65 protein-coding genes (1 of these 65 only partly in view) are annotated in these 53,919 nt (G+C 68.5%); 30 read left to right on the forward strand and 35 right to left on the reverse strand.

The window, feature by feature from the left end; all coding sequences use genetic code 11:
• The 4 genes from MFF22_RS10465 to rpsL form a co-directional block, all read right to left on the reverse strand.
• Positions 1–222, reverse strand: a 222-nt coding sequence (locus tag MFF22_RS10465) for a GTP-binding protein (RefSeq protein WP_238248491.1), incomplete at its 3' end; no start/stop codon positions are given.
• Between the two features lie 61 nt (positions 223–283).
• The gene (gene fusA / locus MFF22_RS10470; protein ID WP_238248914.1) at positions 284–2,359 is read right to left on the reverse strand and encodes an elongation factor G; all 2,076 of its coding nucleotides are present in this window, start codon (positions 2,357–2,359) and stop codon (positions 284–286) included.
• Between the two features lie 31 nt (positions 2,360–2,390).
• Positions 2,391–2,861, reverse strand: coding sequence for a 30S ribosomal protein S7 (gene rpsG, locus MFF22_RS10475; protein WP_007557567.1), 471 nt, complete (start codon positions 2,859–2,861; stop codon positions 2,391–2,393).
• Between the two features lie 111 nt (positions 2,862–2,972).
• Positions 2,973–3,344 (reverse strand): 30S ribosomal protein S12, encoded by a 372-nt coding sequence (gene rpsL, locus MFF22_RS10480; protein WP_007557568.1) that lies wholly within the window; start codon positions 3,342–3,344, stop codon positions 2,973–2,975.
• A gap of 480 nt (positions 3,345–3,824) precedes the next feature.
• On the opposite strand from rpsL, the gene MFF22_RS10485 reads away from it, so the two are divergent.
• From MFF22_RS10485 to MFF22_RS10550, 14 genes are all read left to right on the forward strand, one after another.
• Positions 3,825–4,208: a hypothetical protein gene (locus MFF22_RS10485; RefSeq protein WP_370877614.1), complete on the forward strand. Its 384-nt coding sequence runs from the start codon at positions 3,825–3,827 to the stop codon at positions 4,206–4,208.
• 563 nt (positions 4,209–4,771) lie between these two features.
• The gene (rplN, locus tag MFF22_RS10490) at positions 4,772–5,140 is read left to right on the forward strand and encodes a 50S ribosomal protein L14 (RefSeq protein WP_010686182.1); all 369 of its coding nucleotides are present in this window, start codon (positions 4,772–4,774) and stop codon (positions 5,138–5,140) included.
• A complete protein-coding gene (gene rplX / locus MFF22_RS10495; RefSeq protein WP_238248916.1) occupies positions 5,140–5,454 on the forward strand; it encodes a 50S ribosomal protein L24 in 315 nt (104 codons plus the stop codon). The genes rplN and rplX overlap by 1 nt, the downstream gene beginning before the upstream one ends.
• Positions 5,447–6,013, forward strand: a complete 567-nt coding sequence (rplE, locus tag MFF22_RS10500) for a 50S ribosomal protein L5 (protein ID WP_238248917.1) — start codon at positions 5,447–5,449, stop codon at positions 6,011–6,013. The genes rplX and rplE overlap by 8 nt, the downstream gene beginning before the upstream one ends.
• A gap of 40 nt (positions 6,014–6,053) precedes the next feature.
• Positions 6,054–6,359 (forward strand): 30S ribosomal protein S14, encoded by a 306-nt coding sequence (rpsN, locus tag MFF22_RS10505; protein ID WP_238248918.1) that lies wholly within the window; start codon positions 6,054–6,056, stop codon positions 6,357–6,359.
• A gap of 12 nt (positions 6,360–6,371) precedes the next feature.
• The gene (gene rpsH, locus MFF22_RS10510) at positions 6,372–6,767 is read left to right on the forward strand and encodes a 30S ribosomal protein S8 (RefSeq protein WP_238248919.1); all 396 of its coding nucleotides are present in this window, start codon (positions 6,372–6,374) and stop codon (positions 6,765–6,767) included.
• 22 nt (positions 6,768–6,789) lie between these two features.
• Positions 6,790–7,323 (forward strand): 50S ribosomal protein L6, encoded by a 534-nt coding sequence (rplF, locus tag MFF22_RS10515; RefSeq protein WP_238248920.1) that lies wholly within the window; start codon positions 6,790–6,792, stop codon positions 7,321–7,323.
• 12 nt (positions 7,324–7,335) lie between these two features.
• Positions 7,336–7,698 (forward strand): 50S ribosomal protein L18, encoded by a 363-nt coding sequence (rplR, locus tag MFF22_RS10520; RefSeq protein WP_238248921.1) that lies wholly within the window; start codon positions 7,336–7,338, stop codon positions 7,696–7,698.
• Positions 7,699–7,806: 108 nt separating this feature from the next.
• Complete coding sequence (gene rpsE / locus MFF22_RS10525) at positions 7,807–8,394, forward strand: 30S ribosomal protein S5 (RefSeq protein WP_238248922.1); 588 nt, start codon at positions 7,807–7,809, stop codon at positions 8,392–8,394.
• An 11-nt stretch (positions 8,395–8,405) separates the two neighbouring features.
• Positions 8,406–8,597 (forward strand): 50S ribosomal protein L30, encoded by a 192-nt coding sequence (gene rpmD / locus MFF22_RS10530; protein ID WP_238248923.1) that lies wholly within the window; start codon positions 8,406–8,408, stop codon positions 8,595–8,597.
• Positions 8,598–8,608: 11 nt separating this feature from the next.
• Positions 8,609–9,115: a 50S ribosomal protein L15 gene (gene rplO / locus MFF22_RS10535; RefSeq protein ID WP_238248924.1), complete on the forward strand. Its 507-nt coding sequence runs from the start codon at positions 8,609–8,611 to the stop codon at positions 9,113–9,115.
• Between the two features lie 150 nt (positions 9,116–9,265).
• Positions 9,266–10,609: a preprotein translocase subunit SecY gene (gene secY, locus MFF22_RS10540; protein ID WP_238248925.1), complete on the forward strand. Its 1,344-nt coding sequence runs from the start codon at positions 9,266–9,268 to the stop codon at positions 10,607–10,609.
• Between the two features lie 169 nt (positions 10,610–10,778).
• Entirely contained in the window at positions 10,779–11,381 is a 603-nt protein-coding gene (locus MFF22_RS10545) for an adenylate kinase (protein WP_238248926.1), read from the forward strand.
• 69 nt (positions 11,382–11,450) lie between these two features.
• Positions 11,451–11,681 (forward strand): hypothetical protein, encoded by a 231-nt coding sequence (locus MFF22_RS10550; RefSeq protein ID WP_238248927.1) that lies wholly within the window; start codon positions 11,451–11,453, stop codon positions 11,679–11,681.
• A gap of 6 nt (positions 11,682–11,687) precedes the next feature.
• Here MFF22_RS10550 and MFF22_RS10555 read toward each other — a convergent pair whose 3' ends face one another.
• The gene (locus MFF22_RS10555) at positions 11,688–12,062 is read right to left on the reverse strand and encodes a Vch_cass14 family protein (RefSeq protein WP_238248928.1); all 375 of its coding nucleotides are present in this window, start codon (positions 12,060–12,062) and stop codon (positions 11,688–11,690) included.
• Between the two features lie 198 nt (positions 12,063–12,260).
• Between MFF22_RS10555 and rpsM the strand changes: the two genes are divergently transcribed.
• From rpsM to rplQ, 5 genes are all read left to right on the forward strand, one after another.
• Positions 12,261–12,629, forward strand: coding sequence for a 30S ribosomal protein S13 (gene rpsM, locus MFF22_RS10560; RefSeq protein ID WP_238248929.1), 369 nt, complete (start codon positions 12,261–12,263; stop codon positions 12,627–12,629).
• A gap of 172 nt (positions 12,630–12,801) precedes the next feature.
• Positions 12,802–13,191: a 30S ribosomal protein S11 gene (gene rpsK, locus MFF22_RS10565; RefSeq protein WP_238248930.1), complete on the forward strand. Its 390-nt coding sequence runs from the start codon at positions 12,802–12,804 to the stop codon at positions 13,189–13,191.
• Positions 13,192–13,224: 33 nt separating this feature from the next.
• Complete coding sequence (locus tag MFF22_RS10570) at positions 13,225–14,097, forward strand: MBL fold metallo-hydrolase (RefSeq protein ID WP_238248931.1); 873 nt, start codon at positions 13,225–13,227, stop codon at positions 14,095–14,097.
• 105 nt (positions 14,098–14,202) lie between these two features.
• Positions 14,203–15,222 carry a DNA-directed RNA polymerase subunit alpha gene (locus MFF22_RS10575; RefSeq protein ID WP_238248932.1) on the forward strand — a complete coding sequence of 340 codons (1,020 nt, stop codon included), beginning with the start codon at positions 14,203–14,205 and terminating at the stop codon, positions 15,220–15,222.
• A 170-nt stretch (positions 15,223–15,392) separates the two neighbouring features.
• Positions 15,393–15,803 (forward strand): 50S ribosomal protein L17, encoded by a 411-nt coding sequence (gene rplQ / locus MFF22_RS10580; RefSeq protein WP_238248933.1) that lies wholly within the window; start codon positions 15,393–15,395, stop codon positions 15,801–15,803.
• 440 nt (positions 15,804–16,243) lie between these two features.
• Here rplQ and cckA read toward each other — a convergent pair whose 3' ends face one another.
• The 7 genes from cckA to flgB all read right to left on the reverse strand — a co-directional run bounded on the left by cckA (position 16,244) and on the right by flgB (position 22,561).
• Positions 16,244–18,898 carry a cell cycle histidine kinase CckA gene (gene cckA / locus MFF22_RS10585; protein ID WP_238248988.1) on the reverse strand — a complete coding sequence of 885 codons (2,655 nt, stop codon included), beginning with the start codon at positions 18,896–18,898 and terminating at the stop codon, positions 16,244–16,246.
• Positions 18,899–19,106: 208 nt separating this feature from the next.
• Positions 19,107–20,174 carry a flagellar biosynthesis protein FlhB gene (gene flhB, locus MFF22_RS10590; RefSeq protein ID WP_238248934.1) on the reverse strand — a complete coding sequence of 356 codons (1,068 nt, stop codon included), beginning with the start codon at positions 20,172–20,174 and terminating at the stop codon, positions 19,107–19,109.
• Between the two features lie 26 nt (positions 20,175–20,200).
• On the reverse strand, positions 20,201–20,962 hold the full coding sequence (gene fliR / locus MFF22_RS10595; protein ID WP_238248935.1) for a flagellar biosynthetic protein FliR: 762 nt from the start codon (positions 20,960–20,962) through the stop codon (positions 20,201–20,203).
• A 30-nt stretch (positions 20,963–20,992) separates the two neighbouring features.
• Positions 20,993–21,259, reverse strand: a complete 267-nt coding sequence (gene fliQ, locus MFF22_RS10600; RefSeq protein ID WP_238248936.1) for a flagellar biosynthesis protein FliQ — start codon at positions 21,257–21,259, stop codon at positions 20,993–20,995.
• A gap of 119 nt (positions 21,260–21,378) precedes the next feature.
• Positions 21,379–21,693: a flagellar hook-basal body complex protein FliE gene (gene fliE / locus MFF22_RS10605; RefSeq protein ID WP_238248937.1), complete on the reverse strand. Its 315-nt coding sequence runs from the start codon at positions 21,691–21,693 to the stop codon at positions 21,379–21,381.
• 10 nt (positions 21,694–21,703) lie between these two features.
• Complete coding sequence (flgC, locus tag MFF22_RS10610) at positions 21,704–22,111, reverse strand: flagellar basal body rod protein FlgC (protein WP_238248938.1); 408 nt, start codon at positions 22,109–22,111, stop codon at positions 21,704–21,706.
• A 45-nt stretch (positions 22,112–22,156) separates the two neighbouring features.
• Positions 22,157–22,561, reverse strand: a complete 405-nt coding sequence (gene flgB / locus MFF22_RS10615) for a flagellar basal body rod protein FlgB (protein WP_238248939.1) — start codon at positions 22,559–22,561, stop codon at positions 22,157–22,159.
• 285 nt (positions 22,562–22,846) lie between these two features.
• Between flgB and MFF22_RS10620 the strand changes: the two genes are divergently transcribed.
• A complete protein-coding gene (locus tag MFF22_RS10620; RefSeq protein WP_238248940.1) occupies positions 22,847–24,109 on the forward strand; it encodes a flagellar biosynthetic protein FliO in 1,263 nt (420 codons plus the stop codon).
• A gap of 130 nt (positions 24,110–24,239) precedes the next feature.
• A complete protein-coding gene (gene dnaN, locus MFF22_RS10625) occupies positions 24,240–25,361 on the forward strand; it encodes a DNA polymerase III subunit beta (protein WP_238248941.1) in 1,122 nt (373 codons plus the stop codon).
• A 33-nt stretch (positions 25,362–25,394) separates the two neighbouring features.
• Here dnaN and MFF22_RS10630 read toward each other — a convergent pair whose 3' ends face one another.
• The 4 genes from MFF22_RS10630 to MFF22_RS10645 form a co-directional block, all read right to left on the reverse strand.
• Positions 25,395–25,733 carry a hypothetical protein gene (locus MFF22_RS10630; RefSeq protein WP_238248989.1) on the reverse strand — a complete coding sequence of 113 codons (339 nt, stop codon included), beginning with the start codon at positions 25,731–25,733 and terminating at the stop codon, positions 25,395–25,397.
• 299 nt (positions 25,734–26,032) lie between these two features.
• Positions 26,033–26,707 carry a haloacid dehalogenase type II gene (locus tag MFF22_RS10635; protein ID WP_238248942.1) on the reverse strand — a complete coding sequence of 225 codons (675 nt, stop codon included), beginning with the start codon at positions 26,705–26,707 and terminating at the stop codon, positions 26,033–26,035.
• Positions 26,708–26,755: 48 nt separating this feature from the next.
• A complete protein-coding gene (murJ, locus tag MFF22_RS10640; protein ID WP_238248943.1) occupies positions 26,756–28,282 on the reverse strand; it encodes a murein biosynthesis integral membrane protein MurJ in 1,527 nt (508 codons plus the stop codon).
• 193 nt (positions 28,283–28,475) lie between these two features.
• Positions 28,476–29,075, reverse strand: coding sequence for a superoxide dismutase (locus tag MFF22_RS10645; RefSeq protein ID WP_238248990.1), 600 nt, complete (start codon positions 29,073–29,075; stop codon positions 28,476–28,478).
• Positions 29,076–29,271: 196 nt separating this feature from the next.
• Here MFF22_RS10645 and MFF22_RS10650 point away from each other — a divergent pair, with 196 nt between their 5' ends.
• From MFF22_RS10650 to MFF22_RS10660, 3 genes are all read left to right on the forward strand, one after another.
• The gene (locus tag MFF22_RS10650; protein WP_238248944.1) at positions 29,272–30,057 is read left to right on the forward strand and encodes a hypothetical protein; all 786 of its coding nucleotides are present in this window, start codon (positions 29,272–29,274) and stop codon (positions 30,055–30,057) included.
• Between the two features lie 153 nt (positions 30,058–30,210).
• Complete coding sequence (locus MFF22_RS10655; protein ID WP_238248945.1) at positions 30,211–31,626, forward strand: lipopolysaccharide biosynthesis protein; 1,416 nt, start codon at positions 30,211–30,213, stop codon at positions 31,624–31,626.
• A gap of 14 nt (positions 31,627–31,640) precedes the next feature.
• Positions 31,641–32,834 carry a GNAT family N-acetyltransferase gene (locus MFF22_RS10660; RefSeq protein ID WP_238248946.1) on the forward strand — a complete coding sequence of 398 codons (1,194 nt, stop codon included), beginning with the start codon at positions 31,641–31,643 and terminating at the stop codon, positions 32,832–32,834.
• A gap of 213 nt (positions 32,835–33,047) precedes the next feature.
• On the opposite strand, the gene MFF22_RS10665 is transcribed toward MFF22_RS10660, so the two are convergent.
• Positions 33,048–33,275, reverse strand: a complete 228-nt coding sequence (locus MFF22_RS10665; protein ID WP_238248947.1) for a hypothetical protein — start codon at positions 33,273–33,275, stop codon at positions 33,048–33,050.
• 84 nt (positions 33,276–33,359) lie between these two features.
• Between MFF22_RS10665 and MFF22_RS10670 the strand changes: the two genes are divergently transcribed.
• Positions 33,360–33,542 (forward strand): hypothetical protein, encoded by a 183-nt coding sequence (locus MFF22_RS10670; protein WP_238248948.1) that lies wholly within the window; start codon positions 33,360–33,362, stop codon positions 33,540–33,542.
• On the opposite strand, the gene MFF22_RS10675 is transcribed toward MFF22_RS10670, so the two are convergent.
• The gene (locus MFF22_RS10675) at positions 33,518–34,945 is read right to left on the reverse strand and encodes a protein adenylyltransferase SelO (RefSeq protein WP_238248949.1); all 1,428 of its coding nucleotides are present in this window, start codon (positions 34,943–34,945) and stop codon (positions 33,518–33,520) included. The genes MFF22_RS10670 and MFF22_RS10675 overlap by 25 nt on opposite strands.
• A 39-nt stretch (positions 34,946–34,984) precedes the next feature.
• A complete protein-coding gene (locus MFF22_RS10680; protein ID WP_238248950.1) occupies positions 34,985–35,461 on the reverse strand; it encodes a tRNA (cytidine(34)-2'-O)-methyltransferase in 477 nt (158 codons plus the stop codon).
• 149 nt (positions 35,462–35,610) lie between these two features.
• Between MFF22_RS10680 and MFF22_RS10685 the strand changes: the two genes are divergently transcribed.
• Together MFF22_RS10685 and MFF22_RS10690 are read left to right on the forward strand one after the other, a co-directional pair.
• Positions 35,611–36,132, forward strand: a complete 522-nt coding sequence (locus MFF22_RS10685) for a PRC-barrel domain-containing protein (protein ID WP_238248951.1) — start codon at positions 35,611–35,613, stop codon at positions 36,130–36,132.
• A gap of 100 nt (positions 36,133–36,232) precedes the next feature.
• Positions 36,233–36,814, forward strand: a complete 582-nt coding sequence (locus tag MFF22_RS10690) for an SCO family protein (RefSeq protein ID WP_238248952.1) — start codon at positions 36,233–36,235, stop codon at positions 36,812–36,814.
• Positions 36,815–36,826: 12 nt separating this feature from the next.
• Here MFF22_RS10690 and MFF22_RS10695 read toward each other — a convergent pair whose 3' ends face one another.
• On the reverse strand, positions 36,827–37,462 hold the full coding sequence (locus MFF22_RS10695) for a PilZ domain-containing protein (RefSeq protein ID WP_370877613.1): 636 nt from the start codon (positions 37,460–37,462) through the stop codon (positions 36,827–36,829).
• Between the two features lie 115 nt (positions 37,463–37,577).
• Positions 37,578–38,186, reverse strand: coding sequence for a PAS domain-containing protein (locus tag MFF22_RS10700; protein WP_238248954.1), 609 nt, complete (start codon positions 38,184–38,186; stop codon positions 37,578–37,580).
• Between the two features lie 294 nt (positions 38,187–38,480).
• Here MFF22_RS10700 and MFF22_RS10705 point away from each other — a divergent pair, with 294 nt between their 5' ends.
• Entirely contained in the window at positions 38,481–39,299 is an 819-nt protein-coding gene (locus MFF22_RS10705; protein ID WP_238248955.1) for a rhomboid family intramembrane serine protease, read from the forward strand.
• A gap of 135 nt (positions 39,300–39,434) precedes the next feature.
• Positions 39,435–39,866, forward strand: coding sequence for a CBS domain-containing protein (locus tag MFF22_RS10710; protein WP_238248956.1), 432 nt, complete (start codon positions 39,435–39,437; stop codon positions 39,864–39,866).
• A 36-nt stretch (positions 39,867–39,902) separates the two neighbouring features.
• On the opposite strand, the gene MFF22_RS10715 is transcribed toward MFF22_RS10710, so the two are convergent.
• From MFF22_RS10715 to MFF22_RS10730, 4 genes are all read right to left on the reverse strand, one after another.
• A complete protein-coding gene (locus MFF22_RS10715; RefSeq protein WP_238248957.1) occupies positions 39,903–40,910 on the reverse strand; it encodes a magnesium transporter CorA family protein in 1,008 nt (335 codons plus the stop codon).
• Positions 40,911–41,075: 165 nt separating this feature from the next.
• Positions 41,076–41,342: a hypothetical protein gene (locus tag MFF22_RS10720; protein WP_238248958.1), complete on the reverse strand. Its 267-nt coding sequence runs from the start codon at positions 41,340–41,342 to the stop codon at positions 41,076–41,078.
• 56 nt (positions 41,343–41,398) lie between these two features.
• On the reverse strand, positions 41,399–42,634 hold the full coding sequence (locus MFF22_RS10725) for a class I SAM-dependent RNA methyltransferase (RefSeq protein WP_238248959.1): 1,236 nt from the start codon (positions 42,632–42,634) through the stop codon (positions 41,399–41,401).
• The gene (locus tag MFF22_RS10730; RefSeq protein ID WP_238248960.1) at positions 42,631–43,368 is read right to left on the reverse strand and encodes a TlyA family RNA methyltransferase; all 738 of its coding nucleotides are present in this window, start codon (positions 43,366–43,368) and stop codon (positions 42,631–42,633) included. The genes MFF22_RS10725 and MFF22_RS10730 overlap by 4 nt, the downstream gene beginning before the upstream one ends.
• Before the next feature lie 93 nt (positions 43,369–43,461).
• Between MFF22_RS10730 and MFF22_RS10735 the strand changes: the two genes are divergently transcribed.
• On the forward strand, positions 43,462–44,007 hold the full coding sequence (locus tag MFF22_RS10735; RefSeq protein ID WP_238248961.1) for a superoxide dismutase family protein: 546 nt from the start codon (positions 43,462–43,464) through the stop codon (positions 44,005–44,007).
• Here MFF22_RS10735 and yciA read toward each other — a convergent pair.
• The 10 genes from yciA to MFF22_RS10785 all read right to left on the reverse strand — a co-directional run.
• A complete protein-coding gene (gene yciA, locus MFF22_RS10740; protein WP_238248962.1) occupies positions 44,000–44,407 on the reverse strand; it encodes an acyl-CoA thioester hydrolase YciA in 408 nt (135 codons plus the stop codon). The genes MFF22_RS10735 and yciA overlap by 8 nt on opposite strands.
• 8 nt (positions 44,408–44,415) lie before the next feature.
• Complete coding sequence (locus MFF22_RS10745) at positions 44,416–44,553, reverse strand: hypothetical protein (RefSeq protein ID WP_238248963.1); 138 nt, start codon at positions 44,551–44,553, stop codon at positions 44,416–44,418.
• 236 nt (positions 44,554–44,789) lie between these two features.
• The gene (locus MFF22_RS10750) at positions 44,790–44,975 is read right to left on the reverse strand and encodes a YegP family protein (protein ID WP_238248964.1); all 186 of its coding nucleotides are present in this window, start codon (positions 44,973–44,975) and stop codon (positions 44,790–44,792) included.
• A 94-nt stretch (positions 44,976–45,069) separates the two neighbouring features.
• Positions 45,070–46,596, reverse strand: a complete 1,527-nt coding sequence (locus MFF22_RS10755; RefSeq protein WP_238248965.1) for a DEAD/DEAH box helicase — start codon at positions 46,594–46,596, stop codon at positions 45,070–45,072.
• A gap of 356 nt (positions 46,597–46,952) precedes the next feature.
• Entirely contained in the window at positions 46,953–48,620 is a 1,668-nt protein-coding gene (locus MFF22_RS10760) for a sensor histidine kinase (protein ID WP_238248966.1), read from the reverse strand.
• 322 nt (positions 48,621–48,942) lie between these two features.
• A complete protein-coding gene (gene trmB / locus MFF22_RS10765; RefSeq protein WP_238248967.1) occupies positions 48,943–49,695 on the reverse strand; it encodes a tRNA (guanine(46)-N(7))-methyltransferase TrmB in 753 nt (250 codons plus the stop codon).
• Positions 49,696–49,702: 7 nt separating this feature from the next.
• Positions 49,703–50,881, reverse strand: a complete 1,179-nt coding sequence (gene metK / locus MFF22_RS10770; RefSeq protein WP_238248968.1) for a methionine adenosyltransferase — start codon at positions 50,879–50,881, stop codon at positions 49,703–49,705.
• A gap of 164 nt (positions 50,882–51,045) precedes the next feature.
• Positions 51,046–51,453 carry a helix-turn-helix domain-containing protein gene (locus MFF22_RS10775; RefSeq protein WP_238248969.1) on the reverse strand — a complete coding sequence of 136 codons (408 nt, stop codon included), beginning with the start codon at positions 51,451–51,453 and terminating at the stop codon, positions 51,046–51,048.
• Between the two features lie 180 nt (positions 51,454–51,633).
• On the reverse strand, positions 51,634–53,313 hold the full coding sequence (locus MFF22_RS10780; RefSeq protein WP_238248970.1) for a B12-binding domain-containing radical SAM protein: 1,680 nt from the start codon (positions 53,311–53,313) through the stop codon (positions 51,634–51,636).
• A gap of 108 nt (positions 53,314–53,421) precedes the next feature.
• Positions 53,422–53,919: the 3' portion of an SDR family NAD(P)-dependent oxidoreductase gene (locus MFF22_RS10785; RefSeq protein ID WP_238248991.1), read on the reverse strand. The gene runs 312 nt beyond the window's last position; only the last 498 of its 810 coding nucleotides appear in the window; the start codon falls outside the window, past its right edge; its stop codon occupies positions 53,422–53,424.

Below are 53,919 nucleotides of genomic sequence, written 5' to 3' on the forward strand. Positions count from 1 at the left end.
GTTCGTCGTCTCGTACTCCACGTGCGCCGTCGAGATCGTGATCCCGCGCGCCTTCTCCTCCGGCGCCTTGTCGATCTGGTCGTAGGCCGTGAACGTCGCCCCGCCCGACTCCGCCAGGACCTTCGTGATCGCCGCCGTCAGCGACGTCTTCCCGTGGTCCACGTGGCCGATCGTGCCGATGTTGCAGTGCGGCTTGGTGCGGGAGAACTTTTCCTTACCCATCAGAGCCTCCTAAATCGAAAATTCGTGTTGCGGATCGAAGGGATGCGTCAGGCCCAGAGCCTTACGCGTACTTGGCGATGACCTTGTCGGCTTCGCCGCGCGGCACCTCTTCGTAGTGATCGAACTGCATCGTGAAGTTGGCGCGGCCCTGGGAGAAGGAGCGCAGCTGGTTCACGTAGCCGAACATGTTCGCCAGCGGCACCATCGCGTTGATGACGTTGGCGTTGCCGCGCATATCCTGGCCCTGGATCTGGCCGCGGCGGGAGTTCAGATCGCCGATGACCGAGCCGGTGTACTCCTCCGGAGACACCACCTCGACCTTCATCACCGGCTCGAGCAACACCGAGCCGCCCTTCTGCAGGGCCTCCCGGAGCGCCGCCCGGGACGCGATCTCGAAGGCCAGGGCCGACGAGTCGACGTCGTGGTAGGCGCCGTCCACCAGCTCCACTTTGATGTCGACCACCGGGAAGCCGGCAAGGACGCCCGCGGTCAGGACCGAGTTGAGGCCCTTCTCGACACCGGGGATGTACTCCTTCGGCACCGCGCCGCCGACGATCTTCGACTCGAACGCGAAGCCGGCGCCCGGCTCGTTCGGCTCGACCACGAACTTCACCCGGGCGAACTGACCGGTACCACCGGTCTGCTTCTTATGGGTGTAGTCGATCTCGGTCCGGCGGGTCAGCTTCTCCCGATACGCCACCTGCGGCTGGCCGATATTCGCGTCGACCTTGTAGGTGCGGCGCAGAATGTCGACCTTGATGTCCAGGTGAAGCTCGCCCATCCCCTTAAGGATGGTCTGGCCCGACTCCTGGTCCGTCGACACACGAAAGGACGGATCCTCCGCGGCGAGCTTTGAGAGTGCGATGCCGAGCTTCTCTTGGTCCGCCTTGGACTTCGGCTCGACGGCGATCTCGATCACCGGCTCGGGGAACTCCATCTTCTCCAGGATGACCGCCTTCTGCGGGTCGCAGAGAGTATCACCCGTGCGGGTGTCCTTGAGGCCGGCTAAGGCGACGATGTCACCGGCGAAAGCTTCCTTAACGTCCTCACGGTTGTTGGCGTGCATCAGAAGCATGCGGCCGACACGCTCCTTCTTGTCGCGCGTCGAGTTGATGACGTTGGCGCCCGACTCGACCTTGCCCGAGTACACGCGGCAGAAGGTGATCGTGCCCACGTGGGGGTCGTCCATGATCTTGAAGGCGAGCATGGCGAAGGGATCCGAGTCGATCGGGTGGCGGACCACCTCTTCCTCGGTCTTGAAGTCGAGACCCTTGATCTCACCGCGATCGGCCGGGGACGGCAGGTAATCCACGACGGCGTCGAGGAGGGGCTGCACGCCCTTGTTCTTGAACGCCGAGCCGCAGAGGACCGGATGGAACGCGCGACGCTGCACGGCGGTGCGCACCAGCTTCCGAAGACCCTCCTCGCTCGGCTCCTGGCCGTCGAGGTAGGCCATCATCGCCTCGTCATCCATCTCGACGCAGGCTTCCACCAGCTTGGCACGGTACTCGACCGCCTGATCGGCGAGATCCGCGGGGATCTCCTCCTCGGTGTAGTTCGCACCGAGCGCTTCGCCCGACCACACGATCGCCTTCATCTTGATCAGGTCGATCACACCCTTGAAGGTGTTCTCGGCGCCGATCGGCAGCTGCAAGCACACCGGCTTGCCAGCGACGCGGTCGATGATGTCGGCCACGCACTTGAAGAAGTCGGCGCCGATCTTGTCCATCTTGTTGACGAACACGACGCGCGGCACGTCATACTTGTCGGCCTGGCGCCACACGGTTTCAGTCTGGGGCTCGACGCCCTGGTTGCCGTCGAGCACGCATACCGCGCCGTCGAGGACGCGCAGCGACCGCTCGACCTCAATGGTGAAATCGACGTGGCCGGGCGTGTCGATGATGTTCAGGCGCTTCTCGCGCCAGAAGCACGTCGTCGCGGCGGACGTGATCGTGATGCCGCGCTCCTGCTCCTGCTCCATCCAGTCCATCGTGGCGGCGCCCTCATGGACCTCGCCGATCTTATGGGACTTTCCGGTGTAGTAGAGGATCCGCTCGGTCGTCGTGGTCTTGCCGGCATCAATGTGGGCCATGATGCCGAAGTTGCGGTAGTCCTCGATCGCGTGCGTGCGGGGCATCGGACTGCTCCTGAGAAACGGGTGGGCCGCTTTACCAGCGGTAGTGCGAGAAGGCGCGGTTGGCTTCCGCCATCCGGTGCGTGTCTTCCCGCTTCTTCACGGCGTTGCCGCGGTTGTTGGCGGCGTCGAGGAGTTCGGCCGAAAGGCGCTCGATCATCGTACGGTCGTTGCGCGAACGGGCCGCCTGGATGAGCCAGCGGATCGCGAGGGCCTGACGGCGCTCGGTGCGGACTTCGACCGGGACCTGATAGGTCGCGCCGCCAACGCGGCGGGACCGGACCTCGATCATCGGGGCGACGTTGTCCAGAGCGGCGCGGAACACCTCGATCGGATTGGCGCGGGCGCGGTTCTCGACGATGTCGAAGGCGCCATAGACGATCCGCTCAGCGGTCGACTTCTTGCCCTCGTACATGATCGAATTCATGAACTTCGTCAGCACCACGTCCCCGTACTTCGGGTCCGGGATGATCTCACGCTTCTCTGCAGAGTGACGACGGGACATTGGCTAAACTTCCAATGAGTAGACTTTAAGCACCTGACGCAGGCCACCTTGAGCACGAAGCCGGCGGCATCCTTGTCAGGCAGTGGAAAACCTGCCTGCGATCCGAAGAAATTACTTCGGCCGCTTGGCGCCGTACTTCGAGCGGCGCTGCTTCCGGTTCTTCACGCCCTGCGTGTCGAGCACGCCGCGGAGAATGTGGTAGCGCACGCCCGGAAGATCCTTCACGCGGCCGCCGCGGATCATCACCACGGAGTGCTCCTGAAGGTTATGGCCTTCACCCGGGATGTACCCGATGACCTCGAACCCGTTCGTCAGGCGCACCTTGGCGACCTTACGCAGAGCGGAGTTCGGCTTCTTCGGCGTCGTCGTGTAGACGCGGGTGCACACGCCACGCTTCTGCGGGCAAGCATCCAGAGCCGGAACCTTATTGCGGCTCCGCTGGATCTTCCGCGGCTGGGCGATCAGCTGATTGATCGTCGGCATCCTGTGCCCTCTTCCTCGAACACCTTTCGAGCTGCACCGCAGCCCGCAAAACGAATATGCGCCGGAAGAGCCCGGCAGGGCCCCTCGGCGCGGTGTGGGCAGAGGATCGCGCCTCGGAAGGCGCGCTCGTACCTACGGATCTGACTTAAGCGTCAGGCGATTTGAGCCTTCAGGTCGCGTCGGGGGCGAGGACGGCGGTTCGGGACAAACCCGCAGGCCGTCGGCAGCCGAGGGCCGACCGAAGTCCGGCGCTTCTAGACGCAACATCCCGCCCGGTCAATGCGTCCCGGCAGAAAATCGCGGCTCCCAAAGCCATTAAAGAAGCGTGTGCGGGTCGAGGCCACCTCAAGCCGTACCGGATCGGGGCAGGACGCCCCCGGGATGCTCCACGGGAGGTTAATCCGATTCGTCGAAACGTCCTCATCAGCGGGGCGCGATTCGCCGTCCGCGGGGTCGGGTTCGAGTTCGAGGTTCCAGCGTATGGGTTGCGTAGCGGTCAGCAACGTCGTCCCCTTCCGTCGCGTCATGTCTCCTCCGCCGATGGGCGAAAGGGAAGTCGGACTCCGCCGCCGGGGCGAGCAGCGGGTGCTCATGGAGACGGTCTACGCCCTCGGCACCATGGTGGTGGCTGCAGAGGACCGCGAGACCAAGCTCACCGCGTCCCGTCTGCAGGTCTACGGGTTCGTCACCATCGAGGAACTGGGCGAGGATGGCCGCGGCCGCCGGCTGCGCCCGTCCGAGGCGATTCGCGCCCGGACGGATCGCCCATGGCGCCTCTCCCGCCCGGCCATCGCTACCGCCGTCACGATCCCTAGCCTCGAAGGCTTCCTGTTCGAGAGCGAATCGCTGAACCAGCCGGCCTGATTCGTCCGGCGGCCCACAGGAGATCAGAGGCGAGGAGCAATCCGGGGAGACCCCCCGGGTCGCGCCTTTGTTTTTACCGCCTTTCCCCATCAGGGCGCGTTGTAAAGGCAATCCCATCTTGGACCTCATCCTGAGGCGCCGCCGCCATGCGGTGGCCTCGAAGGAGGGCTGCAGCGCGTTCTGTGATCCCTGGAACCTCCCTTCGAAGCGGCTATTGCCGCACCTCAGGATGAGGTTGTGATTAGGAGCGGTGGCCGAAGGGTGAATGCCTCCCTCGCGGTGGCCACCGAAATGGGGCCCAAATAGCCTCGGCTCTCGGCGGGAAATCACCCTTGGACCGCCACGGCCGGTTGCCTTTCGGGCCGTGCCGATGTATGGCCCCCACCTTCGCGACAATCTGGATGGGTCTCGCACCCGTTCCACCGCGGTGACCGCGCCGGCGTTTCTGACGCCGATAGCGCGGTCGTTCACATGAGCCGGGGACCACAGATCCCCATCAGGCGTCGTCCGCCGGGCAATACCGCCCGCGTGCGGAAACCCGCCTGAAACAAGGAGTCACGCACGTGATCCAGATGCAGACGAATCTGGACGTCGCCGACAACTCGGGTGCACGCCGTGTGATGTGCATCAAGGTTCTCGGCGGGTCGAAGCGGAAATATGCCGGCGTGGGCGACGTGATCGTCGTGTCGGTCAAGGAGGCGATCCCGCGGGGTCGCGTGAAGAAGGGCGACGTCATGAAGGCGGTGGTCGTGCGCACCGCCAAGGACGTGAAGCGCGCCGACGGTTCGGTGATCCGGTTCGACAAGAACGCCGCCGTCCTGATCAACAATCAGAAGGAGCCGATCGGCACCCGTATCTTCGGGCCGGTCCCCCGCGAGCTGCGCGCCCGCAACCACATGAAGATCATCTCGCTCGCCCCGGAGGTGCTGTGATGGCTGCCAAGATCCGCAAGGGCGACAAGGTCGTCGTGCTGACCGGCCGTGACGCCGGCCGGTCGGGCGAAGTGATCCAGGTGCTGCCGAAGGAAGGCCGGGCGTTCGTGCGCGGCGTGAACCTCGTCAAGAAGCACCAGAAGCAGTCCCAGAACCAGGAAGGCGGCATCATCTCCAAGGAGGCCGCCATCCAACTCTCGAACATCGCGGTCGCCGATGCCAACGGCAAGCCGACCCGCGTGGGTTTCCGCATCCTCGAAGACGGGCGCAAGGTCCGGTTCGCCAAGAGCACGGGGGATCAGATCGATGGCTGAGGCCGACAAGAACGCGTACATCCCCCGTCTGCGCAAGCACTACGACGAGGTGGTTCGCCAGAAGCTGATCGAAGAGTTCGGCTACAAGAACCCCATGCAGGTGCCGCAGATCGAGAAGATCGTCATCAACATGGGCGTCGGCGAGTCCACCGCGGACTCGAAGAAGGCCACTGTGGCGGCGGGCGACCTCGCCCTGATCGCCGGCCAGAAGCCGGTCATCACCCGGGCCCGCAAGGCCATCGCGACCTTCAAGGTCCGCGAGGGCATGCCGATCGGCTGCAAGGTGACCCTGCGCAAGCAGCGCATGTACGAATTCATGGACCGCCTGATCACCATCGCGCTCCCGCGCGTGCGTGACTTCCGCGGCCTGAACCCGCGCTCGTTCGACGGTCGCGGCAACTACGCCCTGGGTCTCAAGGAGCACCTCGTGTTCCCGGAGATCTCCTACGACAAGGCGGAGCAGATGTGGGGCATGGACATCGTCGTGGCGACTTCCGCCCAGACGGATGCCGAGGCCAAGGCACTGCTCGCGGCCTTCAAGTTCCCGTTCCGGCAGTGACGTTCCCGAACGTCAGACGCGGACACTGGAGATAGACGACATGTCGAAGAAAAGCTCAGTCGAGAAGAACAACCATCGCAAGGAGCTCGTGAAGCGGTTCGCCGCCAAGCGGAAGGCGCTCCTCGATATCGCCAACAACGAGTCGATCGAGATGCAGGACCGCTTCGAAGCGCGCTTGAAGCTCGCCGAACTGCCGCGCAACTCGTCGGCTACCCGGATCCGCAACCGCTGCGAGATCACCGGCCGTCCGCGGGCCTTCTACCGCAAGATGGGCATCTCGCGCGTCGCGCTGCGGGAGCTCGGCAACCGGGGCCTCATCCCCGGCCTCGTCAAGTCGAGCTGGTAAGGAGGTCCTCCCATGGTCAACGATCCCGTGGGTGACATGCTCACCCGTATCCGCAACGGCCAGCTGCGCCGCCGGAACGTCGTCCAGACGCCCGGTTCGAAGCTGCGCGCGAGCGTGCTCAACGTGCTGAAGCGCGAAGGCTACATCCGCGACTTCGCGCAGACCGAGCTGGGCAACGGCCGGTCCGAGTTCGCCATCGAGCTCAAGTACTACGACGGCAAGCCCGTGATCCGTGAGATCAAGCGCGTGTCGAAGCCGGGCCGCCGGGTCTACTCGTCGGTCGGCGAGCTGCCGCGCGTGGCCGACGGCCTCGGCGTCACCATCGTCTCCACCCCGCAGGGCGTCATGGCCGACCACGAGGCGCGCGAGCGCAACGTCGGCGGTGAAGTGCTCTGCACCGTGTTCTGATCGGGACGGAGGAGGACATCCCATGTCTCGCGTAGGCAAGAAGCCAGTTCCCGTTCCGGCTGGCGTCACCGCCACCGTTTCGGGCCAGACCGTGACGATGAAGGGCTCGAAGGGCGAACTGAAGTTCGTCGTTCCGTCCCTCGTCAGCGTCGAAATGAAGGACGGCGCCATCGAGGTGCAGCCCATCAACCAGACCAAGCCCGCCCGGTCGCTCTGGGGCACCTCGCGCGCCCAGATCGCCAACATCGCCACCGGCGTCTCGACCGGCTTCGCCAAGAAGCTCGAGATCACCGGCGTCGGTTACCGTGCCGCCATGGCCGGCAAGGCGCTCAAGCTGTCGCTCGGCTACAGCCACGACATCGAGTACGCCGTGCCGGAGGGCATCACCATCGCCACGCCGAAGCCGACCGAGATCACCATCTCCGGCATCGACCGGCAGAAGGTCGGCCAGGTCGCCGCCGAGATCCGCGATTACCGCGGTCCCGAGCCCTACAAGGGCAAGGGCGTGCGGTACGAGGGTGAGTTCATCTTCCGCAAGGAAGGCAAGAAGAAGTAAAGGAGGGCGAAGATGTCTCGTAAGCTCGAAGCCCTCGATCGGCGCAAGGCGCGCGTTCGTCGGGCGATCAAGGCGGCGGCCAATGGCCGTCCGCGTCTGTCCGTGTTCCGCTCCTCGAAGCAGATCTACGCGCAGGTTATTGATGACGTGAACGGCCATACCCTGGCCTCCGCGTCCACGATCGACAAGTCGCTCAAGGGCGATCTGAAGACCGGCGCGGACGTCGCTGCGGCGACCGCCGTCGGCAAGCTCGTCGCCGAGCGTGCCAAGGCGGCCGGGGTCACCAAGGTGATCTTCGACCGCTCCGGCTACATCTACCACGGCCGCGTCAAGGCCGTGGCCGAGGCGGCCCGCGAGGGCGGCCTGGAGTTCTAAAGAGATCCCCCCGCGCGGCCTCCGGCGGCGCGGGGCTCCCTTCTTTCCGTAGAAGGGAATCGAGCGAGCGGGTCCGAGCGACCTGCGCCAGTGAGATAGGTAGAGACAATGGCACGTGAACGTGAGGGCGGGGGCCGCGGCCGCCGCGAAGACCGCGAGGAGCACGACAGCGAGTTCGTGGACAAGCTCGTCCACATCAACCGCGTCGCGAAGGTTGTGAAGGGTGGCCGTCGCTTCGGCTTCGCCGCCCTGGTCGTCGTCGGCGACCAAAAGGGCCGCGTCGGCTTCGGCCACGGCAAGGCCCGCGAAGTGCCGGAGGCCATCCGCAAGGCGACGGAAGCCGCCAAGCGTGGTCTGATCCGCGTGTCGCTCCGCGAGGGTCGCACCCTGCACCACGACGTCAACGGACGTCATGGCGCCGGCAAGGTGATCCTCCGTGCGGCTCCGCAGGGTACCGGCATCATCGCCGGCGGCCCGATGCGCGCCGTGTTCGAGACGCTGGGCATGCAGGACGTCGTGGCGAAGAGCCTCGGCTCGTCGAACCCCTACAACCTCGTGCGCGCCACCTTCGAGGCGCTGAAGAACGAGGACAGCCCGCGCTCCGTGGCGGCCCGCCGCGGCCTCAAGGTGTCGAGCCTCCAGTCTCGCCGCCGTGACGCCGATCCGGCCGACCAGTCCGAAGCTGCGGTCGCGTAAGGGAGGATGGCATGGCTGAGAACACCAAGACCGTCCGTATCGAGCAGATCGGTTCGCCGATCCGCCGCGAGGCCAGCCAGCGCGCGACGCTGGTCGGTCTGAAGCTGAACAAGCTGCACCGGGTCGCCGAGCTTGAGGACACGCCGGCGGTGCGCGGCATGATCCGCAAGGTGCACCACCTCGTGCGCGTCCTCGAAGCCTGAGGAGGCGACCGATGAAGCTTAACCAGATCAGCGACAATCCCGGCGCCACCAAGGACCGGATGCGTGTCGGCCGGGGCATCGGCTCCGGCAAGGGCAAGACCGCGGGACGCGGCGTAAAGGGTCAGAAGGCCCGGACCGGCGTGGCCATCAAGGGCTTCGAGGGCGGCCAGATGCCGCTTCACCGTCGCCTTCCGAAGCGCGGCTTCAACAACATCCATGCGGCGGACCTGAACGAGGTGAACCTCGGCCGGATCCAGACCGCCGTGGACACGGGGCAGCTCGAGGCTGGCGCGACCATCACGGTCGAGACCCTCGTCGCCGCCGGCATCCTCGCCCGTCCCCGTGACGGCGTGAAGCTGCTCGGCGTCGGCGAGCTGACCTCGAAGCTCAGCTTCGAGGTGACCCGCGCCTCCAAGTCGGCCATTGAGGCCGTCGAGAAGGCCGGCGGTTCGGTCAGCGTGGTGTACGCCTCCGGCGTGTCGACCCGCGGCAAGGCCGAGGCCGAGGCCACCGCCTGAGGCGGAAGGCGGCCGCGCGACACATTGCGCGGCTCGTCCCCGGCCTTTAAGTCGGAGACCATCGAGCGGCGGCCACGCGACCTCGCGCTGGCCGCCGTTTTTCGTTTCATCCGGGCCTGACACCCGGCGACACCTCCAGGACGCGACGCTATGGCCTCAGCCGCCGAGCAGCTTGCCGCCAACCTCAACTTCGGCGCCATCGCCAAGGCCGATGAGCTGAAGAAGCGCATCTGGTTCACAGTCGGCGCACTGATCGTGTTCCGACTGGGCACCTATGTGCCGATCCCGGGCATCGACCCGGAGCAGTTTGCGCGGAACTTCCAGCAGCAGTCGGGCGGCGTGCTCGGCCTGTTTAACATGTTCTCGGGCGGCGCCGTGGAGCGCATGGCGATCTTCGCCCTGAACATCATGCCCTACATCTCGGCCTCGATTATCGTTCAGCTCCTCACATCGGTCATCCCGAGCCTTGAGGCGCTGAAGAAGGAGGGCGAGTCGGGCCGGAAGGTCATCAACCAGTACACCCGCTACCTCACGGTGGTGCTGGCCCTCGTGCAGTCCTGGGGGATCGCGGTGGGCCTTCAGGGCTCGTCGGCGGCGATTGATCCAGGGCCGTTCTTCCTGGCCTCGACGGTCATCACCCTAACCGGTGGCACCCTGTTCCTGATGTGGCTCGGCGAGCAGATCACCTCCCGCGGCATCGGCAACGGCTCGTCCCTGATCATCTTCGCAGGCATCGTCGCGCACCTTCCGGTGACGATCATTGGCGCCCTGGAACTCGGCCGTACCGGCGCCCTGTCGCCGGCGATCATCCTCGGCGTGGCAGTGGCGGCGGTGGCGCTTGTCTACTTCATCGTGTTCATGGAGCGCGCCCAGCGCCGTATCCTGATCAACTATCCGAAGCGCCAGGTCGGCAACCGGATGTACGAGGGGCAGACCTCGTTCCTGCCGCTCAAGCTCAACACCTCGGGCGTTATCCCGCCGATCTTCGCGTCTTCGCTCCTGCTGCTGCCGGCCACTGCAGCGAGCTTCTCGTCGAACAACGGCAGCGGCTGGCTCGGGGCAGTGACCGCCTATCTCGGTCACGGCACGCCGTTGTTCATCGTGGCCTATGCGGCCCTGATCATCTTCTTCACGTTCTTCTACACGGCGGTGGTCTTCAATCCGCAGGAGACAGCCGACAACCTCAAGAAGCACGGCGGCTTCATCCCCGGCATCCGTCCAGGTGAGCGCACGGCGGCGTTCCTGGATAAGGTGCTCACCCGCATCACGGTGATCGGCGCCCTGTACCTGACTTTCGTGTGCCTGTGCCCGGAGATCCTGTCCTCCTACGCTTCGGCCAGCCTGGGCTTCGGCGGCACGTCCCTGCTGATCCTCGTGACGGTCACCATGGATACCGTGGCGCAGATCCACGGGCACCTCATGGCGCACCAGTACGAGGGCTTGGTGAAGCGTGCGAAGCTCCGGGGCGCCTCTCCCGGTCAGCGTCGGCGCTGATCGCCGTCCCTGCGTCGCGACAGACGCAGGGAAATGAGCGATGTCCGACCAAGGGCGGGCTTTCGCCCCGCGCCGGAGGCGTTAGAAAACGAGCGAGGGGGCGATGCCCGGGATGGCGTCGTCGATTGCACCCGGAGCCCCGAAACGCGGGCCCAACGAGGACAACGCCATGCGCATCATTCTGCTCGGACCGCCTGGGGCGGGGAAGGGCACGCAATCCGAGCGGATCGTTCAACGATACGGAATCCCCCAGCTCTCGACGGGCGACATGCTCCGCGCCGCCGTCGCCGCGGGGACGCCGGTCGGCCTGCAGGCGAAGGCGGTGATGGAATCGGGCGGACTCGTATCGGACGAGATCGTCGTCGGCATCGTGGCCGACCGGATCGAGCAGGCCGATGCCAAGCGCGGCTTCATCCTCGATGGGTTCCCGCGCACCGTGGCCCAGGCCGAGGCCCTGGGGACGATGCTGGCGGGCAAGGGGCTCGACCTATCAGCCATCATCGAACTGAAGGTGGACGAGGATGCCCTCCTCGGTCGTATTGCCAACCGCGCTGCGGAAGCCGCGGCCCGGGGCGAGCCGGTCCGGAAGGACGATACGCCGGAGGTGTTCAAACAGCGCCTCGACGCCTACCGCGCACAGACCGCGCCGCTCTCCGCTTATTACGACAAGCTCGGGATGCTGAAGATCATCGACGGCATGAAGCCGATCGATTCGGTCACGACGGAACTCGTGGAGATTCTGGAGCCCCACCGGGAGCGCATCGCGTCCTGAGGCGTTGGCCGGGTCATCCGACGGGCGTCCGCCTCCCCGCGGGCGCCCTTTTTCGTGCCGGAATGCCCGATGATCCTTCGCCTGTCCCTCGTCGCCTCCCTCATCGTCGCGGCCGGCATTTTGCCCGAGGCCGCCGCGGCACAGAGCCCGGCGCAATCCTTCGTGTACGGGCAGAAGCGGTTCCGGAATTTCTGTCGCCCGCCGCTGAAATACGCCGCCGGCGCCTGCGTCCGCCACTGTCCCGCCGGGTATCGAAACGATGGCCGGTATTGCCGTCTGTCCAACCAGCGGATGCACTGAGATTGCTCACCGCCCTCGGGTACGGAAGGCTTGCGCCTCCCGGCTGGGCCCGAAGAAGTTGGTGATGTCCATGGCGAGGGAGCGTCGGCCGAACAGCCTCAAGGGGTGACCGTCGAGCGTTCCCGCCCGAAGCTCGATCATCGCGCTCATGGGGTTGTAGCGGAAGGCCATTCTTTCCCCGCCGAAGGACGCCCAGAGAACGCCGCCGGCGCCGTCATCAATATCGCGCAAGGTCACTGTGCCGGGTTCTGCACTGGCGAGGATCCCCCCGGCGACCGCCATGATCACGGGGACGACTCCCTTCGCATCGTCCGCCGCGGCGTCCAACACCGCCACGGTGAAGGCCCGCAGGGTCTCGCCGTCGCCCATCGCCCGCGCCATGCATTTCTCCCTCTGGTCATTGACAGGTTGATCAGGCCGGAGTAGCAGACCCCCCTTCGTCTAAACGAATGACGGTCCGAGGTACCCTTTCCGGGGCGACCACGGGCCGCGTTGTCGTTTCACGCGTGCATGGGCCGGCCTCCACCGGACGCACGTGAAACCCGCCCGGCTCAGCCGGGCCTCACATGGAGTGAGACTGTGGCCCGTATCGCAGGCGTCAACATCCCGACTGGCAAGCGCGTCGTCATCGCGCTTCAGTACATCCACGGCATCGGCCCGAAGAAGGCTGAGGAGATCACCGGTAAGGTTGGCATCGCTGCCGAGCGTCGCGTCAACGAACTGACCGACGCCGAGGTTCTCCAGATCCGTGAGGCTATCGACCGCGATTATATCGTGGAAGGCGATCTGCGCCGCGAAGTCTCGATGAACATCAAGCGCTTGATGGACCTCGGCTGCTACCGCGGCCTGCGTCACCGCAAGCAGCTGCCGGTTCGCGGCCAGCGCACCCACACCAACGCCCGCACCCGCAAGGGCAAGGCGAAGCCGATCGCCGGCAAGAAGAAGTAATTTTTTGGAACTGGGAGGCCGTGCTTCGCTCGGCCTCCTTTCCGTTGCGTCGGATGCCTCTCTCAGGCGTCCAGCAGACCGCGCCACCTCTGCGCAGGCGCAAGTCCGAGTCCCGAAAAGAATCCCGAGCGCCTGGTGTTACGGGCGTGCTTGAAGGAAGAGTGGAAAGAGAATGGCCAAGGAACCGCAACGCGTCCGCCGTCGTGAACGCAAGAACATCGTGTCCGGCGTCGCCCACGTGAACGCCTCGTTCAACAACACGATGATCACCATCACCGACGCCCAGGGCAACACGATCTCGTGGTCCTCTGCCGGCGCGATGGGCTTCAAGGGCTCCCGTAAGTCCACGCCCTACGCCGCCCAGGTGGCCGCCGAGGATGCCGGCCGCAAGGCTGCCGAGCACGGCATGCGCACCCTCGAGGTCGAGGTTTCCGGTCCGGGCTCCGGCCGTGAGTCGGCGCTGCGCGCCCTCCAGGCTGCGGGCTTCACCGTCACCTCGATCCGCGACGTGACCGCGATCCCGCACAACGGCTGCCGGCCGCGCAAGCGTCGCCGCGTCTGATCGACTGAACTTTCGGCGGAGAGGGAGAAGCTTATGGCGGGATCGAAGCCACTGCCCGGCGTGTTGCGTTGGAACCTCGGCGACCTCACGGTCACCGCGCTCAATGACGGCTGGATGCAGGCGAGCCTCGATCTCGTCACCGGCATCGACAAGGACGAGGCCGCGCGCTTGCAGCGGGCCGGCTTCCGTACCGAGCAGCCGAAAATCACCCTCAACGCGTTCCTGATCACCGGGGCCGGCCTTAAGCCGACTTTGGTGGATACCGGTTACGGCGCCCTGGCGCCGACCGAAACCGTGGGTCGCCTGGGCGCTGCCCTGGCGACTGCGGGAATCAAGCCGGAGGATGTGGGTACAGTGCTCCTGACGCACCTGCACCCCGATCATTGCGGCGGTCTCACCGAGGACGGCAAGGCCGTCTACCCGAATGCCGAGATCGTCGTGCATTCGGATGAGGTGGCTCACTGGCTTCCGGATGAGGCGCTGGCGAAGGCGCCCGAGGGGGCCAAGGCGTATTTTGAAGGCGCGCGGAACTCGGTGGCCCCTTACGCGGACCGGATGCGCGAGCATCGCGGCGGCGAGGTGCTCCCGGGAATCGAGGCGGTTCCCCTCCCCGGCCACACGCCGGGGCATTGCGGTTTCCGCATCACGTCGGGGGCCGAGTCGCTGCTGATCTGGACCGACGTGGTCCACCTCCCGACGATCCAGTTCAAGAACCCGGATGCGGGAGTGGGCTTCGACGTCGATGGGGATCAGGCTCGCGCGACCCGCAAGCGGATCATGGAACAGGCGGCGGCGGAGCGCAGCTTCATCGCCGGCTGTCATTTGGAGTTTCCCGCCTTCGGCTACGTGGACCGGGAGGGAGCGGGCTACCGCTTCGTGCCGGCCCTGTGGGTCGGCGGCGAGTAAGGTTTTTTCGGTTCAGGGACCGGGCGGTGTGCCAGGGGGCGCCTCCACCCGGCCGAAACACGGGCACCGGACGAAGCGGGCCCGTGAGGCGCGAGAGGTAGGACCGTGGTCATTCAAAAGAATTGGCAGGAACTCATCAAGCCGAACAAGCTGCAGGTCTCGACAGGCGACGACCCCAAGCGGATCGCGACGGTCGTCGCCGAGCCGCTCGAGCGCGGCTTCGGCACCACCCTGGGCAACGCCCTGCGGCGCGTTCTGCTGTCGTCCCTCCAGGGCGCGGCAGTGACGTCGGTGCAGATCGACGGCGTGCTGCACGAGTTCTCGTCCATCCCCGGCGTCCGTGAGGACGTCACCGATATCGTCCTGAACATCAAGACGATCGCCATCCGCTCGCAGACCGACGCCCCCAAGCGCATGACCCTGCGCAAGACCGGCCCCGGCACGGTGACGGCGGGCGACATCGGCACGGTTGGCGATATCCAGATCCTGAACCCCGACCTCGTCATCTGCACGCTCGATGACGGCGCCGAGATCCGCATGGAGTTCACGGTCGCCACCGGCAAGGGCTACGTCCCGGCCGAGCGCAACCGCCCCGAGGACGCGCCGATCGGCCTGATCCCGGTGGACTCCCTGTTCTCCCCGGTGACCAAGGTCAGCTACCGCGTCGAGACCACCCGCGAGGGCCAGGATCTCGACAAGGACAAGTTGACCATGACGGTCGAGACCAACGGCGCCGTGAGCCCCGAGGATGCCCTGGCCTACGCGGCCCGGATCATCCAGGACCAGCTCCAGGTGTTCGTGAACTTCGAAGATCCGCGCAAGGAAGAGGCTGCGCCGCTCACCCCGCAGCTGCCCTTCAACCCGGCGCTGCTCAAGAAGGTGGACGAGTTGGAACTGTCGGTCCGTTCGGCGAACTGCCTGAAGAACGACAACATCGTCTACATCGGCGACCTCATCCAGAAGTCCGAGGGCGAGATGCTGCGCACCCCGAACTTCGGCCGCAAGTCCCTCAACGAGATCAAGGAAGTGCTGGCCGGCATGGGCCTGCACCTCGGCATGGACGTCCCCGGCTGGCCGCCGGAGAACATCGAGGACCTCGCCAAGCGGTTCGAAGAGCACTACTGAGCGGCTGCGCCACTCAGGCGAGTAGGGAATAGCGAATAGCGAATAGGGTTTTTTGCGAAGCGAACCGGTCGTGCCTCTGATGGCTGGCTATCCGCGTTTTGCTCCTCCCTATTCGCTCAACAGAGCGTCCGACCCGTGGCACGGCGGTCGCAAAAACCAGGAGAGCCACCATGCGTCACGGTTTCCGCGGTCGTCGTTTCAACCGCACCGCCGAGCATCGTCAGGCGATGTTCGCCAACATGTCTGCCGCGCTCATCAAGCACGAGCAGATCGTCACCACGCTTCCCAAGGCGAAGGATCTTCGTCCGGTCGTTGAGAAGCTAATTACGCTGGCCCGCACCGACAGCGTGCACGCCCGCCGTCTCGCCATGTCGAAGCTGCGCGATGCCGATATGGTCAAGAAGCTGTTTGCGGTGCTCGGCCCGCGCTACCAGGGCCGCCCGGGCGGTTACTGCCGCATCATGAAGGCCGGCTTCCGCCAGGGCGACAACGCCCCGATGGCGGTGATCGAGTTCGTGGATCGCGACGTCGACGCCCGCGGCAAGGATTCCGGCCCCTCGCAGGTCGCCGAAGCCGCCTGAGGCATTCGCCGCTCCATCGAAAGGCCGTCCCGGTTCGCGCCGGGGCGGCCTTTTCCGTTTGGGACACCAACGACCAACCAGCCCAACCACCTCATCATGAGATGCTGCGAAGCAGCCTCGAAGGAGCGTTCCAGGGATCGCAGAGTTTGCTGGAGCCCTCCTTCGAGGCCCGCTGGCGCGGGCACCTCAGGATGAGGTGAGGGGTGGACGAAGGATGAGTGGACGGCGGGGTCCTGAGACGGTCTCGGTTTAAGGACTTCGGTCAGCTCCTGCGCCGTCATTGCGAGGCGAAGCCGAAGCAATCCAGAGCGCGACTTCTCCGGACAAGGCAGCGCTGCCCTGGATCGCTTCGCTCCGCTCGCGAAGACGGCGGGGAACTACTGCAGGGACGGCGCGCGCGATTTCTGACAGACCCCCGTCGAGCGCGGGGAGGCCGCGCCTCAATCCGCCATCGTCTTCTTCACCGTTTCCACGAGCTGCTTCAGGCTGAAGGGCTTCGGCAGGAAGTTGAAGGCTTCGCCCTCGGGGAGATTCTTGCGGAAGGCGTCCTCCGCATAGCCCGACACGAAGATAACCTTCAGGTGCGGCTGGTGCTTGCGCACCTCCCGCAGCAGGGATGGGCCGTCCATCTCCGGCATCACCACGTCGGACACCACGAGGTCGATCGGCTGCGCGTTGTCGCGGACGATGGCCAGAGCCTCCAGGCCGGAGGCCGCCTCAAGCACCGTGTAGCCCCGGGCCGAGAGGGCGCGGCTGTTCACCGCGCGCACCGGATCCTCGTCCTCCACGAGGAGGATGGTGCCCTGGCCGGTATGGTCCGTCGCTGGGCGGCGGGGGGGAGGCGCGGCGGGGGCAGTCGCCGTGCCCGGCTTGTCGCCGGCCTGGCCAGTGGTCTCGGAGTGTGTCGGGGCCTCCGCAGGCACCACCTCCGGCGCCGGGATGTGCCGGGGCAGGTAGATCTTGAAGGCCGTGCCCCGACCGAGCGTCGACTGCACGTCGATCGTCCCGCCCGACTGCTTGACGATGCCGAACACCGTGGAGAGCCCCAGGCCGGTTCCCTTTCCGATCTCCTTGGTGGTGAAGAACGGCTCGAAGATCTTCTCCATCAGCTCGGCCGGGATGCCCTGGCCGGTATCCCCGACTTCGATCAGCACGTGATCGCCGGGCGGCGGGCCGCCCCTTCCCTCCGTGGCGGCCTTGGGGCCGGGATCGACGACGTTCTCCGTGCGGATCGTCAGCTTGCCACCGTCCGGCATGGCATCGCGGGCGTTGACCGCGAGGTTCACGATCACCTGCTCGAACTGGTTCACGTCGGCCTTCACGGGCCACAATTCCCGGCCGTGCTTCAGTTCCAGGCTGACCCGTTCGCCGAGCAGCCGCTTGAGCAGAAGCGTCAGCTCCGACAGGCTCTCCCCGACATTCATGACCTCCGGCCGCAGGGTCTGCCTGCGGGAGAACGCCAGAAGCTGCCGGACGAGGCCCGCCGCCCGGTTGGCGTTCTGCTTGATCTGCATGATGTCCTGAAAGGCCGGGTCGTTCGGCCGGTGGCTCGCCAGGAGCAGGTCCGAGTAGCCGATGATGGCCTGGAGGACGTTGTTGAAGTCGTGGGCGATGCCGCCGGCCAGCTGGCCGACCGCATTCATCTTCTGCGCCTGGGCAACCTGCTGCTCCAGCTGGCGTTGCGCGGTGGTGTCGAGGGCGTAGAGGATCACCCGCTCCGCTTCGTCGGCCTGCTCGCCCTCGGCGCCGCCGTCGGCGGGGCTGAGCCACAGTCGGGCCGAGCGCCCGCCCGGCCCCTGCAACTGCACCTCAATGGGCTCGGCTTCGGTGATGCCGCTGGCGGCCCGGTTCAACCCGGCCTCGAGGGCGGTCCGGTCTAGGACCGAATCGGCGAGGTTCGGCTCAGCGCGGGTGCCGCCCTCCCCGTCCGGAACCGCCTCGTCCGACGTGAGGGGCGCCGTGCCGAACAGCCGGGTGAAGGAAGCGTTGGCCCGGGCGATGCGCCCGGAGCGATCCAGGGTCGCGATGGCGATGGGCGAGTTGTTGAGGAAGCGGGCGAGGCGGACTTCCGCGGCCCGCTGCGGCTCGTCGGCGTCGGCGCCGGCGGAGCGGTTGATGACGAAGGTGCGCGAGGCGCCGGGCTTGCCATCCTTGCCGAAGGCCACCCGGTGGTACAGCCGCACGGGGACCGTGTGGCCGTTGCGGCGGCGCAGGTCGAGGTCGAACCGGTCGGTGCGCACCTCCCCCGGCAGGCCGGCGGTGCGAATCAGGACGTCGGCGCTGGGCGCGATCTCGGCGAGGCGGAGCCCGCCGGAGCCGACGCTGGCGAGGTCGTAGCCGAGCCACGCTGCCAGGGTGGCGTTCATGTAGACGATCGTGCCCGTCGGGTTAATCGACAGGAAACCCGCCGGGGCGTGGTCGAGGTAGTCGATGGCGTGCTGGAGTTCCTGGAAGACGTTCTCCTGCCGCTCCCGCTCAGCGGTGACGTCGGCCACCGTCCAGAGGGAGGCTGCCCGGCGCGGGCGCGGAAGGGGCCGCACCGAGACCCGGTACCAGCCGAAATCACGCTCGGCGCTCGCCCCCTCGACATGCCCCAGGGGTGGGGCCATCCGCATCTCCTCAGTGTGGGGCCGGCCATCCCGGGCCGCCTGGGAGAGGCGGTAGACGGCCTCCGACACCTCCGGCGAGCCGACGAAGATCCGCTCCACGGGGGCGAGGTTGGAGAAGCTGTCGCCTCCGGCGAGGCGCAGGTAGGAGGCGTTGGCATAGATCAACCGGCCGCCATCCTCGACCACGAGGGCTCCGTCCGGTGCGCCATCGACGATGCCCCGGGTGATGTCGTCCCGGGCGCTGCTGCCGGAGAGATGGATCGCGCCGATCGCCAGGGCGAAGAGGAAGAACACGCCGGCCATGGCCAGCAGGGCCAGCAGCCAGACGATGAGCGCCTGCGCCTGCTCGTTGGCGACGAAGGAGAGGCCGATGGCCGCGCCGACCAGCAGGCCGGCCAGCATCAACAACAGCCCGACCCGTCCGGGCTGCTCCGACCGGTCGATCGAGCCGTTCACCGGCGCCTGCGCCGGTAGCGGATCGGCCATGTGCTCCGACCGCGCGGGGTCTGCCTTCAGAATCGGGGCCGGGGATCCGGTCACGTCGGCCATCGGGGTCTTTCCAGAAACGGGCTCCGGTTTGGCCCGCGGCCCGCCCCACGGCAAGGGGGCGTCGGACCGCGGACGGCACCAAGCCCGTCACGAGCTTCGCGCAAAAAGGTGGAGGAAGGCCAAACGGTGACGGATTTCCCCTCCTTCACGCGGCCCGCCGGCGCAGGCGCATGACGAAGCCGATCACCTCGGCCACCGCCCGGTAGTGCTCGGCCGGGATCTCCCTGTCGATCTCGACGGTGGCGTGCAGGGCCCGGGCCAGGGGCGGGTTCTCCACCACCGCCACATCGTGGGCCTTGGCGACCTCGCGGATTCGCAGGGCCAGGGCATCGACCCCCTTCGCCACGCAGACCGGGGCGACCATGCCGGGCTCGTAGCGCAGGGCGACGGCGTAGTGGGTCGGATTGGTGACGACGACCGTCGCGCCCGGCACGGCGGCCATCATGCGCTTTTTCGACCGGGCCATCCGGATTTGCTTGAGCTTGCCCTTGATCTCCGGGTTGCCCTCGGACTCCTTCATCTCCTGCTTGATCTCCTCCTTCGACATGCGCAGGCGTCCCTTCCAGCGCATGCGGGCGTAGAAGTAGTCGGCGCCGGCGATGGTGACGTGGACCGCGAGCATCCCCGCGAGGAGCTTGAGGCTGATCGACAGGATGGCCGGCAGGCAGGATGCGGGATCGAGGCGGGCGAAGACCTCCAGGCGGTCGCGGTCCTGCCACAGGATCACGCCGCCCACGACGCCCACGGTGATCATCTTCGCCAGCCCCTTGCCGAACTGGAAAAGGGCCTCCACACCGAGCAGCCGCTTCAGCCCGCTCATGGGCGAGATGCGCTCGAATTTCGGCATCAGCGCCTCGGCGTTGAACACCGGCGGATGCTGCAGGTAGCCCGCCGCCACCCCGGCCACGGCGGCCGCCGCCACGGGGATCGCCACCGCCTTGAGCCACAGCAGCAGCCCGGCCCGGCCCGCCGCCGCCATGGCCCCCGGCCCGTCTGGGACCTCGTGGGCGTTGGCGAGGTAGGCCGTCAGCCCGTGCATCAGGTCCGTCGCCACCGACGGCGCCGCGACGACGAGGGCGAGGGTGAAGGCCCCCAGGATCGCGAAGGTGTTGATCTCCACGCTCTTGGCGACGTCGCCGCGCTCAATCGCCTGATCGATGCGTCGCTGGGTCGGGTCTTCTGTCTTGTCTTCCTGTTCCGCGCCCTCGGCCATGGCTCAGGGTCTCCGGGCGGCCGGCGTCAGCGCCCGACGAACTCGCCGAGATAACGCCCCATGTCGTCGATGAAGACACCCATCATCACCCCGAGCGATCCGGCGAGGATCAGCATCCCGATCAGCACCGAGGCGGGGACGGCCAGGAAGAATACCTGCAACTGCGGCATCAGCCGCGACAGAACCCCGAGCCCGAGGTTGAACAGGATGCCGAACGCGATGAACGGGCCGGAGATCTGCACGGCCAGGGTGAAGCCCCGCGCCACCGCCCGCAGGGCAAGCATCAAGGCGTCCCCGAAGCCGGGGACCCCGTCCGGCGGCAGGACCTGATAGCTCCGGGCGATCCCCTCGATGGCGAGGTGATGCAGGTCGGCGGCGAAGATCAGGGTGATGCCGAGCAGGGACAGGAAGTTGCCCACCGCCGCCGACTGGCCGCCCTGCGTGGGATCCACCGTCATGGCGTAGGCGAGGCCGAGTTGCTGCGAGATGATGAGTCCGGCCGTCTGCAGGGCGGCGAGCACCATCCGCACACTGAGGCCGATGACGAGGCCGATGATGGTCTCCCCGAACAGCAGCCCGATGAGGCGCGGGCCCCCGATCCCCTCCGTCCCCCCGAGCAGCGGCCGGACCATCGGGTACAGCACCAGGGACACCAGCAGCGCGAAGCTGAGCCGCAGGCGCGGCGACACGGTCTGCTCGCCAACGCCGGGCATCAGCATGATCAGCGTGCCGACCCGCGCGAAGACGAGGAGATAAGCCGAGGCGATGCCCGGGAGGAGCAGGTTCATGCCGCCCCCTATAACCCAAGGCGGGCGCCATCACCCGCCCGCCGCGATCCGGGCCGCGATGCGGGTCATATAGCCGGCCATGGCATCGCCCATGAACGGCAGCATCAGCAGCAGGGTGGCGAAGACCGCCACGATCTTGGGCACGTAGATCAACGTTTGTTCCTGGATCTGCGTCAGGGCCTGCACCAGGGAGACCACGAGACCGACGAACAGGGCGACGAGCATAAGCGGCCCGGCGACCTTCAGGAAGACGAAGATGCCGTCGCGGGCGACGTCGAGGATGGCGAGGCCGGTCATCGGTCCGATCCAGGAAGGCTTCTCCACCCGGGCCGGGAGGGAAGACGGGAGGATTGCTACCCCCGGTTGTTGTGAATGGAGCGAGGCACGCCGGGATGGCGCGTCGATCGGTGATGACGTCAGATCTGCATCCGCATGATCTCTTCGTAGGCGGAAAGCATGCGGTCACGGACGGCGACCATGGTCTGGAGGGCGGTCTCGCTCTCGGCCACAGCGGTGACCACATCGACCACGTTGGCCTTGCCGGTCACGGCGGTGATCGCCTGGGCATCCGCCCTGCGGCCCGCGTCGCCGACGGTGTCGATGGCCTGCCCGAGGAGGCCGGCGAAGTTCTCGCCTGCCGACTGGGTCGGCTGGACCCGGGGAGTGGCCCGCCCGGAGGTGAGGCCCTGGACGGCGGCGTAGGCGCCTGCCGCGAAGTTGCTCGACGCCATGACGATACCCCTACTTCAGGATCGCGAGGGTCGAGGCGATGAGCTTGCGCGTCGTCGTGACCATGTTGAGGTTGGCCTCGTAGCTGCGCTGGGCCTCGCGCATGTCCATGTTCTCGATGAGCGGATTGACGTTGGGCATCGGCACGTCGCCCTTGGCGTCGGCGACCGGGTTGCCGGGGTCGTGCTTCGTGCGGAAGGCGCTCTGGTCCCGGCGGACGCGTCCGGTGTCCACGATGGTGGCGCCGGTCTCCCGATCGAGATGGCTGGAAAAGGTCGGGATCTTGCGCCGGTAGGGCTCCGCCCCCCGGGTCGTGGGTGCGGAATCCGCGTTGGCGATGTTCTCTGCGATGACCCGCATCCGCCCGGACTGAGCCTTCAGGCCCGAGGTCGACGCCACAAGGGATTTAGAGAAGTCCATCGCCCGCCCCGCTGTTCACTCGATGCCGGTGCCGCCGGAAAGTCATCAGCTCTTGCCGATGGCGATCTTCAGGGTGGTCAGGCTGTGCTGATAAAGCGACGCAGCGAGCTGATAGTCGGTCTGGATATCGCCGGCCTTCATCATCTCGTCTTCCAGATTGACGCCGTTACCGCTCGGCCGGATCTCGAAATCCTTGACCTTCCGGGGATCGACCCCCGGCTCGGCCTGTCCAATCGGGGCCATGTGCCCGGCCGCCGTCAACGCGAGGCCGGGCGAGGTCGAGACGGGGCTGCCCGTCGCCTGGTCGACGCGCAATTCGGCCAGGTCGTGGGGCCTGAAGCCCGGCGTATCCGCGTTAGCGACGTTCTCGGCGATCACGGTCTGCCGGGCTTGGTTCCACTGCATGCGGCTGCGCAGCATCGCCAGCATGGGCATGTCGGTGATGGCCATGGACCCCTCCGGCAGCCGGACGCACATGCATCCGGGCTCGGCAAAAACTGCCGTGTCCATGGTTAACGGCTCGTTAAAGTGCCCAGGCGAAAGCGGGCGATCGGCCCGGGACGGGGGGGCGCATCGTGGATTGACACGATACCGCGCTTCTGCGGCCAAGGAGCTGTTAACGAAACCTTAACTTGCCTGCCACGAGCCCAAAGGGTCGTGTTATGACGCTGTCCCGCCGTGGATCCCACCGCGGCCGGAACGTGCGAGTGCGTACCCTTGTCATGGCTACGATCCGTGTTCGGCTCTGACGGCTCCCCTATCATCCAGTACCTCGTCATCTTCGCGGTCATCTTCTCGGCCCTGGCCGCGATCGTGTTCGTGGTCCGGCGTCTCACGGGGGGCAGCAGCGCCCTGCAGACGCGCGGCGCCCGTGCGCGCCAGCCGCGGCTGGGGATCATCGACGTCTACGAACTCGACCGGTCGCGCCAACTCATCCTGCTGAGGCGGGACAACGTCGAACACCTGCTGCTCGTGGGCGGACCCAACGACGTGGTGGTCGAGCGCAACATCCAGCGGGGGCAGCGGCCGCTGCCGGAGGCAACGCTCCGCCCCGAACCGTCCACCGAGCCCCTCCCCGATCCCCTAGCCGAGGCGGGACGCCTACCCGAGCCACCCCGCGCCATCGCCGAAGGCATGCCCCGGCGCGCCGAGCCCGCCTTCGAGATGCCGGTGGTGGTGCCGGCGCCGGTCCCGGGCTCCCAGGCCACGCCGGCCGTGCGCTTGCCCCTCGATGCCGCGCTGATCGGCGGCGACGAACCCGGCCGGGACATTCCCGTGCCTCCGCAGACCGCAGCGCAGGCCATCCCCCAGGCCCCTGCCCGGACCCGGCCCCTGCGCACGACGCTGCCCCCCCTCGACCGGCAGCCTACCCCCGAACGGGCGACGGAAACGGCAAGGCCGGACGAGCCGGCCTTCGTCCTGCCGCCCCTTTCGGCGCCTCCCATCGAGCCGCGGCCCGTCGATCCCGCGATCCTGTCCGACATGGCCCGGCAGCTGCAGGCCGCGATCGCGCGGCCGACCTCCGCGGCCCCCCCGCCGCCCGCCGCCGTGACCGCGCCCCCGGCCGAGCCGGTGCCGCCCGCACCTGCTCCGGCACCGGTCAGACCCGCACCAGCGGTTCCCGCGCCGGCCGCCCCGGTGCCGACGGTGGAGACCGCAGCCCCTGTCATGGCGCCCCCCATCCCGGCGCCCCTTGTCGCGCCCCCCCCTGCCCCGGTGACCACTGCCCCGCCGCGCCCTGCCCCAGCGCCCCGGAGCCCGGAACCGCAGCTGCCGCCGGCCCTGGACATCCCTGCGCTGGTCGCCCCGCCCCCTCCGGCGCCGGCGCCAGCCCGTCCGGCTCCTCCGCCACCGGACCGGCCGAGGCCGATCCCGCCGCCGCGGACCGAGCCGGTCCCGCCCAAGGCGGAGCCGAAGACGCCGGGCAGCCCCTTCTCCGTCGAGGAAATCGAGGCGGAATTCGCACGGTTGCTCGGACGGCCCCTCGACAAACGGTGACGGTGGCCGTCCTGGACCTCCTCAGCTGTGAGAGGTCGCCCGGCCGGCCTTGCCTTCGCCCGGGCGCTTCGCCAAGCTGAAAGACCGTATTCCTGGGGCCGCCGCGGTCCCGAGCAGTCAGAGTTGAGCGATGAGAGTCATCGTCGAGCGCGCGGCCCTTCTCAGGTCGCTCGGCCACGTTCACCGGGTCGTGGAACGCCGCAACACGATCCCGATCCTGTCGAACGTGCTGCTGCGCAGCGACGGCGCTGCGCTTCAATTGAAGGCCACCGACCTCGACATCGAGGTGACGGAGAGCATTCCCGCCGACGTGTCGGATCCCGGCGCGACGACGGTGCCGGCCCATGTCCTCTACGACATCGTCCGCAAGCTGCCGGACGGCGCGCAGGTCTCGCTGGAGACCGGCGGCGAGGGCGGCCAGATGACGATCCGGTCCGGGCGCTCCCGCTTCGCGCTCGGCGCCCTGCCCGAGGGAGATTTCCCGGACCTCGCGACCGGTGAGATGCCGCACGGCTTCGAGATCGCAGCCGCCGACCTCAAGCGGCTCATCGACAAGACGCAGTTCGCCATCTCCACCGAGGAGACGCGCTATTACCTGAACGGCATCTACCTTCACGTCCTGGAATCGGACGGTGAGCCGGTGCTGCGCGCGGTCGCCACCGATGGGCACCGCCTCGCCCGGGTCGAGCTTCCGGCCCCCGCCGGCAGCACCGGCATGCCGGGGGTGATCGTCCCCCGCAAGGCGGTGGCGGAGATCCAGAAGCTCCTCGACGACGGCGGGGAGTCCGTGGGGATCGACCTGTCTCCGGCGAAGATCCGCCTGCGGTTCGCCGACGGCCTGACGCTGATCTCGAAGCTGATCGACGGCACCTTCCCCGACTACCAGCGGGTGATCCCGGCCAACAACGACAAGCGCCTGACCGTCGAGCGGGACACTTTCGCCAAGGCGGTGGACCGCGTTTCGACGATCTCTTCGGAGCGGGGCCGGGCGGTGAAGCTCGGGCTGACGGACGGGCGGCTCGCCCTCTCGGTGAACAACCCTGACGCGGGCAGTGCCACGGAAGAACTGGACGTGGAGTACGGCTCGGGGGCCCTCGATATCGGCTTCAACGCCCGCTACCTGCTGGACATCACGGCTCAGCTCGAGGGCGATACCGCCCTGTTCAAACTCGCCGATCCGGGCTCCCCGACCCTGATCCAGGATCGCGAGGGCGCGCCCGCCCTCTACGTCCTCATGCCCATGCGCGTGTGAGGCTGCGGGCCGGTCGCCCGCAGCCCGAACCGGTTATTCGCAGACTTCGACGCGCTTGAAAGTGAAGTTCTCGTCATCGAGCCACACCTTGCGGCGCTCGTAATGGCAGATCGGGCCACGGCGCTCGCGAATGATCACGGGCTCCGGCTCCTCTACGACGACCCGGCGGGGGCGGTATTCCGGCGGGGGCGGCGGGGGCGGGTTGTTGGCGCCGTTGACGAGGGCACTGCCGACCACACCGCCGACGACGCCGGCGGCCAGACCGCCGATGATCGCGCCGTTCTGGCCGTCGCGGGCCGAGGCGGGGGCGGCTGTGATGGTGAGAAGACCGGCCAGCGCGAGGGCGCCGGCCCTAAGGACGGTGAAGGGCATCTGAACCGACACGCGAGAACTCTCCTGCTCGTGTTGACCGATCAGAGCGCGAGAGCCTTAATTTTGTCGCAACGGGGACTTGCCGAGTTCGTGATGGCCGCGCCGGCGGTGAAGCCCGACCCCCACGCCGGCTCCGGCAGGGTGCCGCAAAAGTCCCTTGGAGGAGACGACAATTCTCCACCACCGATGATATCCTCACCGTCCTTGCGAGCGGAGCGAAGCAACCCAGGGATCCGCTCAGTCGTGAGATGTCCCGCTGCCCTGGATTGTATCGCTCCGCTCGCAATGACGAAAGCCCGCTAGAGGAGACCCTCGAGGGACGACAGCACCGCGGCCGGGGCGAGGTCGCCGTACTCGTCCGGCAGGCCCTTCCGGTTGATCCAAACGGGCCGGAACCCGAAGGCGGCGGCGCCCGCGATGTCCCAACGGTTCGACGAGCAGAACACCACCTCGCGCGGGCCCACCCCGAGCCGGTCGAGGGCGATCCGGTAGGCGTCGGGATGGGTCTTGAACATGCGGGCATCGTCGACGGAGAGGACCGCGTCGAGATGCTTCCCCAGCCCCGCCGAGGCGACCGCCCGATCGACCATCGGCTGGTCACCGTTGGTGAGGATCGCCGTGCGGATGCCCCGGGCGCGGATTGCGGCGAGGGTGGACGGCACCTCCCCGTAGGCATCGAGGTCACGATACGCGTCGAGGAGCCGTTCCCGCAGGGCCCGGTCGACCGCGGGATGACGGGCGAGGGCGTAATCGAGGGCGCGTTCGGTCAGGTGCCAGAATGGCTCGTAGCGGCCCATCAGCCCGAGCACCCAGCTGTATTCGAGCTGCTTTGTCCGCCACATCTCCGATAGGGCCGTCGCCTCGGGCCCCACGGCCCCGGCATGGCGCTGCACTGCCGAGTTCACGTCGAAGAGCGTCCCGTAGGCGTCGAATACGACGGCGCCGACGCCATCGAGAAGTCGTGTTCCGGACATGCGGCCTCCTCAAGCCCCCGCTCCCATCTAGGGCGGAAGATGGGCGGGTCAGGCCCGTCGCAGGCGAAGACCGAACAGATGCAGCAGGCCCACGAGCAGGCCGCCGTAGACCACGGCCCCCGCCGCCCCGAGGACGGCGAGCACCGCAATCTCCCGCCCATGGCCCATGGCGGGGACCAAGGCCTCGGCGACGGGCCGCCCGGACAGGGCCACGCCGGTAAGGGCGAGGCAAGCGAGCGCCACGCCGACCACCGTCAGGCCGAGGGTGCGCCCCGGCGCCGTCCAGCCCCGGCGCTTGGCGAGGCCCATGAGGATCGCAAGGTTGACCCATTGGCTGACCGCGGTCGCCAGGGCGAGGCCGGTGACGCCATAGGGACCCGTCAGCCACAGCTTCAGGGCGACGTTCACGGCGATGGCCGTGAGGGAGGCCCAGAGGGGCGTCTTGGTATCCTGCCTCGCGTAGAAACTCGCGACGGCGCTGCGCACCAGCACCACCGCCGGCAGGGCGAGTCCATACGCCGCCAGCACCGAGGCGGCGCGGGCGGCGTCCTCGGCGGTGAACTGGCCCCGCTGGAACAGGGCGGCCATGATCAGGCCGGGGATCGTCAGGAAGGCGACCGTGAAGGGGGCCGAGAGGGCGAGGGAGAACCCCGCCGCCCGGTTCTGCGCCCCGTGGGCGCCGGCCACGTCCCCGGCGGCGATGCGCCGGCTCATCTCCGGAAGGAGCACCGTCCCCGCCGCGATGGCGATGACGCCGAAGGGCAGCTGATAGAGCCGGTCCGCATAGTAGAGGGCCGAGACGGCCCCCGTCGGCAGCCAGCTGGCGATGATCGTGTCGGCAAAGGCCGCGATCTGGAACCCGGCGGAGCCGATGACGGCGGGGCCAAGCACGGCGAAGAACCGCTTCAGGGCCGGGTCGAGGCGCGGAACCGCCAGCCCCGGCATGACCCCCGCCCGGCGACACTCCCACCACAGCAGGCCGAACTGCAGCAGCCCCGAGACCGCCACGCCCCATGAGGCGGCGAAGGCGGCATTCGGGAACAGGAAGGTCAGGGCCAGCGCCGCCAGCATGGCGAGGTTGAGGAGGACCGGCGCCCCCGCCGGGACGGCGAAGCGGCGGTGGGCGTTGAGGATGCCCGACAGCAGCGTCACCAGGGTCATGAACAGGAGATAGGGGAAGGTGATGCGCGTCAGCGCCACCGCGAGCTGGAACCGCTCGCCCCCCTCCTCGAAGCCCGGCGCCAGGGCATGGACCACGAAGGGCATCAGCGGCAGGGCGATATTCAGCAGCACGAGCTGCACGATCAACATGAGCGTGAAGACGCGGTCGGCGAAGCGCCGGGCGGCACCGGTGGCCCCCGCCTCCTCCAGGGAGGCGTAGGACGGGACGAAGGCGGTGTTGAACGCCCCCTCGCCGAAGATCGCGCGGAAGTGGTTCGGCAACCGGAAGGCGACGACGAAGGCGTCAGCAATGGGCCCGGCACCCATCACGGCCGCCATCACCACGTCGCGGGCGAACCCGGTTACGCGGGAGACGAGGGTCCACCCTCCGACCGACAGGATGGAGCGGATCATGGACACGGGACGATCCCGCGACCGCCCGGAGGGGGCGTGTGGCCCAGGCAGGCGTCCGGCACGGTTCGATCGATGGAAATGGCCGCGCCCCCGTCAGGCCGGGTCGGCCCGGCGGGCGCATCAAGAGCGGGTTTTACCGTTCATCTCAAGGGGCCGGGCACCACAACGGCATGGTGCCCGGCCGGCACGCGCCTCAGGCGGTCGCCTCGGCGAACATCTTCTCCACGTGTTCCCAGTTCACGAGGTTCTCGATGAACGCTTTCAGGTAGTCGGGCCGGCGATTGCGGTAGTCGATGTAGTAGGAATGCTCCCACACATCGACGCCGAGGATCGGCTTGGCGCCGTGGACCAGGGGGTTCTCGCCGTTCGGGGTCTTCATGATGGCGAGCTTGCCGTCCTTCACGGCGAGCCACGCCCAGCCCGAGCCGAACTGGCCGATGCCGGCCTGGATGAAGTCCGCCTTGAACTTCTCGGCACCGCCGAGATCCTCGTCGATCTTCTTGGCGAGCGCACCGGGGATAGCACCACCACCGTTAGGCTTCATCCACTGCCAGAAATGGATGTGGTTGTAATGCTGCCCGGCATTGTTAAAGAGCGCCTGATTCGTGTTGTAGGCCGCCTTGACGATCTCTTCGACGCTCTTGCCTGCGAGATCGGTTCCTTCGAGCAGCTTGTTGCCGGTATCCACATAAGCTTTGTGGTGCTTGTCGTGGTGGAACTCCAGCGTCTCCTTCGACATGTACGGCCCGAGGGCGTCGTAGGCGTAGGGCAGTTCCGGCAGTGTGAAGGTCATCATGCGTCTCCGTGCGGCCTGGGGCCCATTGCGCGCCCCCGGCGGGGTGCTCCCGGGTTGACGTCCGGTACGTAAGTCGGGCTTGCGTCGTCGGCAACGCCGATGGACCGGCACGAACAGGTTTTGCAAAACCTCGGCAGCGCCTTACTGTGCCGGCCACTCCGGGACCCCTGACCACCCGAGTTCAGAGAGTACTATGATCGCTGCGCTGTTCGCGCTCGCCGCCGCCATGATCATCGCCGGGGTGACCGCCGTCATCGAAGGCTTCCCCTACGTGCGCCTCGAAAGCGGGATGGCGATGGTCTACGGCGGTTCCGTCGTCGGATCGTCCGGCGTCCTGCTGTTCGGGCTCGCCGTCGTCGCCACGGGGCTGCGGCGGGTGGAGAAGACCCTGCGCCAGGGGCGAGGTTCCGATGACGCTGTGCTCCCCGCACCTGTCCGCGAGGCCGGCAACGCCGACATCGACCCGTTCCAGGATTTCGTCACCCCCCCCGTCACGGCGGGTCCCGGCGCGACAGCGGACCGGACGCGGATCGAGCCTTCCCTAAGCGAGACTGCGCTCGCCGCGCCGGATGCCGGGCCTCGCTCGCCGCGGCAGCCGGAGGTTCCCGCCGCCATCGAGCCGGAGCTTCCCCTGCCGGGCCTGACCCCGCCCCATGCGGCGGACAAGCCGGCCACCGAGGTCCGGACGGAGACGGGAGACGACCTTTTCGTACCCCCGCGTCCGACGCCGGAGCCCGTCGCCGCGGGACCGGCCCACACGGAAACGGCCCTGCGTTCGAGCCTTGACGAGGCCCCGGCCGCCGGCCCGGAGCGCACCGTGGTCGGCCGCTACAGCTCCGGCGGCAACACCTACATGATGTTCGACGACGGAGCGATCGAGGCAGATACGCCGAACGGCCGCTTCACCTTCGCCTCCCTCGACGAACTGAAGGCGTTCGTGGACGGCGGTGGAGAAGCCGGCGCCCGGGGTGCCGCCTGACGGGCATTCCGCCTGACGCATCGATAGGATGGGGCGGGCGGCACGCCGCCTGCAGTGGGGGTTCGTGACCGACAGCCACACCCCGAGCCCTGCCCCACCCCGGTACGGATCCGCCCCAGCCAGGGACGCGGGCCCGTCCGCGAACCCGATGCCATGATCGCCCGTCACAGCCTGATCTATGTCGGCTCGCGCGGCATCGCGGCGGCCCTCAACATGGCCTCCGTGGCGGTGTTCACGCGCCTGTCGCCGGCGCAGACCTACGGCAGCTACCTGTACCTGCTGTCGTGGGCCCTCGTCCTCTACGGGGCGACGTGTCAATGGCCCAAGTTCTCGTTCTTCGCCCTCTACGATGAGGGTCGCGCGCAGGCGCAGATCGGCACCGTGGTGCGCATCCTCGCGGGCTCGCTCCTCCTGGCCGGGCTCGCCGCCGGCCTCGCCGCGGCCCTTGGGCTGATCGCCGCGCCCGCGGCGGGGGCGATCCTGCTCCTGGCGGTCGGCTTCACCCTCTTCGAAGGCTCCACCGAGATCGCCCGCACCCGCCTCAAGGCCGGGGCGGTGGCGGCGTCGGTCCTCTGCCGTGCCGTGCTGATGCTCGGCCTCGGCAGTGCCGTCCTGCGGGCCACGGGCGATCCCGTAGATCTCGCCCTGGCCATCGCGGCATCGAACGCCCTGGGCGCTCTGCCCGCCCTCATCACGATGGGCCCGCTCATGCGCGGACAGGGCAGCCGGGCCGAGGCCCGGCGCCTGATCGCCTATGGCTGGCCGCTGGTCCTCTCCTTCGGCGTCGCCGCCCTGGCCCAAAGCCTCGACCGGCTGATCATCGCCAAGACCGTCGGCCCGGCGGGGCTCGGCGCCTACGGGGCCATCGCCGACTTCCTGCGGCAGAGCTTCATCGTGTTCGGGGAGGCGCTCGCCCTCTCGCTGATGTCGATCGCCAAGCGGGAGGCCCGGATCGACGGCATGGCCGCGGCCTCGGGGGTCTTGTGCGACGCCGCCCGGGCGATGACGGCCATCGCCGCCTTCGGCGCGGTGTTCTTCCTGTGCTTCGACGACCTCGTGGTCGCGATCCTGCTGGGACCGGGATACCGCGAGGAGGCACGCCGCCTCGCCCCGATCCTGATCCTGGCGAGCATCCTGATGATGTTCCGGTCCTATTATTTCGGGCAGGTCATCTATTTCACCCGCACGAGCCGGCTCGAGGCGGCGGCCGCCTTCGCGACCCTCATCACCGTCGCCTTCGCCTCGCTCCTGCTGATCCCGCCCTTCGGCGCCTTCGGGGCCGCCGTGGCCTTCGCAGCGGGACAGGCGGCGGCCTGCTTCGTGCTCGTCGTCGGGGCCGAACGGGCCGGCACCGCGATGCCCTTGCCCCTGGCGGACATGGCCGGGATCACCGTTGCCGCCCTGGCCGTGGGCCTCGCCATCAGCGGCATCGGCCTGCTGCCGGGGGGAACGCAGCTTCCGGGGATCGCCCTGCGGCTGATTTTGCTCGGCGTCGCGTTCCTCGCGGTGGCGTGGCGCATCGACATGCTGGGCCTGGCCGGGGCCATCCGCCGCCGGCTGGCAGCATGACGGCGCCGTTTCCCATGCCGAAGCGTCCTCCGCCGGATCGGCACCACGACCCGGCGACGGTGAGGTTGCCGGGCGGCCTCGTCGCCGCCTTCCGGCCCCTCGATCCTGCCGCGGCATGGGTCCCGGCCTGGGAGGCCCTCGGGGCCACCGCCCTCGTCGCCAACCCGTTCTACGAGGCGGCTTACGCCCTGGCCGCCGCCCCGGCCTTCGGGGCTGGCGTGCGGATGCTCCTCATCGCCGACAGGCCGCCGGAGGAGCCCGGGGTCCGCCTGCTGGCCGCGTGGCCCCATCGCCTGGTGCGGTCTCGCTGGGGCGTTCCCCTGCCCCTGCTGATGGGGTGGACTCACGGCTACGCGCCGCTCGGCGTGCCCCTCATCGATGCCGGCGATCCCGGCACGGCCCTCGCCGCCTTCCTCGCCGCCCCGGGTGCCGTGGGAGCGCCGGGGCGGCTCCTGCTGACCAACGCTCCCGCCGAGGGGCCATTCCGCGACCTTCTGGACCGGGCCGGGAACCGGCAAGCCGCCTACTGGCCCCATCGCCGCGGGATGCTGAGCCCCGCCTCGGATCCGGCTTCCCGGGAGACCTATCTCGACCACTTGTCCGGCAACCGGCGTCGCAGGCTGCGCCGGGCCCGGCGGCGCCTCGACGCATCCGGCACGGTCACCTTCGAGCTGCTGACCGATCCGGCCGTCTTCCCCGCCGCCCTGGACGCGCATATCGCTCTGGAGTCGGCGAGCTGGAAAGGCCGGGTGGGAACGGCCCTGGCGCAGCGCCCGGACGAGGCCGCCTTCCTACGCGACGCCGTCGCGGCCCTCGCCGAACGGGGCCAAGTAAGGATCGCCCGCCTCCAACAGGGCGGCAGACTCCTGGCCTCGGCGGTCCTGCCCCTGACGGGCCATGACGCCTTCGTGCTCAAGGTCGCCCATGACGACAGCGACCCGGCCGCGGCGCCCGGCGTGCAGTTGGTCCACCGCCTGACGGAGGACGTCCTCACGGGTTCGGACATCGCGCGGATCGATTCCTGCGCCCCCCCCGGCTTCGAACTCGCCACGCTGTTCTGGCGGGAGCGCAGGGCGATTGCCCACCTCCTCGTCGAGGCGGGGCACGACCCGCTCTTCCCCGTCGCGTCACGACTGGAGCGGGCGCGGGAGGCGGTCGCGCGCCTGCGGCTCGCCCTCAGGGAGCGGCGGGAGAAATCGCGGGGCTAAAGCGGTTTCCGGAACACTTGGATCACGTCATCACCACGGTCATTGCGAGCGAAGGGTAGCAACCGAGGGATCCGCAACATCCTGAGATGTCTCGCGGCCCTGGATTGCTTCGCTCCGCTCGTAAAGACGGAAATCACGCGATCCAAAGATTTCCGGACCCGCTTGAGCGGGCGTCGGAAAAACACCCCGTCCGTCATCCGCCGGATCGCGCCCCTAATCGCCTTCCTCGAACCGGGTGCGATAAAACACCTCGCGGCCGGCGCCGTCGATCACGCGCACCGCTTGCGCTGGCTCGGCCCGGCGCTGCGGAACCCGTGCCCGTGCGAAGAGGCGCAGCGCCCGCTCCTGTGCGGCTTCCGGACCGGAGACCCGGACCGAGATGCGGGTCACGACCTCATCGCCGTCGGGGCCGATGACTTCGATATGGAAAGTCTCGCGCAACCGGGTCAACCTGCTCTATGTGGGTGCGCGACCGACGGCACGAGGCGCCGGGTCCGGTCCGCTTCGCCGCAATAGGGGAGTTGCGTGGATCCACTCAAGGCCGCCGCCGCCACCCTGTTCTGCCTTGCCCTGTTCTGGCTCGTCCTGCGCCTGACGCAGCGGCTGATGGAGATGGCCATCGCCGCCGGCCGGGCCGAAGAGCAGCGCCGGGCGGACGCGGAGGCCCTCGCGGCGCAGGCGGATCAGACCGCCGGGGTGGTGCCGTAGGCCTCGGCCATCCGGGCGATCGCGGCAAGCTTGGCTTCGAAGGCCGACCAGTCGTCCGCCTCGGCAATGGGCGCCCACAGCGCCTCGACCTCCTCAATCAGCATCGTGCACGGCTCGCCCGCGAAATATGGGTGGTCGAGGTGGGCGTCGGCGGCGGGCGCCATCCCTTCCAGCGCGGCCCGCACGGGCGCGAAGGCCGCTGAGCCGTAATGGTCCGCGTTCGGGCTTTCGGCGGCGCGCCCGGCGCTGGCGAGGCCGCCGCGCCAGTCGAAGAAGAAACGCTCGAACGGCGCCCGGCTGTCGCCGAGGAACTTCCACACTGCGGCCACGAGCCGGTCCGTCTCCGGCCGCGGCGCGGGGGCGAGGCCGAGCCGGGCGAACAGGGCCTGGGCGAACCCATCCTGCAGGGCGGGCCCGAACCCTCCCAGGGCCTCCTCCAGCCGCGCCTGGGGGGCGAGGGTCAGCAGGCAGTCGGCCAGCCGGCACAGGTTCCAGAACAGGGCCTCCGGCTGGCGGCCGAAGCTGTAGAGGCCGGACTGATCGAAATACGCCGCCGTGAAATTCGGATCGAAGGCCGGCAGGAAGCGCCAGGGCCCGTAATCGAAACTCTCGCCGGTGACGTTGATGTTGTCGGTGTTGAGCACGCCGTGGACGAACCCCGCCGCGGCCCACTGGGCGCCCATCCGTGCCACCCGGACGATCACGTCTTCCAGAAAGGCGACGGCGCGGTCCTCCGGCGTCTCGCGCCAGAGTTCGGGCATATGGGTGGAGATGGTGTGGTCCAGAAGCCGCGCGATGTTGCCGGACTCGTCGAGGGCCAGGAACCGCTGGAACGTGCCGATGCGGATATGGCCGTGGGACAGCCGCACCAGCACCGAGGATCGTGTCGGCGACGGTTCGTCGCCGCGGATCAGGTCCTCTCCGGTCTCGATCAGGCTGAAGGATTTGGAGGTGTAGACGCCGAGGGCCTCCAGCATCGCCGTGGCGAGCACCTCGCGCACCCCGCCCTTCAGGGTCAGGCGGCCGTCAGCGGTGCGGGACCACGGGGTGGTGCCGCTGCCCTTCGTCCCCAGATCGAGGAGCCGCCCGTCAACGAGGTCATGCAGCTGCGCGAAGAGGAAGCCGCGCCCGTCCCCGAGTTCGGGGTTGTACGAACGGAACTGATGCCCGTGATAGCGCAGGGCCAGGGGCTGATCGAAGCTGCCCGGCAGGGGCTCGAACCGACCGAAATGGGCGATCCATTCCTCGTCCGACAGGCCGCCCAACCCGACGCGCTCAGCCCAGACCTGATTGCGATGGCGCAGGATCGTCGTCGGAAAGCGGGCCGCGGCCACGATGTCGTAGAAGTCGGGGCCGAGGTCGGCGTGGCGCCGGGACGGGCGGGGCGTGCGCGGATCGGGCAAGGCTGCTCTCGGGATAGTGAAGGCCGGGTGTCTTCCGGGTCAAGCGCGCTGGCGGCGATCCGTTGCGTCGCCGGTCTGCCGAAGGGCCTCGCCGAGGATCATCGCCGCCGCCACCGCGACGTTGAGCGAGCGCATCCCCGACCGCATCGGCACGACGACCCGGGCGTCGGCGGCAACGTGGACGGCCTCAGGCACGCCGGCCGATTCCCGCCCGACCATTACGCAGTCGCCGGGCCGGAAGGTGAAATCCGTATAGGGCACGGCCCCCGCCGTGGTGGCCAGTATAAGGCGCGAAGCCGCCTCCCCCCGCCATGCCTCGAACGCCGCGAAGGAGCGGTGGCGGGTGATCGCGACATGGTCGAGGTAATCGAGACCGGACCGGCGAAGGTGCCGGTCGGAGACGTCGAATCCCGCCGGCTCCACGATCTCCACGGGCAGCCCGAGACAGGCGGCCATGCGCATCATCGTACCGGCATTCTGCGGGATATCGGGCTGGTACAGGACGAGACGGGGCATGGGCGACTTCGCTTCCTGTGAAGGGCCTCACCAGCGAAGCCGGCAAAACGCAACGATTTCAACACAGAGCGTGGAACCGTGCCCTGCCCCTCCGCCTTGTGCGGGCGTTGCAGCCGCCGCGGCTGCTACGACCGGAAGGCTCCCGCCCCATGCGCATCTCGATCCCGACCGTCGCCCTGGCGGCGGCCCTCTCCTCCGCCGCCCTGGCTCCGGCTGTCGCCCAGACATCCGATACACCGGCCAACACCACGCCGAACACGGCGGCGCCCGCCGATGCCGGACCGGTCCAGTCCAAGCCGGCGACCCTGTCCGACGACCTCCGGCCGAAATTCGTCGCCCAGACACCCACCGACATGGTGTCGAGCAAGCTGGTCGGGCTCAGCGTCACCAACAATGCGGGCGACACGATCGGCCAGATCGCAGACCTCGTCCTCGACGAGAAGCAGCAGGTTAAGGCGTGGGTCGTCGGCGTCGGGGGCTTTTTGGGGATCGGGGCGAAATACGTCGCCATCGACCCCTCGGCGCTCAAGGTCACCCGTGGCGATGGCGACACCCTGAAGGCCACGATCGACACCACCAAGGACCAGCTCCGCGCCGCGCCGGAATACATCTATCTCGGCAAGGAGAAGCCGAAGGACGCGCAGGCGACATCGCCGGCCCGCCAGCCCTGATCACCGGCGGGACGGCCGGCAGGCGTCATCGTGCGGGCTTGCCGGCCTGAGGCGTTCCGTGCTCTGCCCCCGGCCATACCGAGCCGGGGTCCCCACCGACATGCGCCGTGCCCTCATCCCGATCATCGCGTTCTGCCTCGGCCTCCTCGGCGTCACAGCCGCCGCGTTCCTCGTCCTGAAGCCGGAGAGCAGCGCCGTCGGGACCGCCGCCGTGGGCGGGCCGTTCACCCTGATCGATCAGGACGGGCGGACGGTCACGGACAAGGACTTCCGGGGGGCGACCCACCTCGTCTTCTTCGGCTTCACCCATTGCCCGGATGTCTGCCCGACGACGCTTCAGCAGATCTCCGACGTGTTGGCCGCCCTCGGGCCCAAGGCGAAGGACATCAAGGTCGCGTTCGTGACCGTCGATCCCGAGCGGGACGACCCCGCGAGCCTCAAGACGTATCTGTCGAGCTTCGATCCGCGCATCACCGGGCTGACCGGCACGCCCGAGCAGGTCGCCGCGACGGAAAAGGCGTACCGTGCCTATGCCCGCAAGGTCCCCGACAAGAACGGCGACTACGTCATGGAGCACACGGCCATCGTCTACGTGATGGATGCGCAGAACCGGTTCGTGGGCGCCCTCGACCTGTCGCGCCCCCCCGAGCAGACCGCCGCTGAGCTGGCGAAGCGGATCTGAGGGAACGCCGCCCTAAAGCGTCATGCCCGCGTGGAACCGGTCGGGGGAGAGGGGCAGCAAAAACTGCACGCCGAAACCGCCCTCGAAGATGCGGACGAGGCGGCCGGGGGTGCTGCCCACCGTGACGATGCTGCCCATCGGAGGGACGGTGGCGCAGGTCATCGCCGCGCCGGAGAGGGAGATGTCGATGAGCCGGGCCGCGACCTCGCGGTTGTTCTCCAGCCGCAGGGTGACCATCGGCTTATCCGGGATGACGCGCTCGTGGCTGCGGCCCTCGGGCAGGCCCAGGATCTCGCGGTTGGTGAGCCATGTGAGCTGGGAGGCGAGCTTATCCCGTTTCCGGGGCGAGGCGGCGAGGCGCACCGCGAAGCCCCCGGAGGTGTGGCGAGCCACCACGCCTTCAAGACGCCCGATGAATTCCAAATAGAGGACGACCCGTTCGCCGATCTCGCCGAGGACGGCGCAGGTCAGGCGAACGCCGCCGGGCGACATGTCCACGGTCTGGCAGGGATATTCCCGCCGGTCGGCCAGCATGTAGCGGCCCAGGACGGCGACCCGAACCCGTTGATGTTTGCGCTCGTCCGAAGCCACCCGCGTGCCGGTGCCTTGCCTCACAAGCTGATGTGTACCGGCATCTGCTGCAAGCATACCTGACGAGCCGCCGACGAAGTTATCCCAGGCGCCAGTGTAAATGCTCAGCCGTTACGGAAAGCCTTCACCCCGCGCGAATGTGTCCATCAATTGCCGGTTCGCGTTATTTCGCTCAGGCGCGGCCGCCCGGATGCACCATGAGATGGCCGCGCCGGACCGGCGCATCGGGGATCATCGCCCGCCGCATGCCCTCGCCGGCCCCGGCTGATGGCGGACGCATGCTCCGGTTGCGGGGCGCGAGGATCCTCAGGGAGGTCGTCTCCGCCCGGACCAGGGGCTTCAGGCCGAGCCAGGGGGGAGCGCCCATGAAACTCAAGGCGCCGAGAGCGCGAACATGGGGGCGGCCCCGGTGCCGCAGGGGCAGGAGCAGCAATTCGAGATCGACTTCCTCCTCCGCCCGGTTGATCCCGCGCATCCCCGTCACGACGCCCAGGGTGTCGAGGGCGACGGTCTCGGCGAGGCGCCATGCGTCACCGGGGCGGTCGCCCCACAGGACGCCGAAGGGCTGCCCGCGCAGTTCACGGCCGTAGAGGGCGCAAACCCGCGTTCCCGCGAGGCGGATGACGGCCGAGCGCGCCGGCACGTCGAGTTCCAGGATCAGACTGTCCGCCAGGAGGTGGCGGATCTCGCCGGGTTCGATCTCCGCACGCTCGGGCGCGGCGCGGTCGCCCCGGATCTTTTCCCAGTAAGCGTGAAGCAGATGACTCGTTGAATGCTTCATGTCTGTCCCGGATCGGTACAATTGTGCCGCGTAAGGTGCCCGTTCGAGACATCGGGATGACGTCCCTGCCCGCGCACCGTGCGGTGACCGGCCCTTTCCGCAATCACTATGCCCTCGGTCCGGCCGATGCATCCGGCGAATTGAGCTTTGGTTAAGGTTGATCGCTACCGCAGCCTGTGCACGCCGACACAACACAACCAGCATAAGCAGATAGGACCGGAAACGGCTCATTGCCGAGCTTGCGAGGGCCTGTCGGGCTTGCCGCCGGCACCCGCGTGACAACATGTGGAGGCGATGGACGCCTCCCCCGACTTCCCGCGCCAGAGCCGCGCCCCGGTTTTCAACATGCCGGGGGTCGTGACGGTATCGATCGGCGTGCTTTTCGCGATCCAGGCGATTCGCGAGTACCTGCTCTCGGAGGTGCTCGACATCCAGGTCGTCCTCGACCTCGCCCTCGTGCCGGCCCGTTGGACGGTGTGGTTCGATCCGGCGCGGGCGCTGGAGGTGATCCAGGCCGCGGTCTCCGGCGACGCGGAGACCGGGGCGATGCGCGAGGCCTTCGCCCGCTACGTCACGGGCCAGCAGAGCCTCGAGCCCTGGACGTTGGCGACCTACGCCCTGCTCCACGGCTCATGGATGCATGTGATCTTCAACAGCGTGTGGCTGGCGGCCTTCGGTACGCCGGTCGCCCGGCGCTGCGGGGCGTGGCGCTACGGCGCCCTCGCCCTCGCCGGGATCGTCGCCGGCGGCCTACTGCACGTCCTGATTGATCCCTTGAGCGCCACGCCCCTGGTCGGCGCCTCCGCGGGCATCTCCGCCCTGATGGCGGCGGCGGCCCGCTTCGTCTTCCAGCCCCCGGCTTCCGCCTATGGCGGTCCCCCCTGGCAGATCGCCCCGCATCGCCGGGCCGAGACCATTCCGGAACTCTTGCGCAACCGGACCGTGGTGGCGTTCCTCGCGATCTGGCTCGTGACCAACCTGCTCTTCGGCCTCGTCAGCCTCCCCCTGGGGGCCGAGACGGCCGCCATCGCCTGGGATGCACATCTCGGCGGCTTCATCGCCGGCTTCGCGCTCTTTCCCCTCCTCGACCGGAAGATCCCCGCCGGACACTGACGACCGGCCTTGCCAGACCGGGGGATCGGCCACACACTCGCGGTCAATCGAGGAAGCCGGGATCAACCCGGCCCGCACTGGCGCAACCGGCGCGCCGGGCTGACGGCGTGCCCACCGGCTTGCAGGGAGGGATCGATGACCGTCGCGCGTATCCTGTCGGAGAAGGGGCATTCCGTGGCCACGGTGAGCCCGGACAAGACTCTTGGAGATGTCATCCATAGTCTCGCCGAGAAGCGCATCGGCGCCCTCGTCGTGGCCCATGCCGACGGTACGGTGGCGGGCATCGTGTCGGAGCGGGACATCATGCGCGCCCTGGCGCAACTGGGTGCCGCCACCTTCGATGCGCCGGTCAGCGACCACATGACGGCCCACGTGACGACTTGCAACCGGTCCGCCACGATCGAGGATGTCATGGCGCTGATGACCAACGGGCGCTTCCGCCACCTCCCCGTCTGCGAGGACGGGCGCCTCGTCGGCATCGTGTCGATCGGCGACGTGGTGGCGAAGCGCATCGCCACCGTCGAGGCCGAGCATCAGGCTCTGCGCGAATACATCACCATGGCCTGAGGGCCGGCGGCGGGATCCGGGGTCGGCCGACGGTGCCTACAGCCATTTCTTCCAGCGGAAGAAGGCATAGGGCAGCACGGCCGCCACCACCATCATCACCACCGCCATCGGATAGCCGAAGGACCAGTCGAGTTCCGGGATGGTCTTGAAGTTCATGCCGTAGATCGACGCGATCAGCGTCGGCGGCATGAACACCACGGCCATGACCGAGAACAACTTGATGATGTTGTTCTGTTCCAGGTTCACGAGACCGAGGGTCGCGTCGAGGAGGAACTGAATCTTGGTCGAGAGGAAGGTGGCGTGCTCCTCCAGGGATTGGAGGTCGCGCAGGGTCGAGCGCACGTCCTCGCGCAGATCCCGGGGGGCCTTATTCGTACGGTAGGTCGCCGAGAGCGAGAGCAGGATCCGCTCCATGGAGACGAGGCTCTCGCGCTGCTTCGAGATGAGGTCCCCGTGCCGGCCGAGCGCCCGCAGGGTGTCCTGGAGGGCGGTGTTGCGGGCGCTGGGGTCGTCCTGCACCTCGAAGATCGAGCCCGACAGGCGGTCGATCCGCTCACCCTGAAGCTGGAGGACGTCCGCGGCCCGGTCGATCACCGCTTCGATCAGGCCGGCGAGGATCGCGTCACCGGAGGCCACGACCGACTGGTTCTGCCCGCTCGTCGCCCGCCCCGCCCGCTGGGCGAACATGCGGAAGGCCTGGGGCTCCTCGTGCCGGACGGTGATGAGGCGGTTGCCCCGCAGGATGAAGGTGATGCCCGCGAGGCCCGGATCCTCCGATTCGCTGACCTTCGACAGGACGCGGCCGGTCATATACCGGGCCCCATCCTCGACGTAGAGCAGTTCGGACGGCTCGATGTCCTTCATCTCCTCCCGGGTCGGCACCTCAATCCCGGCGAATTCCTCGACCTTCAGTTCCTCCTCCCGGGTGGGCCGGATGAGGTCGAGCCAGAGGGTGTCTTCGGGGATGACGTCCTGCAGATTGACGGCCCGGCGCTCGAGCAAATGATGCCCGGCCTCCGTCACGGGCTGGTGGATGAAGATCACGCGGGAATCTCTTCAGGGACACGGCGTCGAGGGACGGCCCCGCATCCCGCAGGCGGGCGTGCGGTGCAAGGGGCCGAGCGCATGTGGCGCCGTTTCTTGAAGGTTCCGTGACAGCGGGCCGGTCCGCGGAGCATCCGCCCCGGGCACCGACCGCATGCGCAACGTTCAGTTGCAGCCGTCGCAGATGCTCTTCTCGATCCGCTTCGACAGGCCCCGGTCCTCCCGCCTCTCCCGCGGGGATTCCACCTCGCCGGGGCCGAGCGAGGTGCCCGGCGGCTTCGTGACGCCGAGGTGGTTCGTGTAGGGGGCGGTGATGGTCGTGCCGGGACCGCCTCCGGTCCCGGTCTGGTCGGGCGCCACGAGCCCTTGAGCGAAGGCGGCCCCTGGAACGAGAAGGGCACCGAGCAGCAGGATGAGGGTTGTCCGGGGCATCGTCGTGTCTCCGTCTGTGGAAAAACGTTCGATTCCCCTGGTGGTTGCGCGAGGCTTCAGCGTCGGGCCTTCTCTCGGCGAAACACGCCGACCATCTCGACATGCCCGGCATGGCGGAATTGATCGACCGGTGTGACCTGTTCGAGCCGGTAGCCCCCCGCCGCCAGGATCGCCCCGTCCCGCCCGAAGGTGCCGGCATCGCAGGCCACGCCGACGACGAGGGGCACCCGCGAGGCGGCGAGTTGCCTGGCCTGCGCCTCGGCGCCCGCCCGGGGCGGATCGAACACCACCGCGTCGTAGGCGTTGAGTTCGATCGGCAGGAGCGGGCGGCGGAACAGGTCACGCCGCTCGGTGGTGATCCGCTTGAGGCCGTTCGCCTCCCGGGCCGACCGGTCGAGCCCTGCTAGGGCCGCCGCCTCACCCTCCACCGCGTGGACGGAGGCCTTCGCCGCCATCGCCAGGGCCAGGGGTCCGCAACCCGAGAACAGATCCGCCACCCGCCGGACCCGGGGGCCCATCGCCTCCATGACGAGGCGTGTGAGGGCGGCCTGCCCGTCCGCCGTGGCCTGCAAGAAGCCGCCCGACTGGGGATAGAGCCGGATGCCCTCGGCCGAGACCGTGACCGGCTGCGCCTCCATCAGCCTCTCCCCGTGGAGGGACAGGCGCGCGAGCCCGAGTTCCCCCGCAAGGCGCACGAGGGCCGCGTGAACCCCCGGCGAGACCGGGCCATGACCGCGCAGATCGACATCGAGCCCCTGGTCGACCTCCGTCACGGCCACGTCCAGGGGCTTGCGCCCACCGCCGACCGGGACGGCCAGGACGCGGGCGATCTCCGGCGCCCGGCGCAGGGCCGGCACGGTGATGGGGCAATGGTCGAGGGCGACGATGGAATGGCTGCGGGCTTCCATCAGCCCGGCTACCGTCGCGCCGTCCACGTGCCGGACATGCAGGGTGATCCGCCGCCGGCCTGCCCCGTGGGCGTCGATGGCCGGCTCGGGCGCCACGGGGAGACCCGCCTGGGCGAGACCGCCCGCGACGATCCCACCCTTCCAGGCGAGTTCCGCCTCCCGGGACAGGTGCTGCGTGCGGCAGCCGCCGCAGCGCATGAAGTAGGGGCAGAAGGGCTCCACCCGCTCCGGTGCGGCGCGTTCCAAAGCGACAACCTCCCCGCGCTGCCCCTCCCGGCGGATCTCCGCGCGCTCGCCGGGCAGGGTGAAGGGCACGATGGTGCCGTCCTGGGCGATCCCGTCGCCCCGGGCGCCCAGGCGCAGGATCTCGATGCTCTCGTTCACGGCAGCTTCGCCCCAATCAGGAATTCGGTGTTGCCGTCGCCGCCTTCGACGGGCGACGGGATCAGGCCGAGGATCGCCGCACCCCGGTCTTCAAGCTGGGTGCGCACCGCGGCGCAGACCTCCGCGTGGACCTGAGCGTCACGGACGATCCCACCCCGGCCGACCCGCTCGCGCCCCGCCTCGAATTGCGGCTTGATAAGCGCCGCCAGCGTGGCGCCGGGCGCCAGGAGCGGCCACAGGGCCGGCAGGACGAGGCGCAGGGAGATGAAGCTCACATCGACACTCGCGAGGCGGGGACGCGGATCGAGGCTCGCCGGGTCGAGGTGGCGGATGTCCCTACCTTCGAGGCTCGTCACCTGCGGATTTCCGCGCAGGCGCGGATGCAGCTGGTCCCGGCCGACGTCGACGGCATGCACATGGGCCGCCCCCCGGGTGAGCAGCACGTCGGTGAAGCCGCCCGTCGACGCGCCGACGTCCAGGCAGGGCAGACCGGCCGGATCGATCCCGAAGGCATCGAGGGCGGCGGCGAGCTTGAGCCCGCCACGGGAGGCGAAGGGATGGGCGGCCTGGGCCTCCACCCGGGCGCCGGGGGCGATCATCTCCGAGGCCCGGCCGAGGACGCGACCGTCCACCCGCACGAGCCCGGCACGGATGGCGGCCTGTGCCCTCGCCCGGCTCTCGAAATGGCCGTGCTCCACCAGGAACAGGTCCGCCCTCTGGCGCTCGCGGGTCATCGCTCTCCGGTCTCGCGGCGACGGAGTCACCCTGGCCCTGTCGGCGCCGCCTGCGACCCCTACCTAACCGCGACCAGACAAGAGGGCCATTGCATGACACGCACGCTGACGCTGCTCGCGCTGCTGGGAACCCTGACCGCAGGCGCAGCCTTCGCGCAGGAACCAGCCAAAGACCCCGCCAAAGCCGCCGCGCCGGAGAACTACGAGAGCCCGATCAAGAACGCCAAGGGCGATACGATCGGCAAGCTCTCGATCCGGGATGGTGCGAACACGCTGGTCATGCGTGTGACCATCCAGCCCGGTGGTCTCCCGCCCGGCTGGCATGGGATCCATTTCCACGCGGTGGGCGATTGCTCCGATCCCAAATTCATGAACTCGAAGGCCCATGTGAACCACGATCAGAGCAAGCATGGCCTTCTGAATCCGGACGGGCCGGACGAGGGCGACTTGCCCAACATCTTCGCCAATCAGGACGGCTCGGCCAATGCCGAGGTGTCATCGGAGACCGCGCTGACCGGTGAGGGCGGCCTCAAGGACGGCGACGGCTCGGCGCTCATCATCCACGCCAACGAGGACGACTACACCACCCAGCCGATCGGCGGGGCGGGGGACCGGATCGCCTGTGGCGTGATCAAGTAGGGATCGGGCGCGGGCGGCCCTCGTCGTCGATGGCGACGAAGGTGAAGGTCGCCCGCGTCACCCGTTCCCGATGCTGGGTGCGGAAGCGGCGCGCCCAGGCCTCGACCTCGATCTTCATGGAGGTCCGGCCGACATGCGACACCCGCGTGTAGACGCAGAGCACATCGCCCACCGAGACGGGACGGATGAACGTCATGGCGTCGACGGCCACGGTGACGACCCGGCCGTGGGCCCGTTCGACGCCCGCGATGCCCCCCGCCTGATCCATCTGCGACAGCACCCAGCCGCCGAAGATGTCGCCGTTCGCGTTGGTGTCGGCGGGCATGGCAATAGTGCGCACGGTGAGGTCGCCCTGGGGCGCTTCCTCGTCGCCCTGGGCTGCTGTGCCGGAGACCTGCATGACCGCCCTCAGGGAAACACCCCGGCCAGGGTAAGCCCCGCCGCGGCGAACACAAAGAAGGCGCACAGGATGCAATCGAGCGGGATCGATTGCCAGAGGTCGCGCGATGTCCGCGCCTGCGCCGCGCGCTCGGCGATATCGTTCATGGCGAATGGTCCGCGTTTCCTCGCGGCCAGCCGGATCTGACGCCCGCCGTGCCGAACCGGCACCATACCGCAGGACGACACGGGACGCACGGGCACGTCGGGTCAATGTTCGGGTAACGTCACCCGCTGCGTCATCGCGAGCGAGGCGGTGCGGCGCTGGGAAGGCCAGATAGAATGTGGCGTCCCAGAACCGTTTCGCATCGTTCGCAATGACGGCGGGAGCTTGGGGGCGAGGCTTAGGCGATCTTCGTCGTCATGTCCTCGATCTTCGCCTCGGCACTCTGTCGAACGAGGGCGATGCCGTGCTCGCAATCCTCGCGGCGGACATAGCCCTCACCCGAGTCGGCGATCGTTTCGCCGTTGCGGGCGCGCAGGCGCCAGCGCCATTCGCCGCCGGCATCCCGGTAAATCTCAAAGCGCATCACCATCTCCCACAAAAACGGCCGCGACGCGGAACGCATCGCGGCCGGATGGCCTCAAGATAAGGTCGATGCGGCCCGTCGGAAGACGGGTCGTTTACGAGCGCGGGGCGCGGTCGAGCCAGCCGATGCTGCGGCCATCGTTGCCGCCGCGGCCCGCCGCGTCACCCTGGCGGGGACGGTTGTCCCGGCCGGAACGGGGCTGCTGCGGACGGGCATCGCGGCCCTGGCCGTCGCGGGCCTGAGCCGGCCGGCCGCCCTGGGCGGGACGGCCCTGCCCGTGTCCGGCACCCTGGCCGCCGGTACCACGACCGCCCTCGGGGCGACCCTGCTGCGGACGACCCGATTGCTGCGGTCGGCCTTGCTGCGGACGGCCCTGGCTGGGGCGACCGCGCCCTTCCTGCGGGCGGGCGCCGCGGGGCTGCTGCTGGCGCGGGGGCCGGCGGGATTCCTCACGGGCGATCTCGGCCGCCGCCTCGCCGGACGGGGCCACAAATCCCTCGGGGAAGCCCACGACCGGCACCTTCTGGCGGGTCAGCCGCTCGATGTCGCGGAGGTAGGCGCGCTCCTCGTCGTTGCAGAACGAGATGGCCAGCCCATCCTTGCCGGCGCGGGCCGTGCGGCCGATCCGGTGGACGTAGCTCTCCGGCACGTTCGGCAGGTCGAAGTTCAACACGTGACTGACGCCATCGACGTCGATGCCGCGGGCGGCGATGTCGGTGGCGACGAGCACCCGGCACTCGCCGTCGCGGAACGCCTGGAGGGCGCGCTCGCGCTGGGGCTGGCTCTTGTTGCCGTGGATGGCGGCGCCGGCGATGCCGGACTTGTCGAGGCCGCGCACCACCCGGTCGGCGCCGTGCTTGGTGCGGGTGAAGACGAGCACCCGGTCGATGGCCGGATCGCGCAGGATGTGGGCGAGGAGTGCCTGCTTCGCGCCGGTATGGGCGAAGATCACCTGCTGCTCGACGCGCTCGGCCGTGGTGGCGACGGGCGTCACCGCGACCTGAACCGGATCATCGAGATACTGGGCCGCGAGCCCGGCGATGTTCTTCGGCATGGTGGCCGAGAAGAACAGGCTCTGGCGCTTCGAGGGCAGCATCCGCACGATGCGCTTCAGGGCGTGGATGAAGCCCAGGTCGAGCATCTGGTCGGCCTCGTCGAGCACGAGGATCTCGACGCCTTCCAGGGTCAGGGAGCGTCGGTCGACAAGGTCGATCAGCCGCCCCGGCGTGGCGACGAGGATATCGACGCCCGGCGCCAGCGCCCGCTCCTGGCGGCCGATGGTGACGCCGCCGAACACCACGGTGTTCGTGTAGCGCAGGTGCTTGCCGTAATCGGAGAACGAGTCGGCGATCTGGTTGGCGAGCTCACGGGTGGGGGACAGCACGAGCACCCGGCAGCCCCGGCGGGGCGGCCGACGGTCTTCGAGGCTCAGGCGGTGGAGGATCGGGAGGGCGAAGGCGGCGGTCTTGCCGGTGCCGGTCTGGGCGATGCCGCAGAGGTCGCGGCCTTCCATGGCGGGGCGGATGGCCTGCGCCTGGATCGGCGTCGGCGTGGTGTAGCCGGCCTCCTCGAGCGCCCGGAGCACGGGCGGAGCGAGTCCGAAATCGGAGAATTGGGTCAAGTCGGTATCCGTCGCAGCAGGATCGGCCGCGCCGCACGATGGGCGGCGCCGTAAGGGCGATCCGTCGAGTGGGGAAAGCCCGCGTGATGGGGCCGTCCGGGTGCATGCACGTTATGAAGAGGGGGGCCGGACCGCGGCGCTCAAGCCCGTCCGTCACGCAGCCCCCTCAGGCGATCCGGCGATGCGGTCGCTGACGCTGCACCGCCGATATGCGGCTGTGCGGGTGCGAAGTCAATGGCGCCCCCGGGTCCGACACGTCCGGGCGGGGGCGGACCCGAGCTTCTCCGGTGGAGGGTCGGACGTTTCCCCCCCCGAGGCAGCGGGCGCGAAGGAGGGTCCGCCCGGCCCCGGCTGGCTCACGCCAGGGGGTTCAGGCTCGCGTTCCGCGGCGGCAGGGGCGCCCGCATGGTGAGGGAGAACCCGTCGGGCGAATAGTCGGTGATCACCTCGGCCTGAACCTGGGTGATCAGCACCCGGTGCAGGAGCCGCGAGCCGAAGCCCTGGCGGCGGGGCGGCTCGACGGTCGGGCCGCCACTCTCGCGCCAAGTGAGGCGCAGGGTGCCGGCCGGGCCGCCGGGCTCGAGATCCCAGTTGACGGTGACGCGGCCGGTGCGGTTCGAAAGCGCCCCATACTTCGCAGCGTTGGTGGTGAGCTCATGGATCGCCATGCCCACCGGCACGGCGATGTCGGAGGGCAGATCGATGGGCGGCCCTTCAAGCACGACGCGCCCGTCCTCGCCCCCCGCCTCCGCCACCTCGGCATAGGGCCGAAGCTCGTTGACGAGGAGCCCGGTGAGGGACGCCGTCTGCCACGTGGCCTCGGTGAGAACCGAATGGGTGTGGGCCAGGGATTTGATGCGGCCGACGAAGGCCTCGTAGAAGCTGTCGATATCGGTCGCGGTGCGGGCCGTGGAGCCGACGATGGCCTGCACCGTCGCCAGGGTGTTCTTCACCCGGTGGTGCAGTTCGCGGATCAGCAGGGTCTGCCGCTCCTCCGCGAGGCGGCGGTCGGTGACGTCGGCGACCACGCCGATGAGGCGCCGGGGCAGGCGGTCCGGGGCGTCGCGCTCGAACCGGCCGGCCATGTCGATGGTGCGCCACGCCCCGTCCGACTTGCGGCGAATGCGGCCGCTGATGTGCAGGTCGCGGTCTTCCCTCAGGGCGGCCGAGATCGCCTTGCGGACGGCCGGCCGGTCGTCGGGGTGGAGGATGCCGCTCAGGAAGTCGGTCTTGCCGATGGTCCCGTCCTCGGGCGCGTGCCCGAAGATCTCGTACATGCGGTCGTTCTCCCAGACCGCATGGTCGTCGAGCATGTGCCAGTCGAAGATGCCGAGCTTGGCCACCGCCGTCGCGGCCCGCAGGCGGTGCGCGTGGGCGAGCAGCTCGCTGCGAGTCTCGATCCGCGTGGTGATGTCCTGCACCACACCGACCATGCCGCTGAACGTTCCGGCCTCGTCGGTCAGGGCCTGACCGCTCACCTGCACCACGATCCCCCGCCCTTCGATGGCGAGATGCGTCTCGAACCGGTAGGGCTCAAGGCGCTCGACGGCTTCGGCGATGAGGCGGGAGACCCGTTCGGGTTCCACGAGGAAGGGCCGGAGGACCCCCCATGTGACGGACCGGCCCGGCGGCTGGCCGAGGATGCGCGCCGCCCGGTGGGAGAGGGTGACGGAGCCGCTGGCCCTGTCCCAGCGCCACTCGCCGAGGCCGGCGGCGGCCATCGCGTCGCGGTTCGCCTCGGAATGCGCCGCCTCGTCGGGGTCCACCGCTTCGACGACGAGAGTCTCGCCGGAACGCCTCACCCGCACGTCGATCTCGTTCCCGTCCGCCCGCTCCCAGACCCGGATGCCGGAGTGCAGCGCCGCCGGATCCCGGGCGAGGTCGGTCGCCGGGGCGCCGTCGAGGCTCCCCGAGGGACGCGCCAGAAGCGCGTGGAGTGCCGGGTTGGCGGCGAGCACCGTCGCCCCATCGTCCGACAGGTGGGCGAGCCCCACGAGAGCGCCTTCGAATGCCAGGCGGCACACGTCGCTACCCCTTGGATCGTGCTTAGTCCTTCCCGTCACGCCAGGAACCCTTGGACGCGCGACCCGGCCGACATGAAGCGTCCCGAACCGCCACAAGATCCAGCCACCCCGCAGCCCAAGGATGGGGCCCAAGCGTGGCGGCGGCAAGGCTGGCCTTTTCGCGCACTGACGTTGTCACGGCAAATCGAACGGGGAAATCCGCCGGGCCGTTCGTCTCCGCGCGTTTCCTGTGGGTGGCGGGACGCGATCCGGCGCGTGGGACGTGGTGTGTCCCGGGATTGCTTCGCTCCGCTCGCAAGGACGAGGGTGCTGTGAAAACCAGTCAGCGCGGACGGCGCACGAATTCCAGGTAGGTGGGGCGCCGACCGGTGGCCAGGGCCTTCGCCTCGTAGCGGGTGCCGGGCCAACCGGGGAACGGGGTGAGCCAATCCCGCGCCGAAGCCGCCGTCCAGTGCAGGTCCGGCGACCGGGCGACCCGCGCCAAGGTCCATCCGGCATAGTCGTCGATGTCGCTGGCGAAGCGGAACGTGCCGCCATCCTTCAACAGCCGGGAGATCTGGGCGAGGGATTCGTCAGAGACGAAGCGGCGCTTCCGCTGGCGGCGCTTGGGCCAGGGATCGGGATAGAGAAGGCTGACCTGCCCGAGGCAGGCATCCGGCAGGCGTGCGAGGAGCGGGGCCACGTCCCCATCCCGGACACGCACGTTGCGCAAGTCCCGGGCCTCGATCTCCGCGAGGAGCTTCACCACCCCGTTGACGAAGGCCTCGGCGCCGATGAAGCCGATCTGCGGATGAGCCGCCGCCCGCGCGGCGAGATGCTCCCCGCCCCCGAAACCGATCTCGAGCCAGATCTCCTCCGGCCCGGTCCCCATCTGCGAGAAGAGCCTTCGCGGCTCGATCCGGCCTCCCCCCGGCGGAAGATCGATCCGCAGGGTAGGAAGCAGGCTCTCGAGGCGATCTTCCTGGGCTCCCCGCAGGCGCTTGCCCTTGCGCCGGCCGAAGAAGGCGCGATCCGCCTCCTCCGCTTCGCCGTATCCGCCCTCCAGGTCGGGAGGGACTTCCGCCCTCCCGGTCATGGCAGGGTCAGGCGAGGGCCGAACGCAGCTTGTCGGCGAGGTCGGTGCGCTCCCAGGAGAAGCCGCCATCCGCGTCGGGGGCCCGCCCGAAATGGCCGTAGGCCGAGGTGCGGGCGTAGATCGGCTTGTTCAGGCCAAGCGCCGTCCGGATGCCCCGGGGCGAGAGGTCGATGGCGTCCATCAGGACGGATTCGAGCTTCGCCTCGTCCACCTTCCCGGTCCCGTGCAGGTCGACGTAGATCGACAGGGGCTTGGACACGCCGATGGCGTAGGACAGCTGAATCGTCGCCCGGGAGGCGAGGCCCGCAGCCACCACGTTCTTGGCGAGGTAGCGGGCGGCGTAGGCGGCCGAACGGTCCACCTTCGTCGGGTCCTTGCCCGAGAAGGCGCCGCCGCCGTGGGGCGCCGCGCCGCCGTAGGTGTCCACGATGATCTTGCGCCCGGTGAGGCCGCAATCGCCATCGGGGCCGCCGATGACGAACTTGCCGGTCGGGTTGACGTGCCAGACGGTGCCCTCGTTCACCCAGCCCTGCGGCAGGGCCTTGAGGATATAGGGCTCCACGATGGCGCGCACGTCGGCGGAATCGAGGGATTCGTCGAGATGCTGCGTCGAGAGGACGATCTGCGTCACCTCGACGGGGCGGCCATTCTCGTAACGCACCGTCACCTGGCTCTTGGCATCGGGCCCGAGCTTGGCGGCGTCGCCGGCCTTGCCCTTGCGGGCGTCGGCGAGGTCCTTGAGGATCTTGTGGGCGTAGAAGATCGGCGCCGGCATCAGCTCGGGCGTCTCGTCCGACGCATAGCCGAACATGATGCCCTGGTCGCCAGCCCCTTCATCCTTGTTGCCGGCCGCGTCCACGCCCTGGGCGATGTCGGCGGACTGGGCGTGCAGGTAGATCTGCACGTCGTTGTTCTTCCAGTGGAAGCCGTCCTGCTCGTAGCCGATGTCCTTCACGGCCTCGCGGGTCAGCTCCTCCAGGTCCTTGAAGGTCACCGAATCGGGGCCGCGGACCTCGCCGGCGATGACGACGCGGTTGGTGGTGGTCAGCGTCTCGACACCGAGCCGGGCCTCCGGCATCGCGGTGATGTAGGCATCCACGACCGTGTCGGAGATCCGGTCGCTGACCTTGTCGGGATGCCCTTCGGACACGGATTCACTGGTGAAGAGGTAGTTTGAACGCGCCATCGGTCGTCTCGCCGCCTTCGGGTGCCGGGGGCTCGACCTGTCCGGCCCCGCCCTTCTTGCCGGCCGGCTTGTCCCACCGGCATAGCGGATGGTCAAGCCGATTGGCCGGATCCGTTCGTTTTACAGGACGGCGCCTCTTGCCATAGCGCCTGATCTGCCGCCGCTCAGGTGCGGAGCCGCCGCTCCAGCATGTGGACGGCGGCGGCGATGTTGCGCCGTGTCTCGTCGGGATAGGTCTCGTTGATGTGCCGACCGACGAGATCGGCCAACCCGACGAGGCCGCCTTCGGCCAGGGGGGTCTGCGCCTCCTCGGCGAAACCGTCCGGCATACCCTCTTCGGACTGGGGCATACCACGGAAGAAGTATTCCATCGGCACGCCGATCATCCGCGAGAAAATGTCGAGGTGGACCGCACTAATGCGGTTCGTCCCCTTTTCGTATTTCTGAAGCTGCGCTGCGGACATGCCGAAGCTCTGCGCCACCCGGCGTTGGGTCAGGGAGGCCTTCCGCCGCTGCTCGGCGATGCGCTGACCGATATACACGTCGCGCTGGTCCGTCTTCTGGCCTGCCATCGATGAACTCTCAGACCTCCTGACTGCTTCCCGGCTCGCCCTCGTCAGCGCGAGTTCGTCGAAGCTTAGCTGCGGGCTGACAATTTGTCACGGCACGGTGCAACGGGCGAGCGCAGACCGGGGCCTGCGCGACAGGCCCCGGTCACGACTTTCTGATCGCACAACCCCAGTCTAGGACGGTCAGGCGACGGCGGCGAGACGCTCCACGGCCGCCTTCCCGACCCGGCCGGTGGCGGCTTCCTCCCCGGGGGGCAGCACAGGCGGCTGCGTCCATCGGCCGGCGTCGATCTCCGCGATCCGGGAATCGATCTCGCGCATGACGTAGCGGGAGAACGGGTAGACGTGGAGGTAGATCACGATGTTCGTGACCACAGCCTCCAGGGCCGCCGGGTTGCGCCGGGCGGTGTCGAAGAAGACGCTCCAGGCGTGCTTGGCGAGTTCCGGCCGGCGCACGCTGACCCGCCACATGATCCGCGTCAGAGCCACGAGGTCCTTGGCGACGGCGCCCCAGCGGAGTTTCTGTGCCGCGAAGCTCGGCCGGTCGAGCAGGCGCCCGAGTTCGCGCACCCGGTCGAAGAAGGCCTTGGGATCGTAGATGTCTTCCAGCACGCCCCGGTAGTCGGAGAGCACGTCGCGCTGGGGGCGGAGGGTCACGAAGTTCAGGCCCTGGGTGCACTGGTCACCCTGGTCGGACGTGGTGACGGCGTAATTCTCGTAAAGGCGTCCTTCCCGGCGCAGGCGGCGGGAGAGCTGCGTGTTCGGCAACGCGAACAGCAGGCCGACCATGGCGATCGGAATGCCCGTATCGGCGATGCAGGTGGACATGGCCTTGGTGATGCTGTCGGTCTCGCTGTCGAAGCCGACGATGAAGCCCGCGGTGACGAACATCCCCGCGGCGTAGAGCTTGTGCACGCTCTCGGCGATCGAGCGGCGGGTGTTCTGCTTCTTCTGCGTCTGGATCAGCGTCGCCTCGTCGGGCGTCTCGATCCCCGTGAACAAGGCGAAGAAGTTCGCCCGCCGCATCAGGTCCAGGAGTTCGTCGTCGTCCGCGAGGTTCAAGGACGCCTCGGTGGAGAACTTGAACGGGTATCCGCGCTCCTCCTGCCACGCGATCAGGTGGGGCAGGAAGAGCTTGATCGCCTTCTTGTTGCCGATGAGGTTGTCGTCCACGAAATCGACGTGGCCCCGGTAGCCCAGGGTGAACAGGCGGTCGAGTTCGGCGAGCATCTGCGGCGTGGTCTTGGTCCGCGGGGCCCGGCCGTACAGCTCGATGATGTCGCAGAACTCGCAAGTGAACGGACAACCGCGGGAGAACTGCACGCCGATATAAAGGTAGTGGCTGAAGGTCAGCAGGTCGAACCGGGGAATCGGGCTCTTCGTGACGTCCGCCTTGAACTTGACGGCGGTGAAACGACCCGTCCGCTCGCCCCGCTCCCAGGCGGCGACGAATTCGGGAAGGATTCCCTCCGCCTCGCCCGCGACGACGAAGTCCGCCCGGTCGTACACCTCCGGTGTCGAGGTCGGCGCCGGGCCGCCGACGCAGACCGGCGTGCCCAGGGTGCGGCAACGCTCGATGATCTCGAGGCAATCCGGCTCCTGGGGGAGCATGCCGCCGGTCATCACAAGGTCGACGCCGCGGATCGCCTCGTCGGTGAGGGGTTCGCAATTGGCGTTCAGGAGGCCGATCTGCCACGTCTCGGGCAGCATGGCGGCGAGGGTGATAAGGCCCAGCGGCGGAGCGGCGGCCTTGGCCCCCTGGATCTCCATCGCCTCCTTGAAGTTCCACATCGAGTTTTCGTAGAACTTCGGAAACACGAGCAATACCCGCGGAGCCGTGTTCACGTCCGACTTGCGGTTCATCTGTGCCTCACCGGTGGGGCCACCGGGGAAGACAATTCCCCGGACACCATGCCGCCCCTGACTTTAGACCACCTAGGCCGGAATTGAGGCCGTTTTGCGCGGAGGGCGTCAAGCCTCGACGTGAAGGCGGCCGGGACGCCCCCCATCCACGTCGGTGAAACCGTACCGGCTCGCAAGGTCGCCCACATGGAGGACCTGCCCCGCCCGGGCTGCCACGTCGGGGTCGGCTGCCAGCGCCGCGAGGGCGCGGCCGGCATAGAGGGGGGTCTCGCTGCCCGGCCCGTCGCGGCCGATCTCCCGGGCCCGCTCGGTGGCGACCGCCCCCGGGGAGAGGCCGAGGGCCGTGACCCCGTGGGGTCCGAGTTCCTGCCCGAGGGCGAAGGCAAGGCGGTTCGTGGCCGCCTTGGCCGCATCGTAATAGACGTCGCCGAGATAGGCGTCGTCCGTTCCGAAGGAGACCAGGGCGAGGAGACCCGACCGGGCAGCGACCATGGCTGGCGCCACCGCCCGGGCCAGGAGCAGGGCAGGTAAGGGTCCCGCCTGCATGAGGGCGAGATAGGGCTCGGCAGAGCGGCGCCAGAACGGGGTGCCCCAGGGCGTGCCGTC

Origin of the sequence: Methylobacterium persicinum (assembly GCF_022179525.1) — a bacterium.
In the GTDB taxonomy this organism is placed as follows: domain Bacteria; phylum Pseudomonadota; class Alphaproteobacteria; order Rhizobiales; family Beijerinckiaceae; genus Methylobacterium; species Methylobacterium persicinum.

Bases quoted from the DNA above. Each gene is read 5' to 3' on its own strand.
- fusA (WP_238248914.1), bottom strand. From the start codon at position 2,359: ATGCCCCGCACGCACGCGATCGAGGACTACCGCAACTTCGGCATCATG.
- rpsG (WP_007557567.1), bottom strand. From the start codon at position 2,861: ATGTCCCGTCGTCACTCTGCAGAGAAGCGTGAGATCATCCCGGACCCG.
- rpsL (WP_007557568.1), bottom strand. From the start codon at position 3,344: ATGCCGACGATCAATCAGCTGATCGCCCAGCCGCGGAAGATCCAGCGG.
- MFF22_RS10485 (WP_370877614.1), top strand. From the start codon at position 3,825: ATGGGTTGCGTAGCGGTCAGCAACGTCGTCCCCTTCCGTCGCGTCATG.
- rplX (WP_238248916.1), top strand. From the start codon at position 5,140: ATGGCTGCCAAGATCCGCAAGGGCGACAAGGTCGTCGTGCTGACCGGC.
- rplE (WP_238248917.1), top strand. From the start codon at position 5,447: ATGGCTGAGGCCGACAAGAACGCGTACATCCCCCGTCTGCGCAAGCAC.
- rpsN (WP_238248918.1), top strand. From the start codon at position 6,054: ATGTCGAAGAAAAGCTCAGTCGAGAAGAACAACCATCGCAAGGAGCTC.
- rpsH (WP_238248919.1), top strand. From the start codon at position 6,372: ATGGTCAACGATCCCGTGGGTGACATGCTCACCCGTATCCGCAACGGC.
- rplF (WP_238248920.1), top strand. From the start codon at position 6,790: ATGTCTCGCGTAGGCAAGAAGCCAGTTCCCGTTCCGGCTGGCGTCACC.
- rplR (WP_238248921.1), top strand. From the start codon at position 7,336: ATGTCTCGTAAGCTCGAAGCCCTCGATCGGCGCAAGGCGCGCGTTCGT.
- rpsE (WP_238248922.1), top strand. From the start codon at position 7,807: ATGGCACGTGAACGTGAGGGCGGGGGCCGCGGCCGCCGCGAAGACCGC.
- rpmD (WP_238248923.1), top strand. From the start codon at position 8,406: ATGGCTGAGAACACCAAGACCGTCCGTATCGAGCAGATCGGTTCGCCG.
- rplO (WP_238248924.1), top strand. From the start codon at position 8,609: ATGAAGCTTAACCAGATCAGCGACAATCCCGGCGCCACCAAGGACCGG.
- secY (WP_238248925.1), top strand. From the start codon at position 9,266: ATGGCCTCAGCCGCCGAGCAGCTTGCCGCCAACCTCAACTTCGGCGCC.
- MFF22_RS10545 (WP_238248926.1), top strand. From the start codon at position 10,779: ATGCGCATCATTCTGCTCGGACCGCCTGGGGCGGGGAAGGGCACGCAA.
- MFF22_RS10550 (WP_238248927.1), top strand. From the start codon at position 11,451: ATGATCCTTCGCCTGTCCCTCGTCGCCTCCCTCATCGTCGCGGCCGGC.
- MFF22_RS10555 (WP_238248928.1), bottom strand. From the start codon at position 12,062: ATGGCGCGGGCGATGGGCGACGGCGAGACCCTGCGGGCCTTCACCGTG.
- rpsK (WP_238248930.1), top strand. From the start codon at position 12,802: ATGGCCAAGGAACCGCAACGCGTCCGCCGTCGTGAACGCAAGAACATC.
- MFF22_RS10570 (WP_238248931.1), top strand. From the start codon at position 13,225: ATGGCGGGATCGAAGCCACTGCCCGGCGTGTTGCGTTGGAACCTCGGC.
- rplQ (WP_238248933.1), top strand. From the start codon at position 15,393: ATGCGTCACGGTTTCCGCGGTCGTCGTTTCAACCGCACCGCCGAGCAT.
- cckA (WP_238248988.1), bottom strand. From the start codon at position 18,898: ATGGCCGATCCGCTACCGGCGCAGGCGCCGGTGAACGGCTCGATCGAC.
- flhB (WP_238248934.1), bottom strand. From the start codon at position 20,174: ATGGCCGAGGGCGCGGAACAGGAAGACAAGACAGAAGACCCGACCCAG.
- fliR (WP_238248935.1), bottom strand. From the start codon at position 20,962: ATGAACCTGCTCCTCCCGGGCATCGCCTCGGCTTATCTCCTCGTCTTC.
- fliQ (WP_238248936.1), bottom strand. From the start codon at position 21,259: ATGACCGGCCTCGCCATCCTCGACGTCGCCCGCGACGGCATCTTCGTC.
- fliE (WP_238248937.1), bottom strand. From the start codon at position 21,693: ATGGCGTCGAGCAACTTCGCGGCAGGCGCCTACGCCGCCGTCCAGGGC.
- flgC (WP_238248938.1), bottom strand. From the start codon at position 22,111: ATGGACTTCTCTAAATCCCTTGTGGCGTCGACCTCGGGCCTGAAGGCT.
- flgB (WP_238248939.1), bottom strand. From the start codon at position 22,561: ATGGCCATCACCGACATGCCCATGCTGGCGATGCTGCGCAGCCGCATG.
- dnaN (WP_238248941.1), top strand. From the start codon at position 24,240: ATGAGAGTCATCGTCGAGCGCGCGGCCCTTCTCAGGTCGCTCGGCCAC.
- MFF22_RS10630 (WP_238248989.1), bottom strand. From the start codon at position 25,733: ATGCCCTTCACCGTCCTTAGGGCCGGCGCCCTCGCGCTGGCCGGTCTT.
- MFF22_RS10635 (WP_238248942.1), bottom strand. From the start codon at position 26,707: ATGTCCGGAACACGACTTCTCGATGGCGTCGGCGCCGTCGTATTCGAC.
- murJ (WP_238248943.1), bottom strand. From the start codon at position 28,282: ATGATCCGCTCCATCCTGTCGGTCGGAGGGTGGACCCTCGTCTCCCGC.
- MFF22_RS10645 (WP_238248990.1), bottom strand. From the start codon at position 29,075: ATGACCTTCACACTGCCGGAACTGCCCTACGCCTACGACGCCCTCGGG.
- MFF22_RS10650 (WP_238248944.1), top strand. From the start codon at position 29,272: ATGATCGCTGCGCTGTTCGCGCTCGCCGCCGCCATGATCATCGCCGGG.
- MFF22_RS10655 (WP_238248945.1), top strand. From the start codon at position 30,211: ATGATCGCCCGTCACAGCCTGATCTATGTCGGCTCGCGCGGCATCGCG.
- MFF22_RS10660 (WP_238248946.1), top strand. From the start codon at position 31,641: ATGCCGAAGCGTCCTCCGCCGGATCGGCACCACGACCCGGCGACGGTG.
- MFF22_RS10680 (WP_238248950.1), bottom strand. From the start codon at position 35,461: ATGCCCCGTCTCGTCCTGTACCAGCCCGATATCCCGCAGAATGCCGGT.
- MFF22_RS10685 (WP_238248951.1), top strand. From the start codon at position 35,611: ATGCGCATCTCGATCCCGACCGTCGCCCTGGCGGCGGCCCTCTCCTCC.
- MFF22_RS10690 (WP_238248952.1), top strand. From the start codon at position 36,233: ATGCGCCGTGCCCTCATCCCGATCATCGCGTTCTGCCTCGGCCTCCTC.
- MFF22_RS10695 (WP_370877613.1), bottom strand. From the start codon at position 37,462: ATGCTTGCAGCAGATGCCGGTACACATCAGCTTGTGAGGCAAGGCACC.
- MFF22_RS10700 (WP_238248954.1), bottom strand. From the start codon at position 38,186: ATGAAGCATTCAACGAGTCATCTGCTTCACGCTTACTGGGAAAAGATC.
- MFF22_RS10705 (WP_238248955.1), top strand. From the start codon at position 38,481: ATGGACGCCTCCCCCGACTTCCCGCGCCAGAGCCGCGCCCCGGTTTTC.
- MFF22_RS10710 (WP_238248956.1), top strand. From the start codon at position 39,435: ATGACCGTCGCGCGTATCCTGTCGGAGAAGGGGCATTCCGTGGCCACG.
- MFF22_RS10720 (WP_238248958.1), bottom strand. From the start codon at position 41,342: ATGCCCCGGACAACCCTCATCCTGCTGCTCGGTGCCCTTCTCGTTCCA.
- MFF22_RS10730 (WP_238248960.1), bottom strand. From the start codon at position 43,368: ATGACCCGCGAGCGCCAGAGGGCGGACCTGTTCCTGGTGGAGCACGGC.
- MFF22_RS10735 (WP_238248961.1), top strand. From the start codon at position 43,462: ATGACACGCACGCTGACGCTGCTCGCGCTGCTGGGAACCCTGACCGCA.
- yciA (WP_238248962.1), bottom strand. From the start codon at position 44,407: ATGCAGGTCTCCGGCACAGCAGCCCAGGGCGACGAGGAAGCGCCCCAG.
- MFF22_RS10745 (WP_238248963.1), bottom strand. From the start codon at position 44,553: ATGAACGATATCGCCGAGCGCGCGGCGCAGGCGCGGACATCGCGCGAC.
- MFF22_RS10750 (WP_238248964.1), bottom strand. From the start codon at position 44,975: ATGCGCTTTGAGATTTACCGGGATGCCGGCGGCGAATGGCGCTGGCGC.
- trmB (WP_238248967.1), bottom strand. From the start codon at position 49,695: ATGACCGGGAGGGCGGAAGTCCCTCCCGACCTGGAGGGCGGATACGGC.
- metK (WP_238248968.1), bottom strand. From the start codon at position 50,881: ATGGCGCGTTCAAACTACCTCTTCACCAGTGAATCCGTGTCCGAAGGG.
- MFF22_RS10775 (WP_238248969.1), bottom strand. From the start codon at position 51,453: ATGGCAGGCCAGAAGACGGACCAGCGCGACGTGTATATCGGTCAGCGC.
- MFF22_RS10780 (WP_238248970.1), bottom strand. From the start codon at position 53,313: ATGAACCGCAAGTCGGACGTGAACACGGCTCCGCGGGTATTGCTCGTG.